The organism is Micromonospora sp. SL4-19 (genome assembly GCF_047921475.1).
Lineage (GTDB): Bacteria > Actinomycetota > Actinomycetes > Mycobacteriales > Micromonosporaceae > Micromonospora.
Genome location: NZ_JBLROB010000001.1, coordinates 399411 through 456249, shown reverse-complemented (window position 1 = coordinate 456249; position 56839 = coordinate 399411). Strand labels below are relative to the sequence as shown.

Annotated in this window: 54 protein-coding genes (2 of these 54 only partly in view); 30 read left to right on the top strand and 24 right to left on the bottom strand. The window is 71.9% G+C overall.

Features of this window, described 5'->3' with window-relative positions; all coding sequences use genetic code 11:
• The 5 genes from ACNAVT_RS02020 to ACNAVT_RS02000 form a co-directional block, all read right to left on the bottom strand.
• Window positions 1-547: the 5' portion of an ABC transporter ATP-binding protein gene (locus ACNAVT_RS02020; protein WP_416292830.1), read on the bottom strand. Its footprint begins 1421 nt before the window's first position; 547 of the gene's 1968 nt are visible here — the first part of the coding sequence; it begins with the start codon at window positions 545-547; its stop codon lies beyond the left edge, outside the window.
• A 74-nt stretch (window positions 548-621) separates the two neighbouring features.
• Window positions 622-2355 (bottom strand): ABC transporter ATP-binding protein, encoded by a 1734-nt coding sequence (locus tag ACNAVT_RS02015; protein ID WP_416292236.1) that lies wholly within the window; start codon window positions 2353-2355, stop codon window positions 622-624.
• A complete protein-coding gene (locus tag ACNAVT_RS02010) occupies window positions 2349-2876 on the bottom strand; it encodes a MarR family winged helix-turn-helix transcriptional regulator (protein ID WP_416292234.1) in 528 nt (175 codons plus the stop codon). The genes ACNAVT_RS02015 and ACNAVT_RS02010 overlap by 7 nt, the downstream gene beginning before the upstream one ends.
• An 89-nt stretch (window positions 2877-2965) precedes the next feature.
• Window positions 2966-4405: a GuaB1 family IMP dehydrogenase-related protein gene (locus ACNAVT_RS02005; RefSeq protein ID WP_416292232.1), complete on the bottom strand. Its 1440-nt coding sequence runs from the start codon at window positions 4403-4405 to the stop codon at window positions 2966-2968.
• Window positions 4406-4484: 79 nt separating this feature from the next.
• A complete protein-coding gene (locus tag ACNAVT_RS02000) occupies window positions 4485-5081 on the bottom strand; it encodes a LysE/ArgO family amino acid transporter (protein WP_416292829.1) in 597 nt (198 codons plus the stop codon).
• Between the two features lie 79 nt (window positions 5082-5160).
• On the opposite strand from ACNAVT_RS02000, the gene ACNAVT_RS01995 reads away from it, so the two are divergent.
• Window positions 5161-6057 carry a LysR family transcriptional regulator ArgP gene (locus tag ACNAVT_RS01995; protein WP_416292230.1) on the top strand — a complete coding sequence of 299 codons (897 nt, stop codon included), beginning with the start codon at window positions 5161-5163 and terminating at the stop codon, window positions 6055-6057.
• A gap of 56 nt (window positions 6058-6113) precedes the next feature.
• On the opposite strand, the gene ACNAVT_RS01990 is transcribed toward ACNAVT_RS01995, so the two are convergent.
• Window positions 6114-7862 carry an acetyl/propionyl/methylcrotonyl-CoA carboxylase subunit alpha gene (locus ACNAVT_RS01990; RefSeq protein ID WP_416292228.1) on the bottom strand — a complete coding sequence of 583 codons (1749 nt, stop codon included), beginning with the start codon at window positions 7860-7862 and terminating at the stop codon, window positions 6114-6116.
• Window positions 7863-8009: 147 nt separating this feature from the next.
• Here ACNAVT_RS01990 and ACNAVT_RS01985 point away from each other — a divergent pair, with 147 nt between their 5' ends.
• The 4 genes from ACNAVT_RS01985 to ACNAVT_RS01970 all read left to right on the top strand — a co-directional run bounded on the left by ACNAVT_RS01985 (window position 8010) and on the right by ACNAVT_RS01970 (window position 11893).
• Window positions 8010-8621 carry a PadR family transcriptional regulator gene (locus ACNAVT_RS01985; RefSeq protein ID WP_416292827.1) on the top strand — a complete coding sequence of 204 codons (612 nt, stop codon included), beginning with the start codon at window positions 8010-8012 and terminating at the stop codon, window positions 8619-8621.
• 124 nt (window positions 8622-8745) lie between these two features.
• Window positions 8746-9705: an ATP-binding cassette domain-containing protein gene (locus ACNAVT_RS01980; RefSeq protein WP_416292226.1), complete on the top strand. Its 960-nt coding sequence runs from the start codon at window positions 8746-8748 to the stop codon at window positions 9703-9705.
• A gap of 17 nt (window positions 9706-9722) precedes the next feature.
• Window positions 9723-10478, top strand: a complete 756-nt coding sequence (locus ACNAVT_RS01975) for an ABC transporter permease (protein WP_416292224.1) — start codon at window positions 9723-9725, stop codon at window positions 10476-10478.
• Window positions 10479-10540: 62 nt separating this feature from the next.
• The gene (locus ACNAVT_RS01970) at window positions 10541-11893 is read left to right on the top strand and encodes an MFS transporter (protein WP_416292222.1); all 1353 of its coding nucleotides are present in this window, start codon (window positions 10541-10543) and stop codon (window positions 11891-11893) included.
• A 33-nt stretch (window positions 11894-11926) separates the two neighbouring features.
• Here ACNAVT_RS01970 and ACNAVT_RS01965 read toward each other — a convergent pair whose 3' ends face one another.
• The 5 genes from ACNAVT_RS01965 to ACNAVT_RS01945 all read right to left on the bottom strand — a co-directional run bounded on the left by ACNAVT_RS01965 (window position 11927) and on the right by ACNAVT_RS01945 (window position 16576).
• Window positions 11927-12580, bottom strand: a complete 654-nt coding sequence (locus ACNAVT_RS01965) for an O-methyltransferase (RefSeq protein ID WP_416292220.1) — start codon at window positions 12578-12580, stop codon at window positions 11927-11929.
• Window positions 12581-12589: 9 nt separating this feature from the next.
• Window positions 12590-13246 carry a Maf family protein gene (locus ACNAVT_RS01960; RefSeq protein ID WP_416292218.1) on the bottom strand — a complete coding sequence of 219 codons (657 nt, stop codon included), beginning with the start codon at window positions 13244-13246 and terminating at the stop codon, window positions 12590-12592.
• A gap of 10 nt (window positions 13247-13256) precedes the next feature.
• Entirely contained in the window at window positions 13257-14375 is a 1119-nt protein-coding gene (locus ACNAVT_RS01955) for a S8 family serine peptidase (protein ID WP_416292825.1), read from the bottom strand.
• A gap of 1420 nt (window positions 14376-15795) precedes the next feature.
• Window positions 15796-16248, bottom strand: coding sequence for a hypothetical protein (locus ACNAVT_RS01950; RefSeq protein WP_416292216.1), 453 nt, complete (start codon window positions 16246-16248; stop codon window positions 15796-15798).
• 115 nt (window positions 16249-16363) lie between these two features.
• On the bottom strand, window positions 16364-16576 hold the full coding sequence (locus ACNAVT_RS01945) for an acyl-CoA carboxylase subunit epsilon (protein WP_416292214.1): 213 nt from the start codon (window positions 16574-16576) through the stop codon (window positions 16364-16366).
• 91 nt (window positions 16577-16667) lie between these two features.
• Between ACNAVT_RS01945 and ACNAVT_RS01940 the strand changes: the two genes are divergently transcribed.
• From ACNAVT_RS01940 to ACNAVT_RS01915, 6 genes are all read left to right on the top strand, one after another.
• A complete protein-coding gene (locus ACNAVT_RS01940) occupies window positions 16668-18653 on the top strand; it encodes a protein kinase domain-containing protein (RefSeq protein ID WP_416292212.1) in 1986 nt (661 codons plus the stop codon).
• A gap of 89 nt (window positions 18654-18742) precedes the next feature.
• Window positions 18743-18973, top strand: a complete 231-nt coding sequence (locus tag ACNAVT_RS01935) for a hypothetical protein (RefSeq protein ID WP_416292210.1) — start codon at window positions 18743-18745, stop codon at window positions 18971-18973.
• 148 nt (window positions 18974-19121) lie between these two features.
• Window positions 19122-19865: a M50 family metallopeptidase gene (locus tag ACNAVT_RS01930; protein ID WP_416292208.1), complete on the top strand. Its 744-nt coding sequence runs from the start codon at window positions 19122-19124 to the stop codon at window positions 19863-19865.
• Between the two features lie 72 nt (window positions 19866-19937).
• The gene (locus ACNAVT_RS01925) at window positions 19938-20921 is read left to right on the top strand and encodes a ketopantoate reductase family protein (protein WP_416292206.1); all 984 of its coding nucleotides are present in this window, start codon (window positions 19938-19940) and stop codon (window positions 20919-20921) included.
• Window positions 20922-20985: 64 nt separating this feature from the next.
• Entirely contained in the window at window positions 20986-21486 is a 501-nt protein-coding gene (locus ACNAVT_RS01920) for a SigE family RNA polymerase sigma factor (protein WP_416292204.1), read from the top strand.
• Window positions 21479-22336: a hypothetical protein gene (locus ACNAVT_RS01915; protein WP_416292202.1), complete on the top strand. Its 858-nt coding sequence runs from the start codon at window positions 21479-21481 to the stop codon at window positions 22334-22336. Before ACNAVT_RS01920 ends, ACNAVT_RS01915 begins: the two co-directional genes overlap by 8 nt.
• 45 nt (window positions 22337-22381) lie before the next feature.
• Here ACNAVT_RS01915 and ACNAVT_RS01910 read toward each other — a convergent pair whose 3' ends face one another.
• Window positions 22382-23965: an acyl-CoA carboxylase subunit beta gene (locus ACNAVT_RS01910; protein ID WP_416292200.1), complete on the bottom strand. Its 1584-nt coding sequence runs from the start codon at window positions 23963-23965 to the stop codon at window positions 22382-22384.
• Window positions 23966-24061: 96 nt separating this feature from the next.
• Between ACNAVT_RS01910 and ACNAVT_RS01905 the strand changes: the two genes are divergently transcribed.
• Both ACNAVT_RS01905 and ACNAVT_RS01900 read left to right on the top strand, forming a co-directional pair.
• Window positions 24062-24937 carry a biotin--[acetyl-CoA-carboxylase] ligase gene (locus ACNAVT_RS01905; protein WP_416292198.1) on the top strand — a complete coding sequence of 292 codons (876 nt, stop codon included), beginning with the start codon at window positions 24062-24064 and terminating at the stop codon, window positions 24935-24937.
• A gap of 119 nt (window positions 24938-25056) precedes the next feature.
• A complete protein-coding gene (locus ACNAVT_RS01900) occupies window positions 25057-25629 on the top strand; it encodes a PH domain-containing protein (RefSeq protein WP_416292196.1) in 573 nt (190 codons plus the stop codon).
• A gap of 86 nt (window positions 25630-25715) precedes the next feature.
• Here ACNAVT_RS01900 and ACNAVT_RS01895 read toward each other — a convergent pair whose 3' ends face one another.
• Both ACNAVT_RS01895 and ACNAVT_RS01890 read right to left on the bottom strand, forming a co-directional pair.
• The gene (locus ACNAVT_RS01895) at window positions 25716-26411 is read right to left on the bottom strand and encodes a GtrA family protein (protein WP_416292194.1); all 696 of its coding nucleotides are present in this window, start codon (window positions 26409-26411) and stop codon (window positions 25716-25718) included.
• A 63-nt stretch (window positions 26412-26474) separates the two neighbouring features.
• Entirely contained in the window at window positions 26475-27065 is a 591-nt protein-coding gene (locus ACNAVT_RS01890; RefSeq protein ID WP_416292192.1) for a GtrA family protein, read from the bottom strand.
• Between the two features lie 426 nt (window positions 27066-27491).
• Here ACNAVT_RS01890 and ACNAVT_RS01885 point away from each other — a divergent pair, with 426 nt between their 5' ends.
• The 3 genes from ACNAVT_RS01885 to ACNAVT_RS01875 all read left to right on the top strand — a co-directional run bounded on the left by ACNAVT_RS01885 (window position 27492) and on the right by ACNAVT_RS01875 (window position 31505).
• Entirely contained in the window at window positions 27492-29333 is a 1842-nt protein-coding gene (locus ACNAVT_RS01885) for a phosphoenolpyruvate carboxykinase (GTP) (RefSeq protein ID WP_416292191.1), read from the top strand.
• 228 nt (window positions 29334-29561) lie between these two features.
• Window positions 29562-30704, top strand: coding sequence for a geranylgeranyl reductase family protein (locus ACNAVT_RS01880; RefSeq protein ID WP_416292189.1), 1143 nt, complete (start codon window positions 29562-29564; stop codon window positions 30702-30704).
• 30 nt (window positions 30705-30734) lie between these two features.
• Window positions 30735-31505, top strand: coding sequence for an isoprenyl transferase (locus tag ACNAVT_RS01875; protein WP_416292187.1), 771 nt, complete (start codon window positions 30735-30737; stop codon window positions 31503-31505).
• A 12-nt stretch (window positions 31506-31517) separates the two neighbouring features.
• On the opposite strand, the gene otsB is transcribed toward ACNAVT_RS01875, so the two are convergent.
• The 3 genes from otsB to ACNAVT_RS01860 all read right to left on the bottom strand — a co-directional run bounded on the left by otsB (window position 31518) and on the right by ACNAVT_RS01860 (window position 33369).
• Window positions 31518-32342, bottom strand: coding sequence for a trehalose-phosphatase (gene otsB / locus ACNAVT_RS01870; protein ID WP_416292185.1), 825 nt, complete (start codon window positions 32340-32342; stop codon window positions 31518-31520).
• Window positions 32343-32412: 70 nt separating this feature from the next.
• A complete protein-coding gene (locus ACNAVT_RS01865) occupies window positions 32413-32766 on the bottom strand; it encodes a hypothetical protein (protein ID WP_416292183.1) in 354 nt (117 codons plus the stop codon).
• Window positions 32767-32928: 162 nt separating this feature from the next.
• Window positions 32929-33369 (bottom strand): XRE family transcriptional regulator, encoded by a 441-nt coding sequence (locus tag ACNAVT_RS01860; protein ID WP_416292181.1) that lies wholly within the window; start codon window positions 33367-33369, stop codon window positions 32929-32931.
• A gap of 264 nt (window positions 33370-33633) precedes the next feature.
• Here ACNAVT_RS01860 and ACNAVT_RS01855 point away from each other — a divergent pair, with 264 nt between their 5' ends.
• From ACNAVT_RS01855 to ACNAVT_RS01825, 7 genes are all read left to right on the top strand, one after another.
• Complete coding sequence (locus ACNAVT_RS01855) at window positions 33634-33975, top strand: hypothetical protein (RefSeq protein ID WP_416292180.1); 342 nt, start codon at window positions 33634-33636, stop codon at window positions 33973-33975.
• A 46-nt stretch (window positions 33976-34021) separates the two neighbouring features.
• Window positions 34022-34447: a hypothetical protein gene (locus ACNAVT_RS01850; protein ID WP_416292178.1), complete on the top strand. Its 426-nt coding sequence runs from the start codon at window positions 34022-34024 to the stop codon at window positions 34445-34447.
• Between the two features lie 341 nt (window positions 34448-34788).
• Complete coding sequence (locus ACNAVT_RS01845) at window positions 34789-36201, top strand: PhoH family protein (RefSeq protein WP_416292176.1); 1413 nt, start codon at window positions 34789-34791, stop codon at window positions 36199-36201.
• 276 nt (window positions 36202-36477) lie between these two features.
• Window positions 36478-37152 (top strand): lytic transglycosylase domain-containing protein, encoded by a 675-nt coding sequence (locus ACNAVT_RS01840; protein ID WP_416292174.1) that lies wholly within the window; start codon window positions 36478-36480, stop codon window positions 37150-37152.
• Window positions 37153-37268: 116 nt separating this feature from the next.
• Window positions 37269-37928 carry a rhomboid family intramembrane serine protease gene (locus ACNAVT_RS01835; protein ID WP_416292172.1) on the top strand — a complete coding sequence of 220 codons (660 nt, stop codon included), beginning with the start codon at window positions 37269-37271 and terminating at the stop codon, window positions 37926-37928.
• Between the two features lie 103 nt (window positions 37929-38031).
• Window positions 38032-39000 carry an NAD(P)/FAD-dependent oxidoreductase gene (locus ACNAVT_RS01830; RefSeq protein ID WP_416292170.1) on the top strand — a complete coding sequence of 323 codons (969 nt, stop codon included), beginning with the start codon at window positions 38032-38034 and terminating at the stop codon, window positions 38998-39000.
• 58 nt (window positions 39001-39058) lie between these two features.
• Entirely contained in the window at window positions 39059-40723 is a 1665-nt protein-coding gene (locus tag ACNAVT_RS01825) for a hypothetical protein (RefSeq protein ID WP_416292168.1), read from the top strand.
• A gap of 8 nt (window positions 40724-40731) precedes the next feature.
• Here ACNAVT_RS01825 and ACNAVT_RS01820 read toward each other — a convergent pair whose 3' ends face one another.
• The gene (locus tag ACNAVT_RS01820) at window positions 40732-41418 is read right to left on the bottom strand and encodes a TetR/AcrR family transcriptional regulator (RefSeq protein ID WP_416292166.1); all 687 of its coding nucleotides are present in this window, start codon (window positions 41416-41418) and stop codon (window positions 40732-40734) included.
• 141 nt (window positions 41419-41559) lie between these two features.
• On the opposite strand from ACNAVT_RS01820, the gene ACNAVT_RS01815 reads away from it, so the two are divergent.
• Entirely contained in the window at window positions 41560-42477 is a 918-nt protein-coding gene (locus ACNAVT_RS01815; protein WP_416292164.1) for an NAD-dependent epimerase/dehydratase family protein, read from the top strand.
• A gap of 76 nt (window positions 42478-42553) precedes the next feature.
• On the opposite strand, the gene glpX is transcribed toward ACNAVT_RS01815, so the two are convergent.
• On the bottom strand, window positions 42554-43585 hold the full coding sequence (glpX, locus tag ACNAVT_RS01810) for a class II fructose-bisphosphatase (RefSeq protein ID WP_416292162.1): 1032 nt from the start codon (window positions 43583-43585) through the stop codon (window positions 42554-42556).
• Window positions 43586-43743: 158 nt separating this feature from the next.
• On the opposite strand from glpX, the gene ACNAVT_RS01805 reads away from it, so the two are divergent.
• The 3 genes from ACNAVT_RS01805 to ACNAVT_RS01795 all read left to right on the top strand — a co-directional run bounded on the left by ACNAVT_RS01805 (window position 43744) and on the right by ACNAVT_RS01795 (window position 46339).
• Entirely contained in the window at window positions 43744-44343 is a 600-nt protein-coding gene (locus tag ACNAVT_RS01805; protein ID WP_416292160.1) for a DUF4245 domain-containing protein, read from the top strand.
• Between the two features lie 106 nt (window positions 44344-44449).
• Window positions 44450-45259 (top strand): hypothetical protein, encoded by an 810-nt coding sequence (locus ACNAVT_RS01800; protein ID WP_416292158.1) that lies wholly within the window; start codon window positions 44450-44452, stop codon window positions 45257-45259.
• Window positions 45260-45496: 237 nt separating this feature from the next.
• Window positions 45497-46339: a hypothetical protein gene (locus ACNAVT_RS01795; protein ID WP_416292156.1), complete on the top strand. Its 843-nt coding sequence runs from the start codon at window positions 45497-45499 to the stop codon at window positions 46337-46339.
• 57 nt (window positions 46340-46396) lie between these two features.
• Here the strand turns inward: ACNAVT_RS01795 and ACNAVT_RS01790 are convergent, their stop codons facing one another.
• On the bottom strand, window positions 46397-46609 hold the full coding sequence (locus ACNAVT_RS01790; protein WP_416292154.1) for an exodeoxyribonuclease VII small subunit: 213 nt from the start codon (window positions 46607-46609) through the stop codon (window positions 46397-46399).
• A gap of 24 nt (window positions 46610-46633) precedes the next feature.
• Window positions 46634-47800, bottom strand: a complete 1167-nt coding sequence (gene xseA, locus ACNAVT_RS01785; protein WP_416292823.1) for an exodeoxyribonuclease VII large subunit — start codon at window positions 47798-47800, stop codon at window positions 46634-46636.
• A gap of 348 nt (window positions 47801-48148) precedes the next feature.
• On the opposite strand from xseA, the gene ACNAVT_RS01780 reads away from it, so the two are divergent.
• Entirely contained in the window at window positions 48149-49138 is a 990-nt protein-coding gene (locus tag ACNAVT_RS01780) for a 4-hydroxy-3-methylbut-2-enyl diphosphate reductase (protein WP_416292152.1), read from the top strand.
• 41 nt (window positions 49139-49179) lie between these two features.
• Window positions 49180-49575 carry a hypothetical protein gene (locus ACNAVT_RS01775; RefSeq protein WP_416292150.1) on the top strand — a complete coding sequence of 132 codons (396 nt, stop codon included), beginning with the start codon at window positions 49180-49182 and terminating at the stop codon, window positions 49573-49575.
• Window positions 49576-49692: 117 nt separating this feature from the next.
• On the opposite strand, the gene ACNAVT_RS01770 is transcribed toward ACNAVT_RS01775, so the two are convergent.
• Window positions 49693-52995: a S8 family serine peptidase gene (locus ACNAVT_RS01770; RefSeq protein WP_416292148.1), complete on the bottom strand. Its 3303-nt coding sequence runs from the start codon at window positions 52993-52995 to the stop codon at window positions 49693-49695.
• Window positions 52996-53144: 149 nt separating this feature from the next.
• Window positions 53145-54323: a DNA recombination protein RmuC gene (locus ACNAVT_RS01765; protein WP_416292146.1), complete on the bottom strand. Its 1179-nt coding sequence runs from the start codon at window positions 54321-54323 to the stop codon at window positions 53145-53147.
• A gap of 57 nt (window positions 54324-54380) precedes the next feature.
• On the opposite strand from ACNAVT_RS01765, the gene ACNAVT_RS01760 reads away from it, so the two are divergent.
• Window positions 54381-55199 carry a hypothetical protein gene (locus ACNAVT_RS01760; protein ID WP_416292144.1) on the top strand — a complete coding sequence of 273 codons (819 nt, stop codon included), beginning with the start codon at window positions 54381-54383 and terminating at the stop codon, window positions 55197-55199.
• Between the two features lie 55 nt (window positions 55200-55254).
• On the opposite strand, the gene ppc is transcribed toward ACNAVT_RS01760, so the two are convergent.
• Window positions 55255-56839, bottom strand: the 3' portion of a protein-coding gene (gene ppc, locus ACNAVT_RS01755) for a phosphoenolpyruvate carboxylase (RefSeq protein WP_416292142.1). It continues 1202 nt past the right edge of the window; 1585 of the gene's 2787 nt are visible here — the last part of the coding sequence; its start codon lies off the right edge, out of view; its stop codon occupies window positions 55255-55257.

Genomic DNA, 56839 nt, shown 5'->3' with positions numbered 1-56839 from the left:
TCTGCGAGATGTTGTCGATGTCGTTGGTGACCCGGCTCAGCAGCTCGCCGCGGGGCTGCCGGTCGAAGTAGGGCAACGGCAGCCGGTTGAGCTTCTCCTCCACCTCGGCGCGCAGCCGCAGCACGGTCCGCTGCACCACACCGTTGAGCAGCCAACCCTGCGCCCACATCAGCAGGCTGGCGCCCAGGTAGAGGAGCAGGGCCAGGGCCAGCACCCGGCCCAGCCGGGTGAAGTCGATGCCGACGCCGGGCACCACGTCCATCCGGGCCAGCATGTCGGCGAAGTTGTTGTTGCCGGACGCCCGGGCCGCGGCCACCGCCTGCTCGGTGGTGGTGCCGGCGGGCAGCCGCCGGCCGATCACGCCGCTGAAGATCAGGTCGGTGGCGTGGCCGAGCACCTTCGGCCCGATGACGCTGAGCCCGACGCTCGCCACGGCCAGCGCGAGCACGGCGCTCAGTTCCATCCGGTACGGCCGGAGCCGGCCCAGCAGCCGCCGGGCGGACGGGCCGAAGTTCATCGCCTTCTCGGCGGGCATGCCCATGCCCATGTGGGGCGGGCCACCGCCGCCGCGCCGCCCGGCCGCCGGCAGCCGCTTCGGCGTCGCCTTCTCCTGGACCGCGCTCACGCCGCCACCTCCGCGGTCTGCTGGGACGCCACGATCTCGGCGTAGGTCGGGCAGGTCTGAAGCAGGTCCTCGTGTCGTCCCATCCCGACGATGCCTCCGTCCTCGAGCACGATGATCTGGTCGGCGTCGACGATCGTGGAGACCCGCTGGGCCACGATCACCACCGCCGCCTCCGCGGTGACCGGCTTCAGCGCCGCCCGCAGCCGGGCGTCCGTGCCGAGGTCGAGCGCGGAGAAGGAGTCGTCGAACAGGTAGATCTCCGGTTTGCGCACCAGCGCGCGGGCGATCGCCAGCCGCTGCCGCTGGCCGCCGGAGACGTTCGTGCCGCCCTGCGCGATCGGCGCCTCCAGCCCGCCCGGCATCTCGGCGACGAACTCCCGGGCCTGGGCGATCTCCAGCGCCGCCCAGAGTTCGGCGTCGGTGGCGTCCGGGTTGCCGTAGCGCAGGTTGCTGGCGACCGAGCCGCTGAACAGGTACGGCCGCTGCGGCACCAGCCCGATCCGTCGCCACAGCTCGTCCGGAGCCAGCTCGCGGACGTCCACCCCGTCCACGAGCACCGCTCCGGTGGTCGGGTCGACCAGCCGCGGGATCAGGGTGAGCAGGGTCGTCTTGCCGGCGCCGGTGGAGCCGATGATCGCCGTCGTCCGCCCGGGCTCGGCCCGGAACGAGATGTCGTGCAGCACCGGGGCGGTCGCCCCCGGGTACTGGAAGCCGACCCCGCGCATTTCCAGCTCGCCCTGGCCGGACACCTCGGTGACCGGCCGCGCCGCCGGCACCACCGAGGAGTCGGTGTCCAGCACCTCGACGATGCGCTCGGCGCAGACCGCCGCCCGGGGCACCATCATCAGCATGAAGGTGGCCATCATGACCGACATCAGGATCTGCATCAGGTACTGCAGGAACGCGGTCAGCGCGCCGATCTCGATCTGACCGGAGTCGACCCGGCCGGCGCCGAACCAGAGCACCGCGACGCCGGAGATGTTGAGCACCAGCATCACCAGCGGGAAGATCAGCGCCTGGAGCCGGCCGATCCGCAGCGCGGTCGCGGTCAGGTCGGCGTTCGCGACCCCGAAGCGCTCCGTCTCGTACGGCTCGCGGACGAAGGCGCGGACCACCCGGATGCCGGTGATCTGCTCGCGCAGCACCCGGTTGACCGTGTCGATCCGGGTCTGCATGAGCCGGAAGGTGGGCACCATCTTCCGGATGAGCAGGCCCAGCGCGATCGCCAGCACCGGTACGCAGACCAGCAGCAGCCAGGAGAGCCCGACGTCCTCGCGGAGCGCCATCACCACGCCGCCGATGCTCATGATCGGCGCGGCCACCAGCATGGTGCAGCTCAGCAGCACGAGCATCTGCACCTGCTGCACGTCGTTGGTGTTGCGGGTGATCAGCGAGGGTGCCCCGAACCGGGCCACTTCGCGGGCGGAGAAGCGGTTGACGTGGTGGAAGATGGCACCCCGGACGTCCCGGCCGAAGCTCATCGCGGTCTTCGCGCCGAGGTAGACGGCGGTGATCGAGCAGGCGATCTGGAGCAGGCTGACGAGCAGCATCCAGCCGCCCGTGCGCAGGATCTGGCCGGTGTCGCCGACGGCCACGCCACGGTCGATGATCTCGGCGTTGAGGCTCGGCAGGTAGAGCGAGGCGATGGTGCCGACGAACTGGAACGCCACCACGGCGGCCAGTAGCCGCCGGTACGGGCGTAGGTGGTCACGGAGTAGGCGGATCAGCACGGACGTTCCCCCGGGGTCGTCTCGGTGTCGGGATCGCTGTTTCGGTTCAACCGACGGAGGTCCCCGTCGGACATGCTCGTGATGAGTTCGACGAGGAACTCCCGGATCACCGCCTGCTTGGCCGGGTCGGCGTCGACCGAGGTGAGCGGGCGGTTGCTGTGGATCAGGTCGATGATGGCGAGGGCGTGCTCCCGACCCTTGTCGGTCAGGGTGAGCTGGACGCTGCGGCGGTCGCTGGGATCCCGCTGGCGGGCCACGAAGCCGTCTCGTTCGAGCGTGTCGACGATGCCGGTGAGCGTGGCCGGCCGGACGAAGCATCGTTCCGCCATCTCGCGGTGCGTGCTGTCACCCGCCCGGAGCAGGATGAGCAGCACGCGCATGCCGGCGGAGGTGAGCCCGTGGTGTTCGGCGAGGTAGCGCCCCCAGTGCTGCTCGACCACGTGGCCGGCGATGGAGATCAGCCGGCCGAGCGGCGCGTGCTTGAGCGCGTCGGGGAAGCTGACGAGCGGTCCTGTGTTCACGGGAACAGGTTAGCCCCCAGACTGTCAGGCCCCAAACTAATTTCCGAACACCCGGATCGGTCCCGATCCCGAGGCCGCCGCCCCGTTGGTCACCAACTGGTCGGCAGCGGCATCCCCTCGGTGTAGCCGGCGGCGCTCTGCACGCCGACCAGGGCCCGCTCGTGGAACTCCTCCAGGTTGCGGGCGCCCGCGTAGGTGAAGGCGCTGCGTACGCCGGAAATGATCTCGTCGATCAGGTCCTCCACCCCCGGGCGTGCCGGGTCCAGGTGCATCCGGGCCGAGGAGATGCCCTCCTCGAAGATCGCCTTCCGGGCCCGGTCGTACGCGCTGTCCTCCGCCGTGCGCGCGCTGACCGCGCGGGACGACGCCATGCCGAAGCTCTCCTTGTAGCGCCGGCCGTCCGGGTCGGTGTACAGGTCGCCGGGGGACTCGAAGGTGCCGGCGAACCAGGACCCGATCATCACGTTCGAGGCGCCCGCCGCCAGAGCCAGCGCCACGTCGCGCGGGTGGCGTACGCCACCGTCCGCCCAGACGTGCCGACCGAGCTCCCGGGCCGCCGCGGCGCAGTCGAGCACCGCCGAGAACTGCGGCCGGCCCACGCCGGTCATCATCCGGGTGGTGCACATCGCGCCCGGCCCGACGCCGACCTTGATGATGTCGGCGCCTGCCTCGACCAGGTCGCGTACGCCCTCGGCGGTGACCACGTTGCCGGCCGCGACCGGGACCGCCGGGTCGAGTCCGTGGACCGCCCGCAGCGCGGAGATCATCCGCTCCTGGTGGCCGTGCGCGGTGTCCACGACCAGCGTGTCCACCCCGGCCTCCAGCAGCGCCGCGGCCTTGCCGGTCACGTCGCCGTTGATGCCCACCGCGGCGGCGATCCGCAGCCGGCCCCGGTCGTCCACCGCCGGCTTGTAGAGCGTGGCGCGCAGCGCGCCCTGCCGGGTCAGCACGCCGACCAGCCGCCCCTCGGCGTCCACGACCGGGGCGAGCCGCCGCCGGCCGGCCGAGAGCCGGTCGAAGCCGGTACGCGGGTCCGCGTCCGCCGGTACGGTGTGCAGCTCGGTCGACATCACGTGCCGGAGCTGGGCGAAGCGGTCCACGCCCACGGTGTCCGCCTCGGTGACCACGCCGACCGGGCGGCCGGCCTCGTCCACCACGATCACCGCGCCGTGCGACCGCTTCGGCAGCAGGTGGATGGCGTCGCCGACGGTGTCCGTCGGGCCGAGGGTGATCGCCGTGTCGTGCACCAGGTGCCGCTGCTTGACCCAGGCGACGACGTTGGCCACCACCTCGATCGGAATGTCCTGCGGGATCACCGCGATGGCGCCCCGACGGGCCACCGTCTCGGCCATCCGCCGGCCGGCGACCGCCGTCATGTTCGCCACCACCAGCGGGATGGTGGTGCCGGTGCCGTCGGCGGTGGCCAGGTCGACGTCGAGCCGGGAGCCCACCTCGGAACGGTTGGGCGCCATGAAGACGTCGTTGTAGGTCAGGTCGTGCGCGGGGGCCGCGCCGTGAAGGAACCGCACCCGGACATCATTCCTGCCGCCGCCCACCCGTGCCCGCGATGGTCACGGAAAACACCTTCGCCGGCGTGGCCGGTCGCCGTCAGCCGAGCAGCAGCGCCGCGGCGGTAGCGGTCATCACGACGGCGACGCCGCCGTCGAGCGCCCGCCAGGCCGCGGTACGGGCGAGCAACGGCGCCAGCCGGTGCGCCCCGCCGCCGAGCGCGGTGAACCAGGCCACGCTGGCCAGCGCGCCACCGGCGCCGAACGCCCAGCGGCTCTCGTGCTGCTGGGCCACGCCCCCGAGCAGCAGCACCGTGTCGAGGTAGACGTGCGGGTTGAGGTAGGTGAAGGCCAGGCAGGCGAGCACCGTCGCCCGGAGGGTCGCCGGCGGGCGCTCGGTGGGGGCGAGGGCGCCCGGGCGCAGCGCCCGGCGGGCGGCGAGCACGGCGTAGCCGAGCAGGAACGCGGCACCGACCCAGCGGACGGCGGAGAGCAGCCCCGGCCGGTCCGCCACGGCGGTGCCGAGACCGGCGATGCCCACCGCGATGAGCAGGGCGTCGGAGGCGGCGCAGGTGACCACCACGGGCAGCACGTGTTCGCGGCGCAGCCCCTGGCGGAGCACGAAGGCGTTCTGCGCGCCGACGGCGACGATCAGCGCGAGGGAGACGGAGAACCCGGCGACGGCCGAGGGGAGCAGGTCGGACACGCGCTCGACGCTACGGAGGCCAGCCGGATGCAGTCCAACTAATCTTTTTGATGCTCCGTAAGCTGAGCTGATGGAAGGACTCGACGCGATTCAACTGCGCACCCTGGCCGCAGTGGTCGGGGAGGGCAGCTTCGAGGGCGCGGCCCGCGTCCTGCACGTCACCCCGTCGGCGGTGAGCCAGCGGATCCGCGCGCTGGAGGAGATCGTCGGGCAGGTGCTGGTACGCCGTACCCGCCCCTGCCGGGCGACCGGGGCGGGGCAGCCGCTGCTCCGGCTGGCCGGCCAGGTGACCCTGCTGGAACGGGAGGCGCTGGCCGAGGCGCGCGGGGTGCTGGACGGGGCGGCGGTGCGCGCCCGCGTACCCGTGGTGGCGAACGCCGACTCGCTGGCCACCTGGTTCGTCGCCGCGCTGGCGCGGGTCCCCGCCGAGCTGGCGGTCTGCTTCGACGTACGCCAGGACGACCAGGACCACACCGCCGAGCTGCTGCGCGACGGCGCGGTGATGGCGGCGGTGACCGCCCAGCGGGAGCCGGTGCAGGGCTGCCGCGTACGCCCTCTCGGCGCGATGCGCTACCGGGCGCTCGCCGCCCCGGCGCTGGTCGGTCGCTGGTTTCCCGACGGGCTGACGACCGCCGCGCTGGCCGGGGCGCCGATGCTCGTCTTCGACCGCAAGGACCGGGTCCAGCACCGCTTCGTGCGGTCGGTGACCGGCCGGGAGCTGGACCCGCCGATGCACCACGTGCCGTCGGTGCCGGCGTTCAGCGAGGCGATCCGGCGGGGCCTCGCCTGGGGGCTGGTCCCCGAGGGGTTGGCCGAGGCCGACCTGGCCAGCGGCGCCTGCGTCGACCTGGACCCGGGGCGGTACGTCGACGTGCCCCTGTACTGGCAGCACTGGCGGCTGGAGTCACAGGTGCTCGCCGCACTGACCGACGCCGTCCGCGCCGAAGCGGCGATCACCCTCCACTGACTGCCCACACCTGGTGAGAAGGGCCCCTGCCCTGCCGGAGGTGCCTTTCTCACCCCTCAGGCGATGGTGCAGATCGGGGCGCCGGCGCTGATCACCGCGCCGACCTCGGCGGCGAGGCCGCTGACCGTGCCCGCCTTGTGGGCGTGCAGCGGCTGCTCCATCTTCATCGCCTCGAGGACGACGACCAGGTCCCCCTCGGCGACGGTGTCGCCCTCCGCGACGGCGATCTTGACGATGGTCCCCTGCATGGGGGAGGTGAGCGCGTCGCCGCTGGCCGCCGCGCCGGCCTTGGCGCCGCCGCCCCGGCGGGCGGGCTTCTTCGCGGCGGGCGCGGCGGCCGTGCCCGCACCGAGGCCGGCGGGCAGGCTGACCTCCAACCGCTTACCCCCAACCTCGACCACCACGGTCTCGCGCTCGGCCGGGCCCTCGACGGCGACGGCCGGGGCCGTGAAGGCCGGAACGGTGTTGTCGAACTCGGTCTCGATCCACCGGGTGTGCACGGTGAACGGCTCGGCGGTGAACGCCTCGTCCCGGACCACCAGGCGGTGGAACGGCAACGCGGTGGCCATGCCCTCGACGACCATCTCGTCCAGCGCCCGGCGGGCCCGCTCCAGCGCCTCGGTACGCGTCTCGCCGGTGATGATCACCTTGGCGAGCAGCGAGTCGAAGTTGCCGCCGATCACGTCGCCGGCCGAGATGCCGGTGTCCACCCGGACGCCCGGCCCGGTGGGCAGCCGCAGCGCGGTGATGGTGCCGGGGGCGGGCAGGAAGTTGCGGCCCGGGTCCTCACCGTTGATCCGGAACTCGATCGAGTGTCCGCGCGGGGTCGGGTCCTCGGTGAAGCGCAGCTTCTCGCCGTCGGCGATGCGGAACTGCTCGCGGACCAGGTCGATGCCGGCGGTCTCCTCGGTGACCGGGTGCTCCACCTGGAGCCGGGTGTTGACCTCCAGGAACGAGATGGTGCCGTCGACGCCGACCAGGTATTCCACCGTGCCGGCGCCGTGGTAGCCGGCCTCCCGGCAGATCGCCTTGGCGCTGTGGTGGATCTGCTGGCGCTGCGCGTCGGTGAGGAACGGCGCGGGGGCCTCCTCGACCAGCTTCTGGTGCCGGCGCTGCAGCGAGCAGTCCCGGGTGCCGACCACGATCACGTTGCCGTGCTGGTCGGCGAGGACCTGCGCCTCCACGTGCCGGGGCTTGTCCAGGTACCGCTCGACGAAGCACTCGCCCCGGCCGAACGCGGCGACCGCCTCGCGGGTGGCCGACTCGAACAGGTGCGGGATCTCCTCCATGGTGCGGGCAACCTTGAGGCCGCGCCCGCCTCCGCCGAAGGCCGCCTTGATGGCGACCGGCAGGCCGTGGTCGACGGCGAAGGCCATCACCTCGTCGGCGCTGCCGACCGGGTCCGGGGTGCCGGGGACCAGGGGCGCGCCGGCACGCTGGGCGATGTGCCGGGCGGTCACCTTGTCGCCCAGGTCGCGGATCGCCTGTGGGGTCGGTCCGATCCAGGTCAGCCCGGCGTCGATGACGGCCTGGGCGAAGTCGGCGTTCTCGGAGAGGAAGCCGTAGCCGGGGTGCACGGCGTCGGCGCCGGACTTCGCGGCGATGTCGATCAGCTTGTCGATCCGCAGGTAGCTGTCGGCCGCGGTGTCGCCGGCCAGGGCGTACGCCTCGTCGGCGAGGGTGGCGTGCAGGGCGTCCCGGTCCGAGTCCGCGTAGACGGCGACGCTCTCCAGGCCGGCGTCGCGGCAGGCGCGGATGACGCGGACGGCGATCTCGCCGCGGTTGGCGATGAGTACCTTGCGCACCTTGGTGGCTCCTCCCGGAGGGTCGATTCCGGGAGTGTATCGGCCCACTCTCCTGGCCCTAACGATCGCTCAGGGTGGGATGCGGCACGGTCACATCGCGCTCTAGTCAAACTTGGCTATTACGCTTGTCCGGTGTCGGCAACGCGGATGATGATTCTCGGCCTGGTCAGGTGGATGCAGCCGGTGCACGGCTACGACGTGCGCCGTGAGCTGCTGAGCTGGAGCGCGGACAAGTGGGCCAACGTGCAACCGGGATCGATCTACCACGCGTTGCGCAAGCTCGCCGACGAGGGGCTGCTCCGCGCGGTGTCCACGGAGCAGGTGGGTGCCCGTCCCGCCCGCACCACCTACGAGGTGACCCCCAAGGGTGAGGACGAGTTCGAGACCCTGCTGCGCGCGCAGTGGTGGCAGCTCCACGAGCCGCCGGACCCGTTCGTGGCGGCGTTCTCGTTCCTGCCCGCGATGCCGCGCGACGAGGCTGCGGCGGCGCTGCGCAACCGGGCCAACCTGATCCGGGCCGGTATCGAGTCGATGCGCGCCTCGCTGGACTCGGACTGGGTGCGCAACAGGAAGCCGGTGCACGTCGGGTGGATGTTCGAGCTGTGGCTGGCCCGGGGCGAGGCGGACATGGCCTGGTGCGAGCGGATCGCCGAGCGGATCGAGTCGGGAGTGTCATACCTGCCCGCTGAACTGGAGGGGGCCGAGGGATGGTCGGGCTGGGAGGACCGACTGCCGGATCGCACCGCCAACGCGGAATAATCAACGTTGACCACAGACGCTATATCGCGTTAGTGTCGGCCCGAATCGCGGGGAGTGGTTTGTCCTCCTCGTGGGACGATCGGCGGCCGGTCACGTCCGGCCCGGGACGACCAGGAGCACAGACATGATCGAGACCAGAGGGTTGCGGAAGTCGTTCCGCTCCCGCGCGGGTCGCGAGACAAAGACGGTGGATGCGGTCCGGGGCGTCGACCTCGATGTCGCCGCGGGGGAGATCTTCGGCTTCCTCGGCCCCAACGGCGCGGGCAAGACCACCACCCTGCGGATGCTCGCCACCCTCATCGAGCCGGACGGTGGCGAGGCCACCATCGCCGGGGCCGACCTGCGCAAGGACCCGGCCGAGGTGCGCCGCCGGATCGGGTACGTGGCCCAGGGCGGCAGCACCTGGGACGAGTCCACCGCCCGCGAGGAGCTGGTGCTGCAGGCCCGGCTCTACGGCATCTCCAAGGCCGAGGCGCACCGGCGCGCCACCCGCGCCCTGGACGCCTTCCAGCTCAGCGAGTTCGCCGACCGCAAGTGCAAGACCTACTCCGGCGGCCAGCGCCGGCGCGTCGAGATCGCGCTCGGCATCATCCACGAGCCGAAGATCGTCTTCCTGGACGAGCCGACCACCGGCCTCGATCCGCAGAGCCGGGCGCACATGTGGGACGAGATCCGCCGGCTGCGTACCGAGGGGATGACCGTCTTCATCACCACGCACTACCTGGACGAGGCGGACGCGCTCTGCGACCGGATCGCGATCATGGACCATGGCGAGGTGGTCGCCGAGGGCACCCCGGCCGAGCTGAAGCGGGAGATCTCCGGAGAGGTGGTGCTGGTCGGCCTCGACGCCGCCGCCACCCCGCGCGCCGCCGAACTGCTCGACACCGAGGCGTACGTCAACAAGCTGGAGACCGCCGAGGAGGGCGGCCTGCGCCTCTACGTCGACGAGGGCGCCACCGCCATCCCGCAGGTGCTGCGCCGCCTCGACGGCGCCGGGCTGGACCTGCGTTCCATCGAGCTGCACCGCCCCAGCCTCGATGACGTCTTCCTCACCAAGACCGGCCGCTCGCTGCGCGAGTCCTGACCAACAGGAGAACCCTCATGAAACTCGCCCGCGACACCTGGCTGATCTTCCAGCGCCAGATCCAGCTGCTGCTGCGCAACCCGGTCTGGGTCTTCGTCGGCGTCTTCCAGCCGGTGATGTACCTGCTGCTCTTCGCCCCGCTGCTCAAGCCCGCCCTGCGGGTGTCGACCCAGGCCGAGGCTTACAAGGTCTTCGTCCCCGGCCTGCTGGTGCTGCTGGCCATCTTCGGTGGCCTGTTCCAGGGCTTCGGCCTGATCGCCGAGCTGCGCGCCGGGGTCATCGAACGGTCCCGGGTCACCCCGATCAGCCGGCTCGCCCTGCTGCTCGGCCGCTCGCTGCGGGACGTGGTCTCGCTGATCGCGCAGGCGGTCATCATCACCGTGCTGGCGCTCCTGTTCGACCTGCGGGTGTTCATCGGCTACCTGCTCCTGGCGTACCTGATGCTGGCCCTGATCGCGCTGATGACCTCGGCCGTCTCGTACGGGGTCGCGCTGAAGGTCAAGAGCGAGGACGCGCTCGCCCCGCTGATGAACACCGTCGCCCAGCCGGTGCTGCTGCTCTCCGGCATCCTGCTGCCGCTCACCTTCGCCCCCGGCTGGCTGCAGGGCGTCGCCAAGTGGAACCCGTTCTCCTGGGCGGTCGACGGCGTCCGGGCGCTGTTCGCCGGTGACCTGAGCAACGCCAAGGTCTGGCAGGGGTTGACGATCATCGCGGTGCTCGCCGTCGCCGGTGTGGTCTGGGCCGCCCGGCAGTTCGCCCGCAGCGTCCGCTGAGTCGACGAGAGTTGCCTCTCACCAGGGGCGGGGCACCGGTTCGACGCGCGTAGCGTGGGCCGGTGCCCCGCCTCACCCATGACAGGACGACCTGGTTCGCCTATGCCCAACTCGGGCTGTGGGGCTTCTTCCTCTACGGGTTCGGCCCGGTCGTACCCCTGCTCCGCGATGAACAGGGCACCAGCGCCGCCGTCGCCGGCCTGCACAGCACCGGCATCGCGGTCGGCGCGCTGCTCGGCGGGGCGCTCTTCGCGCCGGCCGCCCGCCGCCTCGGCCGCGGCCCGGCCATCTGGCTCGGCCTCGCCGGCGTGGCCGCCGGCGTCGCCGCCCTCGGCCTGCTGCGTCCGCTGCCGGCCACCCTCGCCGTCGTCGCCCTGATCGCCACCTTCGGCATGATGGTGATCAGCGGGGTCAGCGTCGTGCTCACCGCCCACCACGGGCCCGCCGCGCCCGCCGCGCTCACCGAGGCCAACGCCGCCTGCGCCGGCATGGGCATCCTCGCGCCGCTGGTCATCGGCGCCACCGTCGACGCCGGCCATGGCTGGCGGCCGGTGATGGCCGTCGAGGTCGGGCTGATCGCGCTCGTCGCCCTCGCCGCCCTGGCGTTCCGGGTACGCCTACCGAACGGTGCCCCCTGCGACAACTCCAGCTCAGCGCGTCTGACGCCGCGCAGTGACCTGGAGCCGTCGGCTGCCGCGGCTGCCGCCGAGCCGGTCGCGGTGACCGCCTCGGCGACGGCGGAGGCGGCCGGCGGGGCACCGGTCGGCTCGCCGGCCCCTGCGCGGGACGGGCTCGCCGGGACCGGCGCGCCCAGCGGCGGCCCGGCCGGCACCCGTGCGTCCGACCGGCTGCCGGCGACGTACTGGATCGCCTGGGTGCTGATGTCGGTCACCGGCTCGATCGAGGTGTGCCTGTCGCTCTGGGCCGCCGACGTGCTCCGCACCCACGCCGGGCTCGGCGCCGGCGGCGCCTCGGCGGCGATCGCCGCGATCGTCTGCGGCATGTTCGTCGGCCGGGTGGCCGGCGGCCGGTTCGCGCTGCGCTGGCCGCCGGTGCCGCTGCTGCTCGCCGCGCTGGCCGTCTCCCTGGTCGGGTTCACGCTCTTCTGGGCCGCCCCGGTCGGCTGGCTGGCGGTCACCGGCCTGGTCGTGCTCGGACTGGGCAACGCCCTGCACTACCCGCTGGCCATCTCCATCGCGCTCGCCGTCGCCGGGCCGGCCGCGGACAAGGCGGCCGGCTGGGCGTCGTACTCGATGGGGGTCGGTTTCGGGATCGCGCCGGTCGTGCTCGGCTGGGTGGCCGACGGCGTCGGGCCGCACCTGGCCTTCCTGCTGCTGCCCGGCTTCATCGTGGCGGCCGTGCTGCTCACCGTGCGGCTCGGCCGAGCCCTGCGCGCGCCGCGTCCGGCCGTTTGATCGATCCGTTGCGGCGCGGCGGCGGCGTTCGGCTCAGCGCACCCGGGCCAGGGTGACGCCGTCGGCGAGCGGGAGCATGACCACGTCGGTGCGTACGTCGGACAGGATCTCGTCGTTGAACGCGGCGATGGCCCGGTCGTCGGCGTTCTGCGGGGCGAGCACCCGGCCGCCGCGCAGGGTGTTGTCCACCGCGATGACGGCGCCCGGCCGCATCCGCGGCACCAGCTCGTCCCAGTAGATCGGGTAGCCGACCTTGTCGGCGTCGATGAACGCGAAGTCGAGGTATCGCTCCCGGGGCAGCTCCCGCAGCCGGTCGGCGGCCGGGCCGATCCGCAACTCGATCCGGTCGTGCACGCCGGCCCGGGTCCAGTACCGCCGGGCGACACCGGTGTATTCCTCAGAGATGTCGAAGCAGGTCAGCCGGCCGCCCTCGGCGAGCCCCCGGGCGATCGCCAGCGAGGAGAGCCCGGTGAACGTGCCGACCTCCACCGCCTGCCGCACCCCGAGCAGCCGGGTGAGGAAGGTCAGGAACGCGGCCTGCTCCGGGGCGACCTGCATGTCCGCCTGCGCGGGAAGGGCGGCCCGGGTCTCCGCGGCCAGCTCGCGGACGATCTCGTCCGGAGCCGATCCGTGCGCCACGAGGTAGGCGAGCAGTTCGGGGGTCAGCGGCAAGGATTTCGTGCTCATGCTCGGACGCTAACCGAGATGGTCGATCTCCTGGCCCCCGGGCGCGACCTTCGTCCACAGATCGGTGATGCTCAGCTCCAACTCACCGAGGAGGCTGCGCAGCAGCGGCAGGCTCAACCCCACCACCGTGCCCGGGTCGCCCTCGATGCCGGCCAGGAACGCCCCGCCCAGCCCGTCGATGGTGAACGCCCCGGCCACCGCCAACGGCTCGCCCGTCGCCACGTACGCGGCGATCTCCGCGTCGCTGATGTCCGCGAAGTGCACCGTGGTCGAGGCCACCGCCTCCGCCCGCGCCTCATGAACGATGTCGATCAGGCAGTGCCCGGTGTGCAGCACGCCACTGCGGCCGCGCATCCGCTGCCACCGCCGGGTGGCGTCCGCCGCGTCCGCCGGCTTGCCCAGGATCTCCCCGTCGAACGCCAGCACCGAGTCGCAGCCGAGCACCAGCGTCCGCTCGTCCGGCGTGGCCTGCAGCCGGCCCAGCACCGCCTGCGCCTTCAGCCGGGCCAGCTCCAGGCACAGATCCTCCGCCCGGTCACTGACCACCTGCGACTCGTCGACGCCGCTGACCAGCACGTCGGGTTCGATCCCGGCGGCTTGGAGCAGCTTGCGGCGGGCGGGACTCTGCGAGGCGAGCACGAGGCGCAGCGGTAGGGAACTCAACACCCCGCCGACGCTACCGGCTGATTCGGGGCGGCGGGTCGTCGGCACGGCGGCGTCGTCGCCAGACCAGATAGCCGCCGCCCGCCGCCAGCAGTACGCCCAGTGTCGCCAGGCCACGGGCGGTCGCGCCGTCTCCGCTCGCTTCTGCTGACGCCGCCCTGGTCGAGGCGGGCGCGGTCGCCGCCGTGGACTCGAAGCCCAGCGGAGGTACGTCTGCGGTGAGCGCGGCGACCAGGTCGATGACGCCGTAGCCGTACTCGTCGTCACGGCCGGGTGGTCCCTTGTCGATCGCGGTGGCGGTCAGGCGGTGCGCGACCTCCTGCGCGGGCAGGTCGGGAAACTTGGATCTGATCAGCGCGGCTGCGCCAGCGACGATGGCTGTCGCGTCGGACGTCCCGGTGCCGACTCGGTAAGTGCCGTTGATGCTGGTGCTGTAGATGTCCACAGCCGGTGCGGCGACGTCGACTTGCGGACCTGTGACCGAGACGGCAGCGTGCGAGCCATCCTTGTTTACACCGCTGACCGCAATGACTCCGTCTCGGGAGGCCGGATATCCAACGAAGGCATCCTGGGGACGGTTACCCGCTGAAGCAACTATCACGACGTCCGCTGAAAGTGCAGCATTGACTGCTTTTATGAGTCGTTGGGTAGCGCCGCCTACGCTTGAGATACTGATGATGTTAGCCCCATGAGAGATCGCATATTCGATCCCGTCCGCTAGGGCATCTGATTCGCCGCCTCCATCAGTGGGCGTAACAATGACTGGCAAGATCCGGGCGTGGGGAGCGATGCCAAGGGCTCCCCGGGTGCCGCCTCGGCCTCTTGCTGCGATCAAGCCCGCCATCCCAGTCCCGTGGCCGATTAGATCATGCTGGCCATTGCCGGTTCCTCCCGAAATTGCATCGGCTCCCTGTAGCAGATTGGGGACCAGATCAGGGTGAGAGTCGACGCCGGTATCCAGTACCGCTACCGTTACGCCGTCGCCTAGGTTAAGGCGATGGGCCTTTGCTATTTGTAGATATTGCAAATGCCACTGGTCGCTGCGGACGCGATCTACTCCTGGCTGCGTGCCCTTGGCGTTTGCTGGAGAAGGTAACAGAAGCGATGTTGCGGACAAGGTAGTGGCGAGCAGTGGGCTCCAGCCGCGTTTCACCTGTCGAATCCAATTGCGGGTCCCGGATCAATCGGGCCGTCCTCGTTGGGCGACCGCATTACAGGATCAACACCCCGTTCGGTCTCCCAAGGATTGTGCGGATCCCAATTGCGCCCCTTGTCTTGGCTCGGCTTCCGGCGGCTAGTTCCTCCCGTTGATGAGGAGGGATCCAAACAGCCGCTGATTGGCGGCATTACGTTGGCGGTACCAAGTTGGGATGCGCGAACGCCGCCGGGACGAGATCCTGCGGCCCCTTGTGGTGATGTGCCAGCGGCGCCGCTACCGATTACACCTCCCACCGGATTTACGCGGCGAGGGGACATCGGACTTCCGGGCTGGCCTAGGGCCGTCCCGAGGGGATTTCCGATGATGCCGCCGGGCGGTATGGGCCGTTGGTTTGAGAGGGCAGGGTTGTTCGGTAGGCCCTTACCGGTCGGCGAGCTGGCTTTGCCGGCATCGCCAGACGGGCCACCGAGCGGATTCATTGTGCCACCTCGTAGCCACGGTGCAGTAACTGGCAGCGTTGGCGGTTGTCCGATGCCTAGAGACGGAGCCGCCGGAGGGGCTGGCGAGGTGACGCCAGATGCTGGGATGGTTGGACTTGCTGCTGGTCCTGCTGCGATGCCGCCTAAGACCGGCCCAGTTCCAAGGACAGGGCCTGCACTTGGACCAGGAGGTGTGGGAACAGGTCTCGCGGGCTTGCCAGTGGCGGCCACGGGCATCGCGGACGCCGGTTCGGTCGGCACCGGCACGACCGGTGGGATGATCGGGACGGAGTCGGCAGGGCCCCCATAGGGATCACCGTTCGTGGAGTCGCGAACTGGCCGAGCTGGGGGTGGGGGCTGGCGGAGCATTACTTGGGCTTGTTGGAGTTCGCCGCTCAACCCCGTCATCAAACTCCGCGCCCGCACGTTCAACCGCTCCAGGTCCGCGTCCGTCACCGGTGGCTGGTCGGGTAGGCGGCTGCCGGCCACCGCCTTCAGGTCGGCGAGCGTGGCCTCGTACGCCCGCTTGTGCTGGAGTTTGGCCGCGTACTCGTCGTGGATCGGCTCGAGTTCGGCGCGGGTGCTGGCGATGGCGCGAGTGGCGGCGGCGAGTGCGTCGTAGTTCGCGGCGGCGGCGTCGTGGGTGCGCTGCACCTTGTCGATGAGCTGGTCCAGTTCGCCGAGGTAGGCCCGTGCGGCGGCGTTGCTCTCCGGCGGCCAGGCGTCGGCGAGGCCTAGGCGATATTCCTGGAGCCGGCCGAGGTGGACCCGGGCGAGGTCACAGATCTTGCGCCACCCGGCCACCTGCTTCCACTGCCCGGCGGTCTCCTGGTCGTGGAGGCACGCCCACATGCTGAGCACGTCCATCAGCCGCCAGTCGGTGACGCCCGACGTGCGGCCGCTGCCCCGCTCGATCACGGCAGCACCACCGGCCCGTCCTCGGGTGAGGTCGGATCGGGCAGCGCGGGGACGGGGCGTCCCACGGTCGCCTCGGAGCGCCCGAGGGCCCGCTCGACGTCGGCGACCCGGGCGGCGGAGAACGCGTCGGAGTTGACGTACTGATCGGCGATCCGGCCCGCGGCGCCGGCCAGGTGGCCGGTGGCGGGGCCGAGGTCCCAGACCATGTGGACCGTGGCCTGCTGGGTCTCGTGGTGCGCCTGAAGGAACTGGACCAGCTCGATGAACGCGTCCGCGGGGTTGGGGACCGGTGCCTTCATGTCGTCGGCGATGTACGACAGGTGCGGGGCGTAGTTGCGGGTGACCTCGTCCTGGAGCCGGTCGGCGAACTCCCGCATCTGTCGGATGTCGGCCTCGATGCCGCCGTAGCCCCGCAGCCAGCCCGCTGGCCGATCCTCCTCGGGGATCATCGACCCTCCCTGTCCGTCACCGCACCATTTCCCTGAGTGAGATTAGTGGCTCGGCAAGGTTCCTGGCAGCCCCGCTCGCGCGTTCGGCTCAGGCAGCTCGTACCCCGGGGGAAGGTCAGTGGGGGAGGCCGGAGGCGCGCCACGCGCCTGGACCGGCGACGAGCGCAGCGCCAGCCGCGCGACCGCTGCGTGTCCACTGCGACACGGCGGCCGGCACCGCGGCGCCGGCCGGTCGGGCCCGCACGACGATGGCGCCGACCAGGGCGGCCAGCTCCTCGGCCGTGGGCACCCCGCGGACGATCCGGAACAGCGGTTCTTCGGCAGGCATGAGGCCAGGGTACGCGTCGAGAACTTGACCTTGGTCGCACAGTGGCGTGCCGGCGGCGTGACGGTTGGTGCCGCCGGGTACGGTTTCAGCGATGTCTAGCGCACTTCCCCAACTTGTCGCCGACCGGTACCGGCTCATCTCGCCGCTCGGGCAAGGCGGCATGGGTCGGGTATGGAAGGCGCGCGACGAGGTGCTGCACCGGGACGTGGCCATCAAGGAGCTTGTTCCGCCGCCCAGCCTCACCCCGGAGGAGCGCCGCGAGATGCGGGAACGCTCGCTGCGGGAGGCGCGGGCGATCGCGCGACTGAACAACATCAACGTGGTCCGCATCTTCGACGTCCTGCGGACCGACGGCGATCCGTGGATCGTCATGGAGTACGTGCCGTCCAAGTCCTTGCAGGACACCATCGCCGAGGACGGCCCGGTGTCGCCGGCCAAGGCCGTCGAGATCGGCCTCGGGGTGCTGGGCGCGCTGAAGGCCGCCCACAAGGCCGGCGTCATGCACCGCGACGTCAAACCGGGCAACGTGCTGCTCGGCAACGACGGTCGGGTGGTCCTCACCGACTTCGGCCTGGCCACCATCCCCGGCGACCCGAACGTCACCCGCACCGGCATGGTGCTGGGCTCGCCTGCGTACATCGCGCCGGAGCGGGCGCGGGACGGCACGGCGGGGCCCGAGGCCGACCTCTGGTCGCTGGGCGCGACCCTCTACGCCGCCGTGGAGGGCAAGTCCCCGTACGCCCGGCCGTCGGCGATGGCCACCCTGGCCGCGCTCGCCGTCGAGCCGCTCCCGCCGCCGAAGAACGCCGGGCCGCTCAAGCCGGTCCTGCAGGGCCTGCTGCGCAAGGACCCGGCTGAGCGGATTCCCGCCGAGGTGGCGGAGCGCCTGCTCCGCAAGGCCGTCGGCCGGCGCGCGAAGAGCATCTCGTTGCTCGACGGCGTACGCCGGCCGGGGCCGAACGGGTCGCGGGCGCCGCGCCAACCACTGGTTCCGGCGCCGCGTCCGGCAGACCGCGCCGGGCAGCCGCCGGCCACCCCGGCCCCGCGCAAGCCCGCCACGGGTACTGCCGCTGCCGCCGGTGGCGCGGCGGTCGCCGCGGATGCCACCGCCAAGGTTCCCGACGGTTCGGATGTGGGGCCCACCGCCAAGGTGGACCTGCCGGTGGCCGAGCCGACCGCGAAGCTCGACGCCGCCCCGGAGCCCGCCGTCGACGAGACGCGGGTGGACGGGCCCGACCCCGCCCTCGACGAGACGCAGGTGGACGGCACGCCGGCCGTCGACACCCGGGTGGAGCCGCCGTCCCCGCCGAGGACCCCGACCGCGGTCCTGGCCGCGCCGGTGAGTCCGGCACCGCCGAGCGGCCGGGCCACGGTCATTCCGGGTACGAAGCCGGAGCGCAACCGACGCAACCTGCTCATCGGCGCGCTGGTCGCGGCGCTGCTGATCGGCCTCGCGGTGGCTGTGCCGCTGCTGAACAGCGGCGACGACAAGGGCGGCGGTGGCCGGCCGAGCGCCGCCACCTCCGCACCGCCCACCACCAGCACCCCACCGACGTCGGCCGCGCCGACCAGCGCAGCGCCCAGCCCGACTCCCTCGGCGACCCCGCCCGCATCCTCCGACACTTTGCCCGCCGGCTGGCACTACTACACGGGCCCGAACGGCTTCCAGGTGCCGATCCCCGACGGGTGGCGAGCCAGCGTCCGTGCCGCCGACCACTCCGTCGTCTTGTACGAGGTCGGTGGCGCGGGGCGCGTGCTGCTCATCCAGTGGACCGATACCCCCAAGAAGGACGCCTACGCGGACTGGCAGAAGCAGGAGCCGGCCCGCAAGCGCCGCGTCAACGACTACAAGCTCGTCAACATCACGCGCTGCGACCCCTACTACCGCACCTGCGCGGACTGGGACTGGCTGGAGACGCGAAAGAACGTCCGCTTCCACGTGCGCAACCGGGGCGTGGTCACCGCCAGCAACCGGGGCTACGCACTCCGCTGGGAGGTGCCGGAGAAGGACTGGGAGGCCAACCTGTCCAACTTCGAGATCATCACCACCGGCTTCAAGCCGGACCGGCGGAACTGAGACCGGGGAGTCCCCCCGCCGCGAACTGACTCGCATGGCCTCCTGTCGTACGGGGTACTGGAACCCGCGACGACGGAAGGAGGTACGACATGGGTTACCGACACAAGGACACCGGACCCCGGCTGGCACTGTGGATGCTGGTCGCGCTCGGGGACATCGTCCTGCTGCTGATGAGCGCCGGCCTCTCCGCGCCGATCGGGGTGCTCGCTGTCGCGGCCCTCGTCGTCGTGGGGGTGGCGGCGTGGCGCCTGGCCCGGCGGACCACCCTGACCGGACGGGGCGCGGCGCCCGCGCCGGCCGGCACGCGACGCCGGGCCTGACCGGGGCGCCGTAGACGACGACGGCGGCAGCCGGACGAGCTGTCGACATGACAGCTGGGTCCTGCTGCTGCCGATCTGTTTCGTCGTAACCGGTCAGGCGTAGTGGGCCAGCGAGATCAGGCGGGTTCGCGGAGTAGGCTCCCGCCCCATGCCCCTGATCGACGGCCTGACCACCCTCTGGGACAAGCTGACCGGCGTGCAGCCCGAGCCGCCGCCGTTGCTGGTCCTGCTCACCGCCGTTGTCGCGCTGGCAGTGGTCGCCACCCGGGTGCCCTGGCGGATCACCCGCAACGCCGTGACCATCGCCCACGAAGGCGGCCACGCGCTGGTGGCGTTGCTGACCGGCCGGAAGCTGCGCGGCATCCGGCTGCACTCGGACACCTCCGGGCTCACCCTCTCCGCCGGCCGCCCCAGCGGGCCGGGGATGATCCTCACCCTGCTCGCCGGGTACGTGGCTCCGGCGCTGCTCGGTCTCGCCGGGGGGTGGCTGCTCGCCGGCAACCGGATCACCCTGCTGCTCTGGATCGCGGTGGCGCTGCTGCTGGCCATGCTGTTGATGATCCGCAACGTCTTCGGCGTGCTGTCGCTGCTGGTCACCGGCGGAGTGGTGCTCGCCGTGTCCTGGTACGCGTCCGCTGAGGTGCAGGCGGCCTTCGCCTGGACGTCGGTCTGGTTCCTGCTCTTCGGCGGCGTACGCCCGGTGGTCGAACTGCAACGGGTGCGCAGTCGAGGCCGGATGCCCGAGTCCGACGCGGACCAGCTCGCCCGGCTCACCCCGTTCCCTGCGCTGTTCTGGGTGAGCGTGTTCATGCTGGTCAGCCTGGCCGCGCTGGCCGCCGGCACGCTGCTGCTCGCCGGCCCGATCCTCACCGACGCCGGCCTCACCGGCTGAGCCACCGCGCTCCGACCTCGGCCCGGTGCTGGCGCGCCACGGCGGTCGAGCAGGCGAGGCAGAATCAGACAGATGCGATACGTGATCATCGGGGCTGGCGCGGTCGGCGGCACCATCGGCGTACGGCTGGGGGCGGCCGGCCGCGACGTGACGCTGGTGGCCCGCGGCGCGCACCTGGACGCGATCCAGGCGCGGGGCCTGGTCCTGCGGACGCCGGACGGTACGGTGACCGGCCGGCTCCCGGCCGCGGACGGGCCGGACGACCGCCCACTGCCGGCCGACACCGTGCTGGTGCTGACCGTCAAGTCGCAGGACACCGGGACGGCCCTGGCGACCTGGGTGGACGCCCCGGTCGAGGGTGGCGGCACGGCGGGCCAGCGGCTGCCGATCTTCCTCGCCCAGAACGGCGTCGCCAACGAGCGGGCCGCGCTGCGGCTCTTCGCCCGGGTGCACCCGGTCTGCGTCTGGCTGCCCGCCACCCATCTGGAGCCGGGTGTGGTCGTCGCCAACGGATATCCACACTCGGGCATGCTGCACCTGGGCCGCTATCCGTCCGGATCGGACGACGCCAGCCGGGCGGTGGCCGGCGATCTGACCGCCGCCGGGTTCGTCGCCCCGGTCCGCGACGACGCGATGCGGTGGAAGTACGGCAAACTGCTCGGCAACCTCGGCAACGGCCTCCAGGCGCTGCTCGGCGCGGACATCCCCGAGGCGCTCGCCGCCCGGGTACGCACCGAGGGGGAGGCCGCGCTGGCCGCCGCCGGCATCCCGCACACCACCCGCGAGGAGGAGGCCGCCGAGCGGGGCGACCAGGTGCAGCGCCGCCCTGTCGACGGCGAGGAGCGGGCCGGCGGCTCCACCTGGCAGAGCCTGGCCCGGGGTGCCGGCTCCGCCGAGGCCGACCACCTCAACGGCGAGATCGTGCTGCTCGGCCGGCTGCACGGCGTACCGACGCCGGCGAACGCGGCGGTCCAGCTCGCCGTCCGTCGGGCGGTACGCGAACGGATCCCGGCCGGTGGGTTCCCCCTCGCCGAGCTGGAGAAAATGATCGGCTGACCGGGGCAACCGCACCCCCGGCCCCAGGCGTCTCACCTGCGACCGTCACGGGGGAGGTAACAGCGTGTCGGACGTCGACGGGTTCGACGAGTTCTATCGGGGCAGCCGGCAGCGGCTGCTCGGCTTCGTCTACGTGCTCACCGGCAACCTCGCCGAGGCCCAGGACGCCGTGCAGGAGGCGTACATCCGGGCCTGGCAGCGCTGGTCGACGGTGCGCGAGTACGACGACCCGGAGGCCTGGCTCCGGGTGGTGGCCAGCCGGATCGCGGTGAGCCGGTGGCGCAGCCTGCGCAGCCGCGCGCGGGCGTACCTGCGGCACGGGGCGGAGGAGAGTGTCGCGCCGCCCAGCACCGACACCGTCGAGGTGGTGGCCGCGCTGCGCCGGCTGCCCGAGGAACAACGCACCGCCATCGCGCTCTACTACCTGCTCGGTATGCCGGTCGCTGACGTCGCCAGGGAGACGGCGGCCCCGGTCGGCACGGTGAAGGCACGGCTTTCCCGGGGGCGTGCCGCGCTCGCCGGGCTGCTCGCGGTCGTGGATCTGGAGGAGGCCGCCGATGCGTGACGAGGACATGGCATTCGTCGATCTGGTGCAGCGGGATCTGCGGGACGTCCGCTGGCCCGAACCGGGCGAGATCCGCGCCCGGGCCCGGCGTCGGCGCCGGCGCACGGCGTTGGTGGCGGGCGTGGCCGTGCTGGCGGTCAGCTCGGCCTCCGCCGTCGCGGTGGCCGCTCACCGCGACGCGCCGCCCACTCCCGCCGGCGTGGCCGGCGCGCGCGCCGAGATCCCGGCCGAGGCGCTGCTGTCCGAGCCTGACCTGCCGGTGCAGGCGGACATGGAGATCAGTGAGTCGGGCCTCGGAGAGCCCGTGCAGGTCGACTCGATGCTCGAGACGTGCGGCCGGGAACACGGCGTGAGCGTGGCGCCGGTGGAGTCACGCTACTCGCGGTCCCGCAACCTGTTGCGCGCCGACCGGATTCAGCGCCTTCCGCTGCAGGTGCTCGTCCAGGACGTCTACCGGTTGGCGCCGGCCGCGCCCGGCCGGCTCTTCGCGGATCTCGACCGGCTGGTGGGGGCCTGCCCGACGTGGCTGCAGACGACGCCGACCGAGCGGGGCGGGCGGCCCGTGACGGTGTCGATCCAGTATCGCTGGCAGGTGCTGGACCTGGACTTCGCCGGGGACCGGGCCGTCCTGCTGCGGCGCGTCTGGTCATCGGAAGGTTGGGGCTCGGCGGGCCTGTCGAACGGTGAGGACCTGCGCGCGGTCGTGCAGGTCGGTGACCTCGTCACGGTGCTCACCCCGGATGTCGGGATGAATTTCGACCCGGCGGACAAGATCGATGAGGGGCAGGTGCGGGACCTGGCTCTCACCGCCGCCGAGCGCATGTGCTCCGCCGCGAATCCGCGCTGTTGACGGCGACGAGACCCCGCCGTGATCGGCGGGGGCCTCGGGCCCGGGTCAGAGCGGGATGTTGCCGTGCTTCTTGGGGGGCAGGGTCTCCCGCTTGGTACGCAGCACCCGCAGGGCACGGACGATCTGGGTACGGGTCTCGTGCGGCGGGATCACGCTGTCGACGTATCCGCGCTCGGCGGCGATGTACGGGTTGGCCAGCGTGTCCTCGTACTCGGCGATCTTCTCGGCCCGGACGGCCGCCGGGTCCTCGGCGTTCGCCAGCTCCTGCCGGTAGAGGATGTTCACCGCGCCCTGGGCGCCCATCACCGCGATCTGCGCCGTCGGCCAGGCGAAGTTGAGGTCCGCGCCGAGGTGCTTGGAACCCATGACGTCGTACGCCCCGCCGTACGCCTTGCGGGTGATCACGGTGACCTTCGGGACGGTGGCCTCGGCGTACGCGTAGATGAGCTTGGCGCCGCGGCGGATGATGCCGTCCCACTCCTGCCCGGTGCCGGGCAGGAAGCCGGGCACGTCCACGAAGGTCAGCACCGGGATGTTGAACGCGTCGCAGGTGCGTACGAACCGGGCCGCCTTCTCCGACGCGGCGATGTCCAGCGTGCCGGCGAACTGCATCGGCTGGTTGGCGACCACGCCGACCGGGCGCCCCTCGACCCGGCCGAAGCCGACCACGATGTTCTGCGCGTAGAGCGGCTGGACCTCGAGGAACTCCCCGTCGTCGAGGACGTGCTCGAGCACCTGGTGCATGTCGTACGGCTGGTTCGCCGAGTCCGGGATCAGCGTGTCCAGCTCCCGGTCGGAGTCGGTGACGCCCAGCTCGGCCGGGGCCTCGAAGACCGGCGGCTCGTCCAGGTTGTTCGACGGCAGGTACGACAGCAGCGCCTTGACGTATTCGATCGCGTCGTCCTCGTCGGTGCCGAGGTAGTGCGCGTTGCCGCTGCGGGTGTTGTGGGTCCGGGCGCCGCCCAGCTCCTCCATCCCGACGTCCTCGCCGGTGACCGTCTTGATCACATCGGGGCCGGTGATGAACATGTGCGAGGTCTGGTCGACCATCACGGTGAAGTCGGTGACCGCCGGCGAGTAGACCGCGCCACCCGCGCACGGACCCATGATCAGCGAGATCTGCGGGATGACGCCGCTGGCCCGGACGTTGCGGAAGAAGATCTCACCGTAGAGGCCGAGTGAGGCGACCCCCTCCTGGATCCGCGCGCCACCGGAGTCGTTGATGCCGACGACCGGGCAGCCGATCTTCATGGCGAGGTCCATCACCTTGACGATCTTCTCGCCGAAGACCTCGCCGAGCGAGCCGCCGAAGACCGTGAAGTCCTGCGCGAAGACGCAGACCTTGCGGCCGTCCACCGTGCCGTAGCCGGTCACCACGCCGTCGCCGTACGGCCGGGTCCGCTCCAGCCCGAAGTTGGTGGACCGGTGCCGGGCGAACTCGTCCAGCTCGACGAAGGAGCCCTCGTCGAGCAGCATCTCGATCCGCTCCCGGGCGGTCTTCTTGCCCCGCGCGTGCTGCTTCTCGACCGCGCGTGCCGACCCGGCGTGCACCGCCTCGTCGACCCGGCGTTCCAGGTCGGCCAGCTTGCCGGCGGTGGTGTGGATGTTGATCCCGGTCTCGGTAGTCACCCAGGGAATATAACGATGGTTCAGGTGGGCGCCGCTGTGCAGTCCGCCTCACCGGCTGTCGGCGCCCGGGCGACGCCGGGGCCGTAGGCTGGCGGGATGCCCGGTTCGCCGTACACCGACCTGGACCGTCCGCCGCTGTCGGCGGCCCGGCTGCGGCGCGCGTTGGTCGCCCCGCACGGACCGTGGCGTCGCCTGGAGTTGCGCGCGGAGACCGGCTCGACCAACGCCGACGTGGTCGAGGCGGCCGCGGCCGGCGAGCCGGAGGGCCTGGTGGTGGTCGCCGAACGGCAGACCGCCGGGCGGGGCCGGCGCGGCCGGGTCTGGCAGTCGCCGCCGCGAGCCGGCATCGCGACCAGCGTCCTGCTCCGGCCCGGTGAGGCGGTCCCGGAGCGCGGCTGGCCGCCCGTGCCCCCGGTCGGGTACGGCTGGCTGCCGCTGCTCGCCGGAGTCGCGCTGGTCGAGGCGGTGACCCGGCTGGCCGAGCTGGAGGCCCGCCTGAAGTGGCCCAACGATCTGCTGATCGACGGCGCCAAGTGCGCGGGGGTGCTGGCCGAGGCGGTGCCGGGCGGCGCTCCGGCCCAGCCGTCCGCGGTCGTCATCGGCATCGGCCTCAACGTGACGCTGCGCGCCGACGAGTTGCCGGAGAACCCCAGCGGGCTGCCCGCCACCTCGCTCCAGCTCGCCGGCGCCGCCGCCACCGACCGGGACCCGCTGCTGCGCGCGCTGCTCCGCTCGCTCGCCGACTGGTACGACCGCTGGCGCGCCGCCGGCGGCGACGCGGTCGCCAGCGGCCTGCGGGAGGCGTACGTGAACGCCTGTGCCACTGTCGGCCGCCAGGTTCGCGTGCTGCTCCCCGACGGCCGGGAGGTACGCGGCACCGCCACCGGGGTGGACCCGGACGGCCAGCTGCAGGTCGACACCCCGGCCGGCGAGCTCCGCCTGGCCGCTGGCGACGTCCTTCACGTCCGCTGAACGGACCGGCCCTTCCTGGGCGCTCACGAGCAGGGCGCTCAACGCCGACCGCGCGGCTGTTCCCGTTGCTGGCATCGACCGGTTACGGTCAGCGCGTCCTGTTCTGCGAGGAGGTTTCCGTGGCGTTCCCCGAAGACGTGCTCACCGAGGACGAGCACGTCGTGCTGCACCTGCACCCGCACTGGAAGGCCCTGATCCGGCCGATCCTGGTGCTGGTGCTCGCCGTCGCGGCGGTGGTCGCGGGCTGGGTCCTGCTGCCCGACGGCAACGGCGGCATGATCGCGCTCTACGCGATCGCCGCGCTGTGCCTGGCGCTGGTGCTCTGGCTGGGCCTGTGGCCGTTCCTGCTCTGGCGCACCACCCACTACCTCTTCACCAACGAGCGAGTGCTGCTCCAGAAGGGCGTCTTCTCCCGCGACCGGCGGGATCTGCCGTTGACCCGGATCAACGACCACTCCATGCACCAGCGCTTCGTGGAGCGGCTGCTCGGCTGCGGCACGCTCACCATCGAGTCGGCCGGTGAGCGTGGGCAGTCGGTGCTCGTCGACGTGCCGCACGTCGACAAGGTGCAGACCAGGCTCTACGAGCTGGTCGAGGCCCACCACGACAAGCACTCGCTGGGCGACGGCGAGATGCGCGAGATCCTGGCCGACATGCGGGAGGGCAAGCCCCTCCGCGATCCCTCCGCCTGACCCACTCCCGGCCCGTGTCGATCATGGGGTTGCCGCCGCGGCGACAACCCCATGATCATCGGCCGGTGGCCGGTGGCCGGGCGCGGTCAGCGGCGCGGGAAGCGGCGGAGGGTGGGCTGAAGCTCGGCGGCCAGCTCCGCGTCCAGGCCCCCGAGGGTGCGGCCGAGGCCGGCGTCCGCCGGAGCGGGGCGCCCCTGTGGCAGGGGGTAGTCGGCCCGTACGCCCGCCCGGCGGTCGTTCTCCTCCAGCTCGCCGACCGACTCTGCCAACTCCGCCACCGGATCCATCTCCGCCATGGTGTCCCATTCGTCACGCGGGATGCTGTGCCAGGTCTCCTCCGCGTGCCTCGAGACCGGCTGAAAGACGAACGTCCGGTACGACCAGAAACGGAACAGGGTGGCCAGCAGGACGCCGCCGGTCTTCGCGACGTTCAGCATCAGCAGGCTGGTCACGCCGAGGCCGTACTTCGCCGCCGCCAGGACGCCCAGTTCGATGAGCAGGCCGGTGGCGTTGAACAGGAAGAACAGGACGTACTCGCGGCGCAGGGCCGATTTCGGCCGGTCCCGGTACGTCCAGTGCCGATTCATCAGATACGACGTGATCGTCGCCACGATGGTCGCGACCACGGTCGCCTTGAGCTGGCCGGTGCGGAAAACCGTGAGTGCCAGCGCATTGAACACTGCGTAATTGATGACGGTGTTGATGCCACCGACGATGCCGAATTTGAGCGCCTCGTGGATGAACTTCTGCCATCGCTCGGGCAGCAGACGGACAAGAGGCATGCGGAACACCTTAGGGCAGTGGGCAGGGCCGACTCGGCCCGGCGGGACGGGATGGGCGGTGGGTCACGCCCCGGACTCTCGGTCGTGGCTCGTTCCCGGAACGGGAAGAGTTCCCGCTTCCACGAAAACGAACCGCCGGTACGACCAGAATCGGAACAGCGTCCCGAGGCCGGTGCCGACGATGAAGCTGGCCACATTGTCGGCCAGCGCGGTCTGGAACACCGCGGGCCAGATGGCGCCCAGCCCGTAGCGACTGATCGCAAGGCAGGCCACGGCGATGCCCAGGCCGACCCCGTTGAAGAAGAAGAACAGCGCGTACTCGCGAGCCGGATTCGAGCGCTGGCGGTGCCGCCAGGTCCAGAACCGGTTGCCGAGGAACGCCATGGTCGCCGCGACCACCGTGGAGATGGTCTTCGCCAGCACGGGTGACACGTGCTGGACGCTGGACAGGTAGTTGAAGAGCGCGAAGTCGACGAGGAACGCGACCCCACCCACGGTGGCGAACTTGCTCAGCTCGTGGATGAGGTGACCGAACCGGTCCATCAGGCTGCCGAACAGACCTCGACGGGTGTGCGGAGGCCCCGGCTGGTCTCCGGTCATCGTCGCGGCCACCCGCCGAGAGTACCGGGTGCGCGTACCCGGGGGTGGTAGCAACCGGAAGCGGGCCGCACCTCCGGCGGAGAGACGAGGTGCGGCCTCCGGTGCTCGTCGTCCGCTCCGTATGTCCGTGAGCAGAGCGTAACCGGCTGTGGCGCAATTGTGGACGGGATCGCGGAATCGTCGGTCCTGGCGTCCGGGTGTGCTTCCGCACATCGTGCACCCGCACGGGGTCGCCGACGCCGATGCCGGCGAAGGTTCTCCGCAGGATTTGCGTGAAACTGCGCGCGAAAGCGGGTATCAGATCGTGATGCCGCAGCGTGGCCGTGCCTTGTGCAGTTCTTCACAACCAGTCCCACTGACTCGGGAGGCAGCCCGGTTTACGCTGAGCCCAATCCCAGGTTTCCACGAAGGCGAGGCGCTTGCTCGCCAGAACTCGTGCATCCCATACATCGGTCAGCGTCGACCACAAGGAGATGTGACATGGTTGCTCCGGCTACTGTTCGGGGTATCGATCAGGCCCCGACGTCCCACCCCAAACTGCTCGCCTGGGTACGTGAGGTCGCGGAACTGACCACCCCCGATCGGGTGGTCTGGGTGGACGGGTCCGATGAGGAGTGGCGCCGCCTCACCGACGAGCTCGTCGAGAGTGGCACCCTGATCCGGCTGAACCCCGAGAAGAAGCCCAACTCGTTCTACGCGCGGACCGACCCCTCGGACGTCGCCCGGGTTGAGGAGCGCACCTTCATCTGCTCCGCCGACGAGGCGGACGCCGGCCCCACCAACAACTGGATGGCGCCGGCCGAGATGAAGCGGACGATGACCGACCTGTACCGCGGTTCCATGCGCGGACGGACCATGTACGTCATCCCGTTCTGCATGGGCCCGGTCGAGGCGAAGAGCCCCATGTTCGGCGTCGAGATCACCGACAGCCCGTACGTGGTCGCCTCGATGCGGATCATGACCCGGATGGGGTCGAAGATCCTGGAGGCGATGGGCGACGACGCCGACTTCGTGCACGCGCTGCACTCGATCGGCGCCCCGCTCGCGCCGGGCCAGCAGGACGTGGCGTGGCCGTGCAACGAGACGAAGTACATCTCGCACTTCCCCGAGACCCGGGAGATCTGGTCCTACGGCTCCGGCTACGGCGGCAACTCGCTGCTGGGCAAGAAGTGCTACTCGCTGCGGATCGCCAGCGTGATGGGGCGCGACGAGGGCTGGCTCGCGGAGCACATGCTGATCCTCAAGATCACCTCGCCCGAGGGCAAGGTCTACCACATCGCCGGCGCGTTCCCGTCGGCCTGCGGCAAGACCAACCTCGCCATGCTGGAGCCGACCATCCCGGGCTGGAAGGTCGAGACCATCGGCGACGACATCGCCTGGATGCGCTTCGGCCCGGACGGTCGTCTCTACGCCATCAACCCGGAGTACGGCCTCTTCGGGGTCGCGCCGGGCACCGACTGGAAGACCAACGCCAACGCGATGCGGACGTTGGACCGCGGTAACTCCGTCTTCACCAACGTGGCCCTCACCGACGACGGCGACATCTGGTGGGAGGGCATGGGTGAGCCGCCGGCGCACCTGATCGACTGGAAGGGCAACGACTGGACGCCGGAGAGCGACAACCTCTCCTCGCACGCGAACAGCCGGTTCTGCACCCCGATCACGCAGTGCCCCATCCTGGCCGACGACTACTACGACCCGAACGGCGTGCCGATCGACGCGATCCTGTTCGGCGGCCGGCGCCGGGACACCGTCCCGCTGGTCACCGAGGCCCGTGACTGGGTGCACGGTGTCTACATGGGCGCCACGCTCTCCTCGGAGACCACCGCCGCCGCCTCCGGCGCGGTCGGCGTGGTCCGTCGCGACCCGATGGCCATGCTGCCGTTCATCGGCTACCACGCCGGCGACTACTTCCGGCACTGGATCGAGATGGGCAAGGGCGTCGACGGCGACGAGTCCAAGCTGCCGAAGATCTACTACGTCAACTGGTTCCGCAAGGACCCCGAGGGCAGCTTCCTCTGGCCGGGCTTCGGCGAGAACTCCCGGGTGCTCAAGTGGGTCATCGAGCGGATCGAGGGCCGCGCCGAGGCCGTCGAGACCCCGATCGGCATGGTTCCGGCCCAGGACGCGCTGGACGTCGACGGCCTGGACATGACCCCGGAGGACGTGCGGATCGCCCTCAAGGTCGACCCGGAGGAGTGGCGTCGGGAGCTCCCGCTGGTCACCGAGTGGTTCGAGAAGTTCGGGGACAAGCTCCCCGGCGTGCTCTGGGCCGAGCTGGACGCGCTGCGCGCCCGGCTCGACGTGGAGCCGCAGAAGTAGCTGTGCCGGTTGCCCGCACCGGGCACCGTCGGACGCCATGAGGACGGCCGCCGAACCCATCGAGGTCCGGCGGCCGTCCGCCGTCGCGGCCACCTCCCCCGCCGAGTCCGTCAGCAAGAGGTTCGAGTCAGGATCCGCCGGCCTTCTCCCGGTGCCAGCCTCTTGACCAACATTTGTGGACTCGTGCGGTGGCCGGTGGCCGGCCCGGGTGCGGGGCAGGATGGGGGCGTGGGGGACGAGTACGACGTGATCGTGGTCGGGGCCGGGCCGGCAGGGTCGGCCGCGGCGCTCTCCGCCCGGCGGGCGGGGGCCCGGGTGCTGCTGCTGGACCGGTACGACTTCCCCCGCGACAAGGCCTGCGGTGACGGGATCGCCGCGCACGCGCTGGACGTACTCGCCGAGTTGGGCGTGACCGACGCGGTCGACGGGTACGCCCCGCTGCCCGCGCTGCGCCTCGTCGCCCCGGGCGGCGGCACGGTGGCCCGGGCGCTGCCCCGGCCCGCGTACACGGTGCCCCGGGCGGTGTTCGACGCCCGACTGGTGGCGGCGGCCGTCGCGGCCGGCGCGGAACTGCGCCGGCATGCCGTACGCCAGGTGGAGCTGCGCGACGACCGGGTGGTCCTCGACGGCGAGCTGGCCGCCCGGGCGGTGGTCGGAGCAGACGGCGCCGGCTCGGTGCTCCGCCGGGCGCTCGGGCACCCGGTGAACCCGGACCGCCACCTCGCGCTCGCCATCCGCGGCTACGCTCCGGCGCTGCCCGGCCCGCCCGAGCAGGTCATCGTCACCTCGTCGTCGCGCTGGCCGGCGTACGCCTGGTCGTTCCCGATCGGTGACGGTCGGGCCAACGTCGGGTACGGGGAGGTGCTGCGCGGCGAGCCGCTGACCCGGGCGCACCTGCTGGACCGCCTGGCCGCCCTGTTGCCCGGCACCGACCCGGCCGCGGTCACCGACCTGCGGGCCCACCACCTGCCGCTCTCCACGCACCGGCCGGCATCGGGGCGGGGTCGGGTGGTGCTGGCCGGGGACGCACTCTCGTTGATCAACCCGTTCACCGGCGAGGGCATCTTCTACGCCCTGCGTTCCGGCGCCCTGGCCGGCGCTGCGGCGGCCGGTGCTCCGGCCCAGGCGGCCCGCCGGTACGCCGACACCCTCCGCCGCCGGCTCGGTACCCACCTGCGGCACAGCTCGGTCGCCGCCTGGCTGGCCCGCCGACGGTGGGTGGTGGACGCGGCGGTCCGCGCGGCCCGCCGGGACGACCGGGTCTACCGGAGCGTGGTGGAACTGGGGCTGGGTGACGGACGTCTCGACGCCCATGCCCTGGCCATGATCGGCATCGGTCTCACCCACCGCGATGAGCCACCGCAGCACTGATCTTCAACCCGGGTCGCTACCCTGCAAGTGATGACTCTGCGGAAACTCCTCTACTCCGTGTACGAGCGCCGGCTGACGGCGAAGCTCGCGGGCAGGCCGGTGCCCCGGCACGTCGGCGTGATGTGCGACGGCAACCGCAGATGGGCCCGGGACATGGGCTTCGTCGACCCGAACGACGGCCACCGGATGGGCGCGGAGCGGATCAAGGAGCTGCTGCGCTGGTGCGATGCGGCCGGTGTCGGGCACGTCACCCTCTGGCTGCTCTCCACCGACAATCTCTCCCGACCGGCCGCCGAGCTGGACCCACTGCTCCAGATCATCGAGGACCTCACCACCGAGCTGGCCGAGGAGGGCAACCCCTGGCGGTTGCGGATGGTCGGCGCCCTCGACGTGCTGCCCGCGCAGCACGCCGCCGCGCTCAAGGCCGCCGAGGAACGCACCCGGGACCGCAGCGGTGGCGCCCAGGTCAACATCGCCGTCGGGTACGGAGGCCGGCGCGAGATAGCCGACGCGGTCCGCTCGCTGCTGCTGGAGCACGCCGCCACCGGCGGCACCATCGAGGAGCTGGCCAACGCGATCGACGTCGACGACATCTCCGAGCACCTCTACACCAAGGGCCTGCCGGACCCGGATCTGATCATCCGGACCAGCGGCGAGCAGCGCATGTCGGGCTTCATGCTCTGGCAGAGCGCCCACTCGGAGTTCTACTTCTGCGAGCTGAACTGGCCCGACTTCCGCCGGGTCGACTTCCTCCGCGCCCTGCGCTCCTACGCCACCCGTCAGCGCCGCTTCGGCACCTGACCCTCCCGCCGGTCAGGCCAGGTGGGGTAGGGCGGCGGTGAGAAAGTCGGCCAGTGCGGCGGGGGATTCGAGGGTGAGGTCGGCGGCGTCGGCGACCTCGTGACCGGTCTCCGGGTTGGCGACGGCGACGCAGACGCCGACGAAATCAGGGTCGGCCGCGCTCCGGGTGCGCAGCGCGGCGAACGCCTTGATGTCGGAGACGTCGTCGCCGAAGTACCAGGCGCCGCCGGCGTCCCGGACCACCTCGCCGATCACCATGCCCTTGTCCCGGTCGACCGGGGGCTTCAGCTCCAGCACCATGCGCCCCGTCTGGCAGCGCAGGCCCAGCCGCTCGGCCCGGACCCGGCCCCACTCCTGCACCAGGTCGCCGAGGTGCGGGGCGGTCCGCCAGTGCAGGGCCACGGAGAGTCGCTTGAACTCCACCAGCGCGCCGGGCGGCAGCTCGGCGCGGGCCTGCTCGGCCAGCTCCGCCATCGTGGGCACCCAGGGCAGGGCGGCCGGCTCGGTGACGGTCTCACCGCCGGAGTGACTGTGCTCCAGGCCGTAGAGTCCGTAGAGGTCGATGCCGGCGAGGCCGCCCAGGTGGTCGCGGAGGAACTCCACCGGGCGCGCGGAGACGATGGCGATCCGGCGTACGTGCGGGGCGAGCGCCTCCAGCGCGGCGAGCACGTTCGGGGCGGGCCGGACCGCGGTGGGGTCGTCGCCCACCGGCGCGAGGGTGCCGTCGAAGTCGAAGAAGAGCACCACGTCGGCCGCCCGCGCGGCGGTGGCGCGCCAGGCGTGCTCGGCGTCCAACGGGCTCTTGGGCGGCTGGTTGCCCAGATTCAACGGCGGCACGCGCGTCAGCGTACCCCGGACACGAGGGCGTATTCGTGGCCGAGATCTGACGCCCGGGCGGCGCGGCGGATCAGCGTTCGGCGGCTCCCCGCCCCCGGCGCCCGAACGGCACCACGGCCGCCTCCGGGCCCTGGCTGAGCAGGTAACCCTCCACGAAGCCGGTGTTCCGGTCGCCGGTGTGCGCCTCGATCTCGTTGAGCCGCGCCACCAGGAACTCGGTGAGCGCGCTGACCCGGTCGTTGAGCCGGTCGTGCAGCTCGGCGATGACGGCGAGGACCACCGCCGTGCCGGCCGTCGTGAGTGCGACGAGGTTGACGATCAGGGGAAGCTGCCTGCCGTCCATCACGCCGACCACCACGTTGCCGGTCACGCCCGATGTCACCGACACCACCGCGACCACGACTGCCCACCATTTCAGGGTCATGGACAGACCCCTCCTTCTGTCCCGCAGGGCCGGATTCGGCCTTGTCGCGTCCCCCCGCCGACGACGAGCCCAAGCAGTACGAATAGGGACGCTAGCGTGCCCGTTCCGGCCCCGGAGCGAAACGATCGGATCTGCCCTTCCGTTCTTTCGCCATCTGAGGAACTACCCGGCCTCTTTACCGCTATTTCGGTCGTCAACCGGAAGAGTCGGGCGATAGGCGAGGTAGCGGATGGTTTCCCGAATGTGGAACTTCTCCGCGTCCGAGACGTTCGGGTCCACCAGTCGGCGCAGCAGCGCCTCGACGTCGGGATCCATCGGCGGCAGGGTGGGGGCGGTGCGCGCGGTGGTGGCCCGGTCCCAGCCCAGCGCGGTGAACGCCGCCGCCGGGTTGAGGCCCAGGCCCTCGCAGAAGGCGACCACCCGTTCCGCCTCGGGGTCGCTGGCCCAGTCGCCGCGTACCCAACGGTTGATGGTCTGGCGGGAGACGCCGGTGCGCCGGGAGACCTCAGTGCCGCTCCAGGCCCGCGTCGCGCGCGCGTCGCCCAGGGCGCGACGGACGAAGGTGGCGAAGGCGATCTTCCGGGCGTGGGCGGTCTCGGTCACCCCGTGACGGTACGACCAGCCGGCAAGCGCAGGGGCTCCCGGCGTGCTGCTGTCACGCTGACGTGACGGCGGCCCCGGATTTCCGGTAAACGATTCAGTGCTGCTCTTGAGGGGTGTCACTCGGGCAGAATAGATGGACGCCAAGATGGCGGTAAACAGACGAAGAGCTGATACTGTCACGCCTATGAGACAACTTACGGTGTGTCACGTGCATGAGACGATCAGTGCTCACATGCGTCACTCCGCAGGTGCCGAGGGGGTCTCGTGACCGAACTCGCGACCCGTGCCCAGGCCTTCGGCCTGATCGCGGACGGAGTGGCTGCCGGGTTGAGCGCCCCGTGGCGCCTCTACCTCGCCCGGGGTTGCCGGTACCTCTCCCTGAGCGTCGGCGACCGGGCCGAATGGAACGCCTGGCGTATCCATCTCGGCTGCCCGGAACTGAGCGTCCGGGTCTACGACGCCGGCGGCGAGATCCGGCGCGCCTCGGTCGCCGAGGTGATGCTGGACGGCTGCCGGATCAGCGTGGAGCTCGTCGAGGAGGTCAGCACGGCCGACCTGGAGCGACTGCTGGTCGTCGACCCTCTGGTCGAGCCGGAGGAGCTGTGAGCCGGCGGGCCGCGGTGGCGTCCCCGACGCCGGCGGGAGTGACCGGATGAGCCCGTTCCTCGCCGTCGTGCTCGTGCTCGTGCTCGGCTCCACCTGCTATGCGGCGGGCCGGCTGCACGGTCAGCTCAGCTACCGGATCGGCTACCGGTTCGGCTACCGCCAGGGATACTTCGACGGGGACCGGGGTGCCTGGAACCGGCGGCGCCGCGACGCGCAGGCCGCGATCGCCTCGGCGCTGGCCCGCCCCGCCCCGGTGTCGGCGACCCGCGCCACGGTTCCGTTCGCCGGTACGGCCGCCCGCGCCGCGGTCGCCGCCCGGCCGACGTCCGGCCCGACTCCGCCGGACACCGCCACCAGACAGCTCGGCGGGCTCACCAATCGGCAGGGCACCACGTACACCGGTTCCTCGTTCAGCGCCTCCGCCGGTGTGGCGGGCGGGCAGACCGGGACCCTGGTCCGCCGGCAGGGCTGAGGCCCCCAGGACACGGTGTGCCGTCCGCGGCGGACGCGCACCGTCGGAGCCACGTCAGACCGGTGACGGTGGCTCCACCGGCCGGGATGTGCGCAGGGGGCATGCATCCCGGCCGGTTCCGCCGTGCGCGTTCGTCTCCCGGTCGGGTGGGATCGCGTTGCGCCACTAGCCGACGGGCCTGTCGGCGGCTAGCGTCTAGCCATGGCGCGGGGCTTTCCCGAGCCAGCCGGACAGCCCGGACCTGCGACCTCGCGCACGGGGCCCGCATCCGACCCCGTGTCCACCGGGCACCGGACGAGGCGGAACACGGGTGGCCGGGTGCCCATCCGCGGAGCAGGCCTGTGACGACTCGCCGTACCCCCGCCGGTGCCGACCAGACCCCGGCCGCGACTGCCACGACCCGCCGGACCGCCCGCAGCCGTCGCGCCGCGGCCCCGTCGGCCGACGCCGAGGAGCCTCGACCAGCCGGTCAGGCCTTCGTCCTGGACACCTCGGTCCTTCTCTCCGATCCCGCGGCGTTCCACCGCTTCGCCGAGCACGAGGTGGTGCTGCCGCTGGTGGTCATCTCCGAGCTGGAGGGGAAGCGGCAACACCCGGAGCTGGGCTGGTTCGCCCGCCAGTCGCTGCGGATGCTGGACGAGCTGCGGGTGCAGCACGGCCGGCTGGACCGGCCGGTGCCGGCCAACGACCAGGGCGGCACCCTCCGGGTGGAGCTGAACCACACCGACGACGGGGTGCTGCCGCCCGGCTTCCGTACCGACTCGAACGACGCCCGGATCCTCTCGGTGGCGCTCAACCTGGCCGCCGACGGGCGTGAGGTCACCCTGGTCAGCAAGGACATGCCGCTGCGGGTCAAGGCGGCGTCGGTCGGACTGCGCGCTGACGAGTACCGGCACGGCCAGGCCAGCGACCCGACCTGGACCGGCATGGCCGAGCTGGAGCTGGCCGAGGAGGAGATCGCCCGGCTGTACGCGGGGGAGACGCTGGACGTCGACGCGGCCGCCGGCCTGCCCTGCCACACCGGGCTCGTGCTGCACTCGGTGCGGGGCTCGGCGCTCGGCCGGGTGCTGCCCGACAAGACCGTACGGCTGGTCCGCGGCGACCGGGAGGCGTTCGGTGTGCACGGCCGCTCGGCGGAGCAGCGGATCGCGCTCGACCTGCTGCTGGACGAGTCGATCGGGATCGTGTCGCTGGGCGGGCGGGCCGGCACCGGCAAGTCCGCCCTGGCGCTCTGTGCCGGCCTGGAGGCGGCGATGGAGCGGCGCCGGCACAAGAAGGTGATCGTCTTCCGCCCGCTCTACGCCGTCGGCGGCCAGGAACTCGGCTACCTGCCCGGCTCGGAGTCGGAGAAGATGTCGCCGTGGGCCCAGGCGGTCTTCGACACCCTGGGCGCGGTGGTGCACGAGAACGTGCTGGAGGAGGTCACCTCCCGGGGCCTGCTGGAGGTCCTCCCGCTGACCCACATCCGCGGCCGGAGTCTGCACGACGCCTTCGTCATCGTCGACGAGGCACAGTCGCTGGAGCGGGGCGTGCTGCTCACCGTGCTGTCCCGGATCGGCCAGGGGTCGCGGGTGGTGCTCACCCACGACGTGGCCCAGCGGGACAACCTCCGGGTGGGGCGGCACGACGGGGTGACCGCGGTGATCGAGGCGTTGAAGGGTCATCCGCTCTTCGCGCACGTCACCCTCAGCCGTTCGGAGCGTTCTCCGATCGCCGCTATGGTGACGGATCTGTTGGAGGACACCCCGTTCTGAGGCCCGGTTCGCCCCCGTTTGATGGCCTTCGCGTTGTGGTGCAGATCACAATTGACCCGGTTGGTTTCCCATCTGCCTCACTGTGCGCAATGGTGTCCATCGAGCGCTCACGCACCAGGAAGATTGTCGAGCATCGTTCGCCACCCGGACGGTGGCGAACCGCGAAACCCGGTGTGCCGGCTGCGACCGCGAAGGTCGGGGCGCTCACGGCGCCGGTGTAGCCGCGGACGGCCACGCGTCGCGTCGTGTCATTGCCCCCGACGAAGGGACCACTTCGTGAGTCGGCTGTGGAGCCGGTTCGGCGCCCGTACGGCCGCTGTCGCGCTGCTTTCCGTGGGCGTTGCCGGTGGCTTCTACCTGGGCGAAGACCGACAGACTCAGCAACAGGGCCTGACCGCGCAGGCGGGCCTGAAGGTCGACCAGGCGGAGTACGCGTACCAGCGTGACCGGCAGGCCGACCACCGAATGGAGTCGGCCAAGCAGCGGGCCGCCGAGTACCAGGCGAAGCTGCGGGCCGCGGCGGCGGCCAAGGAGGCCGCCGAGCGGACCCGTGAGGCCGAGAAGGCGGCCGCGTCCCGGAAGAAGGCGCGCGAGGCGGCGGCCGTCACCAAGCCGTACGACGGGCCGATCCCGGCGTCCTGTGAGGAGTTCAGCGGCAACCGGGCGATCGGCTGCGCGATCATGCTGGAAGAGGGCTTCGGCATCGACCAGTTCCCGTGCCTGGACAAGCTCTGGACCAAGGAGAGCGGCTGGAACCACAAGGCCTACAACTCGGGGTCCGGCGCGTACGGGATCCCGCAGGCCCTGCCCGGCAGCAAGATGGGTTCGGTCGCGGCCGACTGGAAGACCAACCCGGCCACCCAGATCAAGTGGGGCCTCGGCTACATCAAGGGCCGGTACGACAACCCGTGCGGCGCCTGGCAGCACTCGAAGAGCACGGGCTGGTACTGATCGGACGTTGACGACGGCGGGGTGTGCGGGGATCCGCGCACCCCTCCGCCGTTTCTGCCGGCGTGGCGCGGGCATCCGAGTGGCGGCCGGTCCCGTTTGCTGATAGCTGTTGGTAGGTGACCTGGCGCGGTGGCCCGACGGGCAACGATCCCCAACGGTTCGGCACCGAGGCGTTCTACGCCTCCCTGGGCCGGGCCTTCGTCGCGATGTGCGCGGTCGTGCCGGTGCTGTTCCTCATCGAGGCGCTCGACGTCGGCCTGCACGCCAATCTGGACGTGACCGCCGGCATCATTCCACACCGGATCCAGGGGCTCGACGGGGTCTTCTTCTCGCCGTTCCTGCATGCCAACTTCACCCACCTCTACAGCAACAGCATCCCGCTGATCCTGCTCGGCACCTTCGTCCTGGCCGCCGGCACCCGCCGCTTCCTGTGGTCCACGCTGATGATCATTCTGATCAGCGGGCTGGGGGTGTGGTTCACCGGCTCGCCGGACTCGGTGGTGGTCGGCGCGAGCGGCGTCATCTTCGGCTACCTCGGCATCCTGCTCACCCGGGGCATCGTCGAGCGGAGCTGGTGGAACTTCGGGGTGGTGCTGCTGGTCGGCCTGCTCTACGGCTGGCAGCTGCTCGGCATCCTGCCGACCGACGAGCACATCTCCTGGCAGGGGCACCTGTTCGGGCTGCTCGGTGGGATCGTGGCAGCGATCCTGTTCCGCCGTCGAGGGGACCTGCCGGCACCGGAGCGGGACGGATCGCCCACCGTCACCCTGCCCTGACGGGGCGTCGACACGTCCGTGGGACGTGCTTGCCCCGGGCCGCCGGTCCGCCTACCGTCAGGATCAACATGCGTTGATCCGTGGGCGAAAGTGACGGTGCGCCATGCGCGAGGTCGATGTCGCCGTGATCGGGGCCGGTCCGGCCGGGCTCTTCGCCGCGTACTACGCCGGGTTCCGCGGGCTCTCCGTGGCCGTCGTCGACGCGCTGCCCGAGCCGGGCGGCCAGGTGACCGCCATGTACCCGGAGAAGCTCATCCTCGACGTCGCCGGATTCCCCTCGATCAAGGGGCGGGAGCTGGTGGCGAACCTGGTCGCACAGGCCGCGCCGTACGCGCCCGAATACCTGCTCGGCACCCGGGCGGAGAAGCTCGCCTACCTCGACGGGCAGCCGGTGCTCGGCCTGGCCGGTGGCGAGCAGCTGCGCTGCGGGGCGGTGGTGGTGACCGGCGGGCTGGGCAGCTTCACGCCCCGGCCGCTGCCGGTCGCCGACAGTTTCCTGGGAACCGGGATCGTCTACTTCGTGCCGCAGCCGGCCGAGCTGGCCGGCCGGGACGTGCTGATCGTGGGCGGTGGCGACTCGGCCTTCGACTGGGCGGTGACGCTCCAGTCGATCGCCCGGTCGGTGACCCTGGTGCACCGGCGGGAGAAGTTCCGCGCCCACGCCTCGACCGTCGCCCGGGTGCGGTCGCTGCCGGTCCGCGTAGTGGTCAACGCGGAGGTGACCCGGCTGTACGGCGACGACCGCGTCACCGGCGCCGAGGTGACCGTACGCGGTGGCGTGGCGGAGACGCTGCCGGCGGACACCGTGGTCGCCGCCCTCGGCTTCACCGCCGACCTGGGACCGCTCGCCGAGTGGGGGCTGCGGCTGGACCGGCGGCACATCGTGGTGGACAGTGCGATGTCGACCAACCTGCCCCGGATCTTCGCGGCCGGGGACATCACCGAATACCCGGGCAAGGTCCGGCTGATCGCCACCGGCTTCGGCGAGGCCGCCACGGCGGTGAACAACGCCGCGGTGGCCATCGACCCGACCGCCCACCTCTTCCCCGGGCACTCCTCCGACGGCAGCTGAGGCCCGATCCCCACCGGAGCGTGGCCTGGTCGAGACCGTCCGTCGCCAGTGTGGACGGATGGAACGATCGCCCACCGCGCCGGACGCCGCCCGCGTCGCGCTGGCCTGGCTGGGCCATCCGGTGACGGTGCTCGCGCTGGTCGTCCTGGTGCTCAACGATCATGTGCTCAAGGCCGCCCAGCCCGGCTGGCTCACCGGCAAGCTCAGCGACGTCGCCGGTCTGGTGCTCGCCCCGCCGCTCGTCGCGGTGCTCGCCGCACTGATCGTGCCCCGGCTTCCGGCCCGGGCCGCCGCCGGGCTCGGGCTGGGCCTGGTCGGCATCGGCTTCACCGTGGTCAAGACCAGCGGGTACGCCGCGGCAGCCGCCTCGGCGGCGTGGAGCGTGGTCAGCGGGCCGTCACTGGTCCGGGCCGACCGCACCGACCTGCTGGCCCTGCCGGCGCTGGCCCTGGCCGGCTGGACCTGGCGCCGGGCCCGGCGTGATCCGGTGGGGCGTCGGTCGGCCCGGTTGGTCCGGCTGCTGGTGCTGCTACCCGCGGCGACACTCGCCGTGGCAGCCACCAGCCCGGCCCGGTATCACGACGCGGTCCGCACGACGATGGTCGACGGCCGGCTGGCCGCCGGCATCGGGGAGAGCACGGGCCTGTACGCGTCGTCGTACGTGGACACGTGGCGGGTGAGCGACGACGGCGGCGAGACATGGCGTGGCGCGACATCCGCCGAGAGGCAGGTCCTGGATCCGTTGCCCGGGTCGCCCGTCACCCCGCCGCCGTCCGCCCTCCCCACCGCGCCGACACGAGAGGACTGCTCGGCCGCGACGCCGCAGCGCTGCTACCGGCTGGTGGCCGGGCGGATCCGGGTGGAGGAGAGCGACGACGCCGGCCGGACCTGGCGACTGGCCTGGGAGGTCACCGAGGAACAGCGGGCGATCCTGAGCCGGCTGTATCAGGAGGCCGGACCACACGGGGAGCGGATCACAAGCCAGGAGCTCACCGTCCTGGACGTCGGCGGCGGCCGGCACGTGGTGCTCGTCGCGAACGGCCGGGACGGCTTCGCCCTGCGCGGACCCGACGGCGACTGGCGGCGGATCGGGTTCACCGGGCTCTATTCCGTTGCGGACAGCCCACCGCCGCTCGGCGTGAGTTCGCCCGCGGAGCGCCACTCGGATCCGCTTCGGGCCGTGCTGCTGGCACTCGCCCTGGCCGTACTGGTGCTCGTCGTCTCCGGTGCGCGGGCCGGGCTCAAGGTCGGGCGCGGCAGCTGGTTGCCGCTGCTGCTCGGTGCGGTCACGTTCGTCACCGCGCTGGTGCTGGCCGTGGTCTGGCTGATCGACGACTTCATTCTCCTCTCGGGGGTGGTCCTCGCCTGCGTCGTCCTGCTGCTCGGCGCGCCGTGGCTCGCCCTGATCCCGATCTGGACGAGGGGCACGCCGGGCTGGTGGACCCTCGAGGTGTTGCTGGGGGCCGGGCTCACGCTGGTGCTGGCGGGGCTTCCACTTACCGGGTGGCTCTACGGTCGGCCGGTGTACGCCTCGACCGCCGTGGCGCTCGCCGGGCTGGCCGCGGTGCCGGGGCTGCTGCTCGGCTGGCGGGCGGCCCGGCTGGTCGGGAACTTCGAACCGCCCGCCGACCCGCCGTACCCGCCGCCGGTCGAGCCGCCCGCTGCGGCACCTGGTCCGTCGCGTTCGCTACGGCCTGCGGTGCCGGACGGAACGACCCGCTGACCGGAGGTTCAGGGCAGGCCGATGAGGTCGGCCATCAGGGCGGTCTGGTGGTCGAAGTACTCGTCGCGGTGCGGGACGGTTCGGTTCAGCCGGCCGAACAGCTCGAAGCTGATCAGCCCGAATAGCTGGGTCCAGCCGGCCATCCCCCGGGCCAGCAGCGCCTCGGGCAGCCCGGGGAAGAACTCGGCGGCCAGCTCCGCGAGGTCGGCGCGGACCGGCTCGGGCAGGTGGTCGTCGGGCGGGCTGAGCCGGCCGTCGGCGAGACCGTCGCGCAGGATGCCGACCAGGGTCAGCGGGGGCCGCGCCGCTGGCGCGACCGTGTCGTCCGGGGCCGCGTACCCGGGGACGGGGCTGCCGTAGAGCAGCGCGTACTCGGCGGGGTGGGCCAGTGCCCACGCCCGGGCGGCCCGACAGGCGGCGTGCCAGCGCCCGCGCAGCTCGGCCCGGTCGACGGCGGCGTCGGCCGCCTCCACCGCGTCGCCGAGCGCGTCGTACGCCTCGAGGATGAGCGCGGTGAGCAGGTCGTCCCGGCTGGGGAAGTAGCGGTAGATCGCGGAGGAGACCATGCCCAGGTCGCGGGCGACCGCGCGTAGCGAGAGGTTCGCGCCGTCGGTGGCCAGGTGGCGGCGGGCCACCGCCTTGATCTCGTCGATCATTCCGGCGCGGACTCGGGCGCGGAGCGAGTGAGCGACCATGCCCCCACTCTGCCATGGATGAGTGCGCCGTTCAAAACCGAGAGCAGCGCTCTTGACGGTTGGGCGCGTGAGGGTTCATGCTGGTCGTGTCATTGCGAGAGCAGTGCTCTCGAACTGGATCCCTGATCGGGAGGACGACCCATGTCGCTGCACGTGATCGTCGGCGCCGGACCCGTCGGCACCGCCACCGCCCGCCTCCTCGCCGAGCGCGGCGAGCGGGTGCGGGTGGTGACCCGCCGGGGTACCGGCCCCGAGCACCCGGCGGTCGAGCGGATCGCCGCCGACGCCGCCGACCCGGCCCGGCTGACCGCACTGACCGAGGGCGCGATCGCGCTGTACAACTGCGCCAACCCGGCGTACCACCGGTGGCCGGTCGACTGGCCACCGCTGGCCGACGCCCTGCTCACCGCCGCGGAGCGGGCCGGCGCGGTGCTCGCCACCGTCGGCAACCTCTACGGATACGGCCCGGTCGACGCCCCGATGACCGAGGCGACCCCGCTGGCCGCGACCGGCACCAAGGGGCGGGTGCGGAACCGGATGTGGTCCGACGCGCTGGCCGCGCACCGGGACGGCCGGGTGCGGGTGACCGAGGTACGCGGCTCGGACTACCTCGGCGTCGGAGGCACCTCGTTGGCGATGATGGTGCTGCCCCGGGCGCTCGCCGGACGGCGGGTCTTCCTGCCGGTGGACTGGGACGCCCCGCACACCTGGACGTACATCCCGGACGTCGCCCGTACCCTGGTCGCCGCCGCGACCGACGAGCGGGCCTGGGGGCGGGCCTGGCACGTGCCGAGCGCGTCGGCCGCGCCGATGCGGGACCTGGCCGCCCGCGCGGCGGCCCTGGTCGGCGCGCCGGCGCCGAAGCTGACCCGGATGCCCTACCCGGTGCTCTGGCTCGGCGGCCTCGCCAACCCGATGGCCCGTGAGCTGCGGGAGACCGCCTACCAGTTCGACCGGCCGTTCGTGATGGACTCCTCGGCCGCCACCGCCACCCTCGGGATCGAGCCGACCCCGCTGGACCAGGCGATCAAGGAGACCGTGACCGGGCTGCGCGGCTGACGTCAGCGGCGCAGCGCCGGTCCGGACGCGGCGATGAGGACCGCGATCCGGGGCCGGCGCCGCGTCCCGGTCGCGATCACTCCTGCTCGGCCAGGGGCCGTCCGTCGAAGTCGACCGCCGAGTAGAGGGCGAGTTTCTCCAGCCGGTGGTACGAGTCGATCACCCGAATCGTGCCGCTCTTGGAGCGCATCACGATCGACTGGGTGTACGCCCCGCCGGCCCGGTAGCGCACGCCGCGCAGCAGGTCGCCGGAGGTGACCCCGGTGGCCACGAAGAAGCAGTTGTCGCCGGTGACCAGATCGTCGGTGAACAGCACCCGGTCCAGGTCGTGCCCGGCGGCGAGCGCCTTCTCCCGCTCCTCGGCATCCTTCGGCCAGAGCTTGGCCTGCATCATGCCGCCCATGCACTTGAGGGCGCAGGCGGCGGTGATGCCCTCCGGGGTGCCGCCGATGCCCATCAGCACGTCGACGTCCGACTCGCCCCGGGCCGCCGCGATGGCGCCGGCGATGTCACCGTCGGAGATGAACCGGATGCCCGCCCCGGTACGTCGGATCTGCTTCACCATCTCGTCGTGTCGGGGCCGGTCCAGCACGCAGACCGTCACGTCGGCGGCGTCGCTGCCCTTGACCTTGGCGATCCGGCGGATGTTCTCGGCCACCCCGGCGTTGATGTCCACCACGTCGGCGTACATCGGGCCGACGGCGAGCTTCTCCATGTAGAAGACGGCGCTCGGGTCGAACATCGCGCCGCGCTCGGCGACCGCGAGCACCGCGAGGGCGTTCGGCATGCCCTTGCTCATCAGCGTGGTGCCGTCGATCGGATCGACCGCCACGTCCACCTCGGGACCGGTCCCGTCACCGACCTCCTCGCCGTTGAAGAGCATCGGGGCGTTGTCCTTCTCGCCCTCGCCGATGACCACGACACCACGCATCGGGATCGAGTTGATCAGTTTGCGCATGGCATCGACGGCTGCTCCGTCGCCGCCCTCCTTGTCGCCCCGGCCGACCCAGCGGCCGGCGGCCATCGCCGCGGCCTCGGTGACCCGGACCAGATCGAGGGCGAGGTTGCGGTCGAGATTCTGTGGCGTCCGCGTCCTGGTGGTTGTCATGGCGGCTTCCTCCTCGCGACGTTGCGGGGTGGACCGGCGGATGCGGCCGTCGCCGCCGCCGGCTCTGTCGCTGATCCTCACACGATGACAGGTCCCGCACCGGGGCGGGGCGGAGGAGGCCAGGATCACGTCACCCGGAGGGCTGCGAGAATGGCTGGGTGGAACCCGTGCAGCCTGCCGACCGCGTACCGACCGACGCCACCCCGCCCGACGGCCAGCCGCCGTTCCGGCCGCCCGCCGGCAAGGAGAAGGCGCGCTCCGAGCGGTCGCCGAAGGACATGGCGCTCTCGCTGCTGGTGCTGCTGGTCCCGATCGCGCTGCTGCTCGCCTTCTACCGGGGCTTCCTCGGCGGCGAGGAGCCGACCACCGTCGACGCGGCGCCCGCCGTCGAGCAGGCCCGATCGGCGGGCGCCTTCCCGATCAGCCAGCCCATGGGGCTTGGCTCGGACTGGCGTACGGTCAGCGCCCGCTATCGGGCCGAGCAGGGCGGCGCGACGCTACGGATCGGCTACCTGACCCCGGAGGGGCGCGGGGCGCAGCTCGTGGAGAGTAACGTGCCCGCCGAAAAGCTGCTGCCGGCCGAGCTGCGTGACGGCCAGCCACAGGGCCCGGCCGACCTGCCCGGCGGGAGCTGGCAGCGGTACACCGCCCGCAGCAACGAGCAGGCTCTCGTTCTGCTGGAGCCGAATCGCACGGTGATCGTGATCGGCGACGCCCGGGACAACGAGCTGCGCGAACTCGCCACCGCCCTGCGCTGAGCCGCCCATAATCCGGTGTCCGCAGGGCCGGGGCCGGTCCGCTAGGCTGCCCCGGCCCGAACCGGTACGCGTGATGCGTCCGGAAAGCAACCGGAAAGAGAACGACGTGAACATTCGACGGTGGAGCGTCGGCGTCCTCGCCGCCGCCCTGTTCGTCCCCGGTCTGACCGCCTGCAAGACCGAGGCCGGTTCGCCGACCGCCGAGAGCAAGCCCGCCGCCTCGGAGAAGCCGGCGGACCCGAAGGAGGCGCTGGCCGCCTCCACCAAGGAGATCCAGAAGGGCAACTTCACCTTCGCGATCAAGGGCGGCGAGATCAACGGCGGCGGCACCGTGCACCTGCCCTCCAAGAGCGCCGAGATGAAGCTGGACATGGCTGACGCCGAGCTGTCGATGAAGATGCACCTGGTCTTCATCGACGACGACAGCTGGGTCAACCTGGAACTCGCCGGGGCGATGGCCGACTCCGTCCCCACCTTCAAGGCGATGAAGGGCAAGTACCAGCACCTGGATCGCAGCAAGATCAAGGGCACCAAGGAGCTGACCTTCGACTTCGCCGACGTCGACCCGGCGGGCGCCGACAAGATGATCAACGCGATCACCGACGTCAAGCAGACCGGCGAGGGCACGTACGCGGGCACGCTCGACGCCACCAAGGCGACCGACTCCGACCTGCTCGACGCCGACACGATCAAGGCCCTCGGCGACAAGGCCTCCGCCGTGCCGTTCACCGCGAAGGTCGACGCGCAGGGCCGGCTGACCGAGTTCGTCGTCGAGATGCCCGCCGCCGGCAGCGCCGAGGCGCAGACCATGACCGTCACGTACGCCGACTACGGCACCGCCGCCGCCGTCAAGGCGCCGCCGGCCGGCAAGGTCGTCGAGGCGTCCGACCAGGTCTACGAGATGTTCAAGGGCTGATTCGCCAGGTCCGGTCGGGGACGGCGTCCGCCGTCCCCGACCGGCGTCCGCGGCGCGAGTGGTCGCCCTGCGGACCGGACAGTGATTGCGGAACGCGACTTCAGGGAACAGAAGGGGGTACGAGCCCGCCGGGGCCGCCGCGCCGGCCGGAGAGGGCTCGTGCGCCGCAGGTCGGGTGAGGGCTGTGGCGCCACGCCTCCGGCGCCTCGTGGGCCGGACGACCCACCTGGAGTTCACGTGAAGATTCGACGGTTCAGCGCTGCGGCCTTCGCCGCGGCAATGGTCATCCCCGGCCTGGCGGCCTGCAACGACACCGGGACCGGCACGGCGGGAGCGTCCGCGTCCCCGGCCGCGTCCGGCAGCATCGCGCCGAGCGGTACGCCCGGCGCCGGCGACGCCAAGCAGGCCCTGCTCAACTCCACGAACGCGATCCGCGACGGGAACTTCCGGTTCACCATGTCCGGCGCGGGCTCCACGGCCGAGGGCCAGGTGCACGAGCCGAGCCAGAGCGCGGAGATGCGGATGACGATCGGCGACGCGTCGTCGGACCTGATGATGAAGCTTGACCTGATCCACTACAAGCCGGACAGCTGGGTGAAGCTGGAGCTGGGCGGCAAGGCCGCCGACACCGTCCCCGGGCTGCGGCAGCTCAACCTCGGCAGGTACCAGCACCTCGACCAGAGGAGGATCGAGGGCAACCGGGCGCTGGGCTTCGACTTCGACAAGCTCGACCCGGCCGGTAGCGCCGTGCTGACCCAGGGCGTGACCGAGGTTCGCCAGACCGGCGACGGCACCTACGCGGGCACGATCGACGTGTCGAAGGCGGCCGAGGCCGGCTCCCTCGACCCGGCGCTGATCACCGCGCTCGGGGCGCAGGCGAAGTCGGTGCCGTTCACCGCCAAGGTCGACGCACAGGGCCGGCTCAGCGAACTGGTGATGCAGGTCCCGGCCGCCGGCCAGGGCGCCGCGCAGGACGTCAGGATCACGTACTCGGACTACGGCAACGCCGTTGCCGCGCAGAAGCCCCCGGCCGACCAGGTCGTCGAGGCGCCCCCGGAGTTCTACAACCTGTTCAACTGAGCACCACGACGACGACGGGACGGCCGCCCCGGCCGTCCCGTCGCCCTGCGCGAACGGTCAGGCCTCGGCGCGTTGCCGGGCGGCGTCGATGCGGGCCCGGGCACCGTCCAGCCAGCGCTGGCAGATCTCGGCGAGCTGCTCGCCGCGCTCCCAGAGCGCCAGCGACTCCTCCAGTGAGGTGCCGCCGGCTTCCAGCCGCTCGACCACGGAGGCCAGTTCGGCGCGGGCCTGTTCGTAGCTGAGCCGCTCGTCCTTCTTCTCTTCACTCATCGCAACCATCCTCGTGCAGGGTCGTCAGCCGTCGACCGTCGCGGTCAGCTCGCCGTCGGCGAGGCGCACCCGCAGCGGGTCGCCCTTGGCGACCTCGGACGCGGCGCGGACCACGTGGCCGTCGGCGCGCTGGACGATCGCGTACCCCCGGTCGAGGGTCGCCGCGGGGGAGAGGGCGCGCAGCCGGGCCAGGGTGTGCCGCAGGTCGTCGGCGGCGGCGCCGAGCCGGTGGTCCAGGCAGCGGCCGGCCCGGTCGCGCAGTGCGGTGACCTCGGCGGCCCGCTGGTCGACCATCACCAGCGGGCGGGCCAGCACCGGCCGGGAGCGGAGCAGGTCGAGGCGGTGCTGCTCCCGGTCGACCAGGTTGCGGACCGCCCGCTCCAGCCGGGACCGGGCCTGGCCGATGAGGCGGATCTCATCGGTGAGGTCGGGGACGATCCGCTTCGCTGCGTCGGTCGGAGTCGACGCCCGGATGTCGGCCACGTAGTCCAGCAGCGGCGCGTCCGTCTCGTGGCCGATCGCGCTGACCACCGGCGTACGGCAGGCGAAGACCGCCCGGCAGAGCGCCTCGTCCGAGAAGGGGAGCAGGTCCTCGATGCTGCCGCCGCCCCGGGCGATGACGATCACGTCGACGGTGGGGTCGGCGTCGAGCACCTTCAGCGCGTCGACGATCTGCGGCACCGCGCTCGGACCCTGCACCGCGACGTTGACCGTGCGGAACTCCACCGCCGGCCAGCGTCGCTGCGCGTTGGTCAGCACGTCCCGCTCGGCGGCCGAGGCGCGGCCGGTGATCAGCCCGATCCGCCGGGGAAGGAACGGCGGCCGGCGCTTGCGGGCCCGGTCGAAGAGCCCCTCGGCGGCGAGCAGCTTCTTGAGCTTCTCCAGCCGGGCCAGCAGCTCGCCGAGCCCGACCTGGCGGATCTCGTCGGCGCGCAGGCTGAGGGTGCCCCGGGCGGCGTAGAACTCCGGCCTGGCGTGCAGCACCACCCGGGCACCTTCGCGCAGCTCCGGCGCACCCGCGTCGAGCACGTCCCGGTTGGTGGTGACGGTCAGGCTGAGGTCCGCAGACGGGTCACGCAGGGTGAGGAAGACCGTGGTCGCGCCGGGCCGGCGGCTGATCTGCGCGACCTGCCCGTCCACCCAGACCCAGCCCAGCCGCGCGATCCAGGCGCTGATCTTCTGGCTGACCACCCGGACCGGCCACGGCTCCTCCGACGTGCTGCGCCCCGGCTCCGCGCCGCCCTGTCCCCCCTCGCTCACCCGCCCACCCTACGGCCCACCCCTGACGATCAAGAGGTTCGCGTCCGCCGACGGGCGTTTCCGGACGCGACCCTTTGATCGACTCGATCGGGCGAAGGCGACGATGGGGAGCAGGGCGGGCTCGACGGGACGGGCGGTGAGGCGTCCTTTCGTACCCGAAAAGGGGGTCTGCCGGTGGCCGCGCGCGCTGCGGGCCCGCCCGTTCTGCCAGCCGGTGCCGCGGCCGTGGTGCGGGTCGCAGCCGCTGCCGGGGGAATGCCGGGCACGTACGATGGTCGGGTGACTGAGGCTGAGACGACTCACCGGACCGGCAAGCGCGTGCTCCTGGCCAAGCCCCGCGGCTACTGCGCGGGCGTGGACCGGGCGGTGCAGACCGTCGAGGAGGCGTTGAAGCTCTACGGCGCCCCGATCTACGTCCGCAAGCAGATCGTGCACAACAAGCACGTGGTGCGGACGCTGGAGGCCCAGGGCGCGATCTTCGTGGAGGAGAACGAGGAGGTGCCGGAGGGCGCCACCGTCATCTTCTCCGCGCACGGCGTCGCCCCCGAGGTCTACGAGCAGGCGAAGGCGCGCTCGCTCCGGGCGATCGACGCGACCTGCCCGCTGGTCACCAAGGTGCACCAGGAGGCCCGGCGGTTCGCGGCCGAGGACTACGACATCCTGCTGATCGGCCACGAGGGGCACGAGGAGGTCATCGGCACCGCCGGTGAGGCCCCCGCGCACATCCAGCTCGTGGACGGCCCGGACGGCGTCGACAAGGTCACCGTGCGTGACCCGAACAAGGTCGTCTGGCTCTCCCAGACCACCCTCTCGGTCGACGAGACCCTGGAGACCGTGGCCCGGCTCAAGCAGAAGCTGCCGCTGCTCCAGTCGCCGCCCAGCGACGACATCTGCTATGCCACCTCCAACCGGCAGCACGTGGTGAAGGAGATCGCGCCGGACTGCGACGTGGTGATCGTGGTCGGCTCGCGCAACTCGTCCAACTCGGTACGCCTGGTCGAGGTGGCCCTGGACGCCGGCGCCCGCGCCGGGCACCTGGTCGACTTCGCCCACGAGATCGATGACGCCTGGCTGGCCGACGCGTCCACGGTCGGCGTCACCTCGGGCGCCAGCGTGCCGGACGAGCTGGTCCAGGAGGTGCTCGCGCACCTCGCCGAGCGGGGCTTCACCGATGTCGAAGAGATCACCACCGCCAACGAGCGGCTGACCTTCTCCCTGCCGCAGGAGCTCAAGCGGGACCTGAAGGCCGCCGCGGCGGCCCGCGCCTGATGCCCCGGAACGGATCTTCGGCCCCGCACGTCCAACGGTCCATGAAGACTCCTCGGGCGGTGCTCGTCGCTCTGGTCGCCGGCCTGGTGCTCAGCGCCTGTGCCGACTCCGGCGCCGCGCCCGCCAGCCCCGAATCGACGGGAGCCGCCCCGGTGACCAGCCAGCCCAGCCCCGACCCCTCCCTCACTCCGACCGATCCGGTGTCCCCCACGAAGGGCGGGCCGTCCGGCGCCGGCACCACCACGCTCACCGGCACCGTGCAGGCCGGGGTGGAGCCGAACTGCCTGCTGCTCGACGGCAACCTGCTGGTCGGCGGCCCGCGTGACGTGCTGAAGCCCGGCGCCCGGGTGGCCGTCACCGGCCATTCCCAGCCGGACCTGATGACCACCTGTCAGCAGGGCACCCCCTTCGTCGTCGACACGGCCAAACCCGCCTGACCCCGTCCCCTGGGTCCCCCTCCCGCCCGACCTCGTCGACGGGCGGAACCGGGGCCGGGTGGAAAAGGGGGAGCCCCGCCCCCGGGCGGGGGCGGGGCTCCTGGGTTCAGCGAGCGGTCAGTTGACCGTGCCGATGTTCACCGAGCCGCGGCCGACGACCGCGCCCTCGGTGGTGGTGACGGCCAGGTCACCGTAGAGCTGCCGGCCAGCGACCGGGGCGGCCAGAGCGGTCACCGTGCCGGTCAGGGTCGCGGTGGCGCCGTTGGCCAGCGTCAGCGAGGTGGCCGGGGCAGAGACCGTGCCCAGCGACGTGGACGCGAAGGCGTCCCGGTAGTCGTAGGCGGTGCTGCCGCCGGCACCGTCCACCGCGTACCCGTCCACGACCACCCGGTACGTGCCGGCCGTCGGGTTCGTGATGGTGACCGCCTCTTCCGAGCTACCGCCGGCCGAACGGCCGACCTGGGTGGCGCCCCGGAAGACGTACAGGTCGAGGTCGGCGCCCTGGTTGGCCGGGTTGCCGATCCGGACGGTGAAGGACTTGGCCCCCGCCGGCACCTCGACGGTGTACTCCTGAGAGGTGCCCTCGGTGATGGTCGGCCGGTCGGCGTGCACGCTGGACAGCGGGCCGCCGACGCCGGTCACCTCGACCGGGCCGAAGGTGTTGGTCAGGCCCCAGCTCACGTCGGTCGGGGTGCCGGCGGTGACCGCAGGCAGCTCGACGACGGCCGGCGCGACCTTGACGCCCTGCACCCGCGCCTGGAGCTGGAACGGGTTGTCCAGGGTCGGCGAGGTACGCCGGGCCTCCACCTCGATCTCCCAGACACCCGGGACCGGGTTCTGGTAGTCCCGCTCCTCCGGCTTGCAGGCAGCGGCGTCGGAGAAGTTGGTGTAGCAGGCGGTGCTCGCGGTGCTCTCGACCGGCACGCCGTACGGGTTGATGGCGATGAACCGGGTCTGCGAGCCGGTGGCGATGCCGGAAAGGTTCACCTGCAGCGCGCCCGCGCCCTCCGGCACGGTCACAAGGTACGAGGTGGAGCTGTTGCGCTCCACCGAGCCCTTGGCGGAGAACGAGTATGCCGGGGCGTTGACGGTGTTCGAGGCGACCACCAGGGCGGAGACCTCGAAGTCGACCACCGAGGTGTCCGGGTCGTCGACGGTCATGATGGCGCCGTGCGCGCCGACGGTCTTCGGCTTGGCCTTCACCTCGACCGTGACGGTCTTGTTCAGCGGCAGCCACACGACCCCAGGGGCGCTGAAGGTGCCGTCGTTGCCCAGGAATTCGATCTTGTGCTTGACGCTCTTGTCCGGGCCGCTGGTGCGGGTCAGCTTGACCTCGTAGGAGCGGCTCTCCTGCACCTTCTGTCCACCGCGGTCGGCGGCGCAGCGGTTGTGGATGCCGGTGCCCACGTTCGGGTTCGGCTCGAAGCCGCCGGTGGCCGGGTTGTACCTGGTCAGGCTCTTCGACAGCTCGGTGCAGACCGGCGCCTCGGCGGTGTAGGTCGCGGTCTGCACGCCCTTGGCCAGCAGCTTCCACGCGCCCGGCACGTTGAACATGCCGTAGCCCTGGCCGTACGTCGGGACGTCCTCGATCGGCTTGGCGGAGGTGTAGATGGCCCGGCGCAGCGCGGCCGGGGTGACCGCCTGGCCGGTGGCCTTGGCCGCGGAGAGCAGCAGTGCGGCGGCGCCGGTGGCCTGCGGGGAGGCCATCGAGGTGCCGTTGAGCATCTGGTAGCCCGGCGGCAGCGGGTAGCCGGCCTCGGGGACCGGTACGCCAGCCTGCCAGGTCGGCGCGGTGGAGATGGCCGAGCCCGGAGCGGTGATGTTCGGCTTGAAGCCGCCGTCCTCCCGCGGGCCGCGCGAGGAGAAGTTGAACAGGGCGTTCTTCTTGCGGACCACCGAACCGTAGTTGGCCAGCCAGGTGTCCTTGCTGATGTTGGCGGCGACGCTGACCACGCTGCTGGCGACCGAGGGGTCGCCGACGGTGTTCAGACCCGGGCCGGAGTTGCCGGCCGAGATGAACATCTGCACACCGTAGGTGTCGATCAGGGTGTTGTAGAGCACGCCGCGGGCGTTGTTGCCGTCGTTCAGCGCCGGCAGGCCGCCGATCGACATGTTGATCACGTCGACCTTGCGGTTGACCACCAGGTCGACCATGCCGGTGGTGAGCGCCGCGTAGGTGCAGCCACCGCCCCAGGAGCAGGCCCGAGCGGAGACCAGCTTGGCACCGGGGGCCGCGCCGTTGAACGCGCTGTTGCCCAGCATGCCGTTGGCGGCGGTGATGCCGGCGACGTGGGTGCCGTGGGTGCTCTCGATGATGCCGATGTTGACGTAGTCGACCAGGCCGGGGCCGCCGGCCGGAGTGGTGTCGACGTCCTCGCGGTACTCCACGACGAACGGCATCTGCTCGCGTACCGGCGTGGCCGGCTTGTCCGTGCCGAAGTGACCGACCTGGAACTTCTCGTTGTACGGCCGCATCACCTCGTCGTCGGTGAAGTCCAGGTTCTGGTTGACGTCCACCCGGATGTCGTGGGTCACCGGGTCGTAGAGGACGCCCCAGACGTCGGTGGTGTCGCCGTCGCGGTTGACGTCACCGGCCGGGTCGCTGCCGATGGTGGTGGACTCGCGGAAGGTGTTGAACTTGTACGTGCCGGCCGGCGCGGTCCAGGTGCCGAGGGAGTTGGTGAACTTCGGGCCGGTCACGTCGGTGATCATCGGCCGCCAGGTCGCGTCCTCGAGCGGGTCCGTGGCCGTGATCCAGTCGACGATCTTGCGCTCGCCGGTGGTGGTCTTCTGCAGCGCCGGCTGGTCCAGGTCGACGCCGGAGTCCATGATGCCGATGGTGACGCCGCGGCCGTCCCAGGTCGGGTGCGCGGCCTTGAAGGCCTCCGCGCCGGTCTCGCTGGTCGGCATGTACGGGTTGACCGCGCCCGTGTCCGCACCCGGGCCGGCCAGGGTCTCGCCCTGCTTGGCGGTCTTCACGCCGGCCGGGGCGGCCTCGGGCGTCGGGTCGGGGAGCTTGATGGCCTCGTCGAGGTCGACGGCGGAGACACCCGGCAGCGTGGCGGCCTTGAGGACCTTCGAGGTGGGGACCTTGGCCAGCACGTAGCCGACCTCGTCGTAGCGCTCGCTGACCGCGGCGCCGAGGCCCTTGAGGCCGTCCGCGACCTTCTTGGCCGAGCCCTTCTCGGCGGCGATGATCAGGGTGACGGTGGGGGCGTGCTTCGCCTCCGCCTCGCCGAGCAGCTTGGCGTCGTGCTCTCCGAGCGTCCCGACGGCGGTCGGCTGGTCGGCGTCGGGAGCGGTGGCGGGGGCTGCGCTCGCGATCGCGGCGCTACCCCCCACGGTCATGGCACCAGCGGCCACGACCGACGCGAAGAGCGCGGCGGAGGTACGCCGGCTCCGATTGCGGGGTTGATTCACGTTCTCTTCCTCCAGAGAACAAGGGCCCGTAAGAAACAGGGCACGCGTGACGGTGATCCTTGGGGGCAGCCGGTGTCGATGTCACGATCCCGGGGCAGGTTGTGACCGGTCCGTGATTTGGACCGGCAGCCACTGCCGGGCGGCGCGGGTCAACCGTCGATTTTTGCCGACCGCTCGGCCGGTGTGGACACGCCCTCCACCAGCTCCGGCGCCTGGGGCTGGCGGGGGGCCGCCTCGACCTGTGCCGGCGCGGCCAGCTTCTGGTCGGAGACACCCAACTCGGCCAGCTTGCGGGCGCTGACCAGCACCCGCGCCTCCAGCGACCCCACCGCCCGGTTGTAGGCCGTGACCGCCCCGCCGAGCGACGCGCCCAGCTTGCCGACGTGGTCGCCCAGGGTGGACAGTCGTCCGTACAGCTCGCGGGCCAGCGCGTGCACGGTGGCTGCGTTGCGGGCCAGCGCCTCCTGCCGCCACGAGTACGCCACCGTGCGCAGCAGCGCCACCAGGGTCGCCGGGGTGGCCAGCACCACGTTGCGGGCGAAGGCGTGCTCCAGCAGCGTCGGGTCGCGCTGCAGCGCCACGTCGAGGAACGGGTCGGCCGGCACGAAGAGCACCACGAACTCCGGCGACGGGTCGAACGCGGCCCAGTAGGACTTGGCGGCCAGCGCGTCCACGTGCGCCCGCAGGTGCCGCGCGTGGGCGTCGAGGTGGGTGTCCCGCCCCCGCTCGTCGCGGGCCTCCATCGCGGTCAGGTACGCGTCGAAGGGCGCCTTGGCGTCGACCACCACCGTCCGGCCGCCGTGCAGGCGGACCACCAGGTCGGGGCGTACCACCTGGTGATCGGTGGCGGCGGTGACCTGCTCGTTGAAGTCGCAGTGCTCCAGCAGGCCGGCCGCCTCGACGATGCGGCGGAGCTGGTGTTCGCCCCAGCGACCGCGGACCTGCGGGGCGCGCAGCGCCGCGACGAGCTGCTTGGTCTCGGTGCGCAGCTCCCCGGAGACCGTGCTCATCGCCCGCACCTGCTCGCGCAGTTCGGCGTACGCGTCGACCCGGTCGCGTTCCAGCTCGCCGACGCGCTGCTCGTAGCGCCGGAGGGTGTCGTGCAGCGGAGCCACCGCCCGCGCGACGGCCTCCTGGGACTGGGCGGTCGCCTCGTAGCTGAGCGCCCGCATCGACTGCTCCAGCCGCCCCTCGCCCTCCCGGGTGGCGGCGAGGGTCGCCTCCAGCCGGGCGATCTGGGTGGCCGCGCGCGACCGGGCGGCCAGCCAGCCCACCGCGCCGCCCACGGCGAGACAGATGATCACCACGGCCAGCGTCGCGAAGCTCATCACCCTCCGAAGCTTGCCAAACGGATGCGACGTGACCCCCGTGGGTACCGTCGAGTCATGAAAGTTGCGCTGTGCTTCGTCCTGGTGCTGATGCTCGGAGGTGCGTTCGTGTTCTGGCGATGGGGTAGCAGGTCCCGGCGGGCCACCGAGCTGGCCGACGCCCGCGCTGAGGCGCAGCGCTGGTACGAGCGGCTCGGCGGGCAGCTGATGAACCTGCACGGAGACGCCCCGGCGGTACGCCAGGCGCTGGCCGACGCGGGCGAGCGGTACAACGCAGCCGGCTCCCAGCTGGAGCAGGCGCGAACCGCGCACCAGTTCGGGCTGGCCCGGGAGACCGCGTTGGAGGGGCTGGCGTACATCCGGGCGGCGCGGGCCGCGATGGGCATCGACCCGGGGCCGGAGCTGCCGCCGCTGGCCGCGGCCCGGGGCGCCGGGATGCTCACCAGGGAGCGCGAGGTCAACGTGCAGGGGCAGACCTACCGGGCCGGCCCGCAGCCGGGCAACCGCACGCCGTACTACTACCCCGGCGGCAACTGGCAGGGGCGGCCGGTGCCGGCCGGCTGGTACTCGACCCCGTGGTGGAAGACCGCCCTCGGCGCCGGCGCCGGCGTGATCGGCGGCATGCTCATCGCCGACGCACTCTTCTCGCCCGCCTTCGCCGACCCCGGCCACGGCTACGAGGCCGGCTACCAGGAGGGCTTCCAGGACGGGTTCGGCGACGGCCAGGACTACGGCGACCAGGGCGGTAACGACGTCGGTGGCGACCAGTTCACCGGCTACCAGGGCGACTACCCCGGTGCCGGTGGTGGGGACTTCGGCGGCGGCGACTTCGGTGGGGGCGACTTCGGCGGGGACTTCGGCGGCGGCGACTGGTGACTCTCGCGCCGGCGGCGGGCCGAGCGGTGATCCGCCCGGGCCCGCCCGGCCCGGCTCAGCCGGTGTTGCGCATGCCGGCGGCGATGCCGTTGACCGTGGTCAGCAGCGCCCGCTCCAGCGCCGTGCCGTCGTTGGGCGCCCGGCGGCCGCCCGGCGCGGTCGCCACCGCACGGCCGGCGGCGCCGGTGTCGCGGTACTGGCGCAGCAGCGCCACCTGGAGGTGGTGCAGCGGCTCCAGGTAGGTGTCCCGCACGGCGAGGGTGCGCTGGAGGACGGGCGAGTTCTCCAGCAGGGCCGGTGAGGCCGTGACGGCCAGCACCTCCTGCTTGGTCAGCTCGTACTCCTGCCGGATCTTGTCGAAGATCGGGTGCAGCTTCTTCGGGACCAGCGTCTCCACGTACCGGTGGGCGATGTTCAGGTCGGTCTTGGTCAGCATCATCTCGACGTTCGACAGGAACGTGCGGAAGAAGTGCCAGTTGCGGTGCATCTCGGCGAGCACGTCCTGCCGCCCGGCGGCCCGTGCGGCGGCCAGCCCGGAGCCGACGCCGAACCAGCCCGGCACGATCTGCCGGGTCTGCGTCCAGCCGAACACCCACGGGATGGCCCGCAGCCCGGCCAGCCCGGCGCCGGTGTTCGGCCGCTTCGCCGGCCGGGAGCCGATGTTCAGCGCGCCCAGCAGTTCGGTCGGCGTGGAGGCCCAGAAGTATGCCGCCAGGTCCGGGTCCTCGACGAGCGACCGGTACGACCGGAACGCCGCCTCGGAGACCACGTCCATGGTGGCGTCCCAGCGTTCCAGCATCTCGGCCGGCTGCCGGGGCGCGGTGTGCAGCAGGGTCGCCTGGAGCACCGCCGCGACGGTCAGTTCCAGGTTCTCCCGGGCCAGCGCGGGCAGCGTGTACTTGTCGGAGATGACCTCACCCTGCTCGGTCACCTTGATCGCGCCGTCCAGCGTGCCGTACGGCTGGGCCAGGATCGCCTCGTGGGTCGGGCCGCCGCCCCGGCCGACCGTGCCACCCCGGCCGTGGAACAGCCGCAGGTGCACGCCGTGCCGGGCCGCCACGTCGCGCAGCGCGCGCTGGGCCCGGTGGATCGACCACTGGCTGGTGGTGATGCCGGCCTCCTTGTTGGAGTCGGAGTAGCCCAGCATCACCTCCTGTACGTCACCCCGGGCCGCGACGAGCGTCCGGTACGCGGGCAGCGACAGCAGCTCGTCCAGCAGCTCGCCGCCGGCGTTCAGCTCGGCCGGGGTCTCCAGCAGCGGCACGAAGCCGATCCGGGCGCGGCCGCTGTGCACGTCGATCAGGCCGGCCTCCCGGGCCAGCACCACCGCGGCGAGCACGTCGTCCACGCCGAGGGTCATCGAGATGATGTAGGACTCGATCACCTCGGCGCCGAACCGGTCCTGCGCCTCCCGGATCGCCGCGAACACGTCGAACGTCTTCTGCGCGTTCTCGGTGAGCGGGCTGTCCAGGGTGGAGAGCGGCCGGCGGCCGGCCAACTCGTCGGCGAGCAGCTTGGTGCGCTCCAGCCGGGACAGCGACGGGTAGTCGGACACCTCGCCGACCGCCGCGTACAGCTGGGCGAGGACCGCGTGGTGTGCCTCGGCGTGCTCGCGTACGTCCATGGTCGCCAGGTGCAGC

What these genes read in the sequence shown, in the direction of transcription:
- ACNAVT_RS01995 (WP_416292230.1), top strand. Translation starts at nt 5,161, where the DNA reads ATGGAAGGACTCGACGCGATTCAACTGCGCACCCTGGCCGCAGTGGTC.
- ACNAVT_RS01985 (WP_416292827.1), top strand. Translation starts at nt 8,010, where the DNA reads ATGATGATTCTCGGCCTGGTCAGGTGGATGCAGCCGGTGCACGGCTAC.
- ACNAVT_RS01980 (WP_416292226.1), top strand. Translation starts at nt 8,746, where the DNA reads ATGATCGAGACCAGAGGGTTGCGGAAGTCGTTCCGCTCCCGCGCGGGT.
- ACNAVT_RS01975 (WP_416292224.1), top strand. Translation starts at nt 9,723, where the DNA reads ATGAAACTCGCCCGCGACACCTGGCTGATCTTCCAGCGCCAGATCCAG.
- ACNAVT_RS01965 (WP_416292220.1), bottom strand. Translation starts at nt 12,580, where the DNA reads ATGAGCACGAAATCCTTGCCGCTGACCCCCGAACTGCTCGCCTACCTC.
- ACNAVT_RS01950 (WP_416292216.1), bottom strand. Translation starts at nt 16,248, where the DNA reads ATGATCCCCGAGGAGGATCGGCCAGCGGGCTGGCTGCGGGGCTACGGC.
- ACNAVT_RS01945 (WP_416292214.1), bottom strand. Translation starts at nt 16,576, where the DNA reads ATGCCTGCCGAAGAACCGCTGTTCCGGATCGTCCGCGGGGTGCCCACG.
- ACNAVT_RS01940 (WP_416292212.1), top strand. Translation starts at nt 16,668, where the DNA reads ATGTCTAGCGCACTTCCCCAACTTGTCGCCGACCGGTACCGGCTCATC.
- ACNAVT_RS01935 (WP_416292210.1), top strand. Translation starts at nt 18,743, where the DNA reads ATGGGTTACCGACACAAGGACACCGGACCCCGGCTGGCACTGTGGATG.
- ACNAVT_RS01930 (WP_416292208.1), top strand. Translation starts at nt 19,122, where the DNA reads ATGCCCCTGATCGACGGCCTGACCACCCTCTGGGACAAGCTGACCGGC.
- ACNAVT_RS01925 (WP_416292206.1), top strand. Translation starts at nt 19,938, where the DNA reads ATGCGATACGTGATCATCGGGGCTGGCGCGGTCGGCGGCACCATCGGC.
- ACNAVT_RS01915 (WP_416292202.1), top strand. Translation starts at nt 21,479, where the DNA reads ATGCGTGACGAGGACATGGCATTCGTCGATCTGGTGCAGCGGGATCTG.
- ACNAVT_RS01905 (WP_416292198.1), top strand. Translation starts at nt 24,062, where the DNA reads ATGCCCGGTTCGCCGTACACCGACCTGGACCGTCCGCCGCTGTCGGCG.
- ACNAVT_RS01895 (WP_416292194.1), bottom strand. Translation starts at nt 26,411, where the DNA reads ATGCCTCTTGTCCGTCTGCTGCCCGAGCGATGGCAGAAGTTCATCCAC.
- ACNAVT_RS01885 (WP_416292191.1), top strand. Translation starts at nt 27,492, where the DNA reads ATGGTTGCTCCGGCTACTGTTCGGGGTATCGATCAGGCCCCGACGTCC.
- ACNAVT_RS01875 (WP_416292187.1), top strand. Translation starts at nt 30,735, where the DNA reads ATGACTCTGCGGAAACTCCTCTACTCCGTGTACGAGCGCCGGCTGACG.
- ACNAVT_RS01865 (WP_416292183.1), bottom strand. Translation starts at nt 32,766, where the DNA reads ATGACCCTGAAATGGTGGGCAGTCGTGGTCGCGGTGGTGTCGGTGACA.
- ACNAVT_RS01850 (WP_416292178.1), top strand. Translation starts at nt 34,022, where the DNA reads ATGAGCCCGTTCCTCGCCGTCGTGCTCGTGCTCGTGCTCGGCTCCACC.
- ACNAVT_RS01830 (WP_416292170.1), top strand. Translation starts at nt 38,032, where the DNA reads ATGCGCGAGGTCGATGTCGCCGTGATCGGGGCCGGTCCGGCCGGGCTC.
- ACNAVT_RS01825 (WP_416292168.1), top strand. Translation starts at nt 39,059, where the DNA reads ATGGAACGATCGCCCACCGCGCCGGACGCCGCCCGCGTCGCGCTGGCC.
- ACNAVT_RS01820 (WP_416292166.1), bottom strand. Translation starts at nt 41,418, where the DNA reads ATGGTCGCTCACTCGCTCCGCGCCCGAGTCCGCGCCGGAATGATCGAC.
- ACNAVT_RS01815 (WP_416292164.1), top strand. Translation starts at nt 41,560, where the DNA reads ATGTCGCTGCACGTGATCGTCGGCGCCGGACCCGTCGGCACCGCCACC.
- glpX (WP_416292162.1), bottom strand. Translation starts at nt 43,585, where the DNA reads ATGACAACCACCAGGACGCGGACGCCACAGAATCTCGACCGCAACCTC.
- ACNAVT_RS01790 (WP_416292154.1), bottom strand. Translation starts at nt 46,609, where the DNA reads ATGAGTGAAGAGAAGAAGGACGAGCGGCTCAGCTACGAACAGGCCCGC.
- ACNAVT_RS01775 (WP_416292150.1), top strand. Translation starts at nt 49,180, where the DNA reads ATGAAGACTCCTCGGGCGGTGCTCGTCGCTCTGGTCGCCGGCCTGGTG.
- ACNAVT_RS01765 (WP_416292146.1), bottom strand. Translation starts at nt 54,323, where the DNA reads ATGAGCTTCGCGACGCTGGCCGTGGTGATCATCTGTCTCGCCGTGGGC.
- ACNAVT_RS01760 (WP_416292144.1), top strand. Translation starts at nt 54,381, where the DNA reads ATGAAAGTTGCGCTGTGCTTCGTCCTGGTGCTGATGCTCGGAGGTGCG.